Below are 57,671 nucleotides of genomic sequence, written 5' to 3'. Positions count from 1 at the left end.
TTCCGCGATCCTGTGCAGATTTCGGTAGTGGTCGAGCAGAATACCGATCCCCAACGGAAACAGCATTCCGCCGATCGACCCCGCCATACCGCCAATACCCTGCACCGAAGCAATGATTTCCTTTGGAAAATAATCCGCCGGCAGGGAATAAATATTCACCGACCATCCCTGATGCGCCGCCGCCGCCACACTCAGAAGTGCGATCATCAGCCACATGGCATCGACACGCGCGGAAAACGCCAGCGGAACAACCAGTGCCGCCATCAGCAACATGACGGCCCGCCGGGCATGCGCGCTCTTCCAGCCCTTGTTGACCAGGAAGGACGACAGCCAACCTCCCCCGACGCTGCCCACCGAGGTCGATAGATAAACGGCCATCAGCGGCAGCCCGAGATGCTGAAGATTGAGGTGATACCGATCGGAAAAATAGGACGGCAACCAGAACAGAATGAAGAACCAGATCGGGTCCGTCATAAACTTTCCAATCGCAAATGCCCACGTCACCTTCATCTTGAGAAGGTCGATCCAGCGCCCCTCAAACTTCGGCGCCGCTTCCGACTGCGTATCCTGGCGAATGTAGCGCAGTTCATCGGCCGAAAGAGACGCCTTCTCCTCGGGAATGCGATAGCCATAAAGCCAGACTGCCAGCCAGATGAACCCGGACAGACCGGTGATGATGAATGTTGCCTGCCAGCCCCAGGTCACCGCCAGCCAGGGTACGGTCGCGGGGGCCATAATCGCCCCGATGCTTGTCCCCGCGGTCACGATGCCCACCGCCAGAGCCCGTTCCCGCGATGGAAACCATTCGGAAACGGCCTTCAATGCCGATGGAAAGTTCCCCGCTTCCCCAAACCCCAGAAGCCCGCGCATCGCCGCGAAGCTGAACGTGCCGCTTACGAAGGCATGCCCGATCGACGCAACGCTCCACACGGTCATGCATACGGCATACCCCAGGCGAGTCCCGATCCTGTCAATCAGCTTTCCGAAGGAAACGAAGCCGACCACGTAACAGGCTTGAAAGACAATCACCAGGTAGCTGTAATCCTTCTCCGTCCAACTGAATTTTGCCTCCAGCAGCGGCTTCAGAAGGCTGAGAACCTGACGGTCCACATAGTTGATGGTGGTGGCGGCAAAAAGAAGACCGCAGATAAGCCAGCGGTGCTTTCCAACCATAACGCCCTCCGATTTTTTTTGTTTTTGGGGAGACGCAACGATATTGAAAAAGGACACAACCAGACATTCACCCCCATGTCACCTCGAAAACACGTCCGGAGCATGGAAATATTTTTTTTATTCTCTTTGCTGAACAGGAAACTTTTTTTAAAACAGGGCACATGGCAGGCATACCCGTTTCCGGGACAGCGCGGGTCAGGCGATGGCCGTAGAACGAGCTCACACCGCCGGCTGTATGCGGTGCCTTGCCGTCTCGACAATATCGTCAACCCCAATGCCGACATAGTGCAGGACGTCGTCAGCGGACCGGCCGCTCTTCGGAATCCTTTCGACGGTCAGCGAATAGATTGCCGGGGCGGCCTTTATCGTGGCCGCGGTTTCCGCCAGTTCGCTGCTTAGTCCACCGACATAATTGTCCTCTACGGCAATGATGCAGCCCTTGTCTCCGGCCAGCGCCAGGATGGCCGGCACGTTCGCCGGCAGTGAATAGGCATCCACCACCGCTGCATCGACACCGTCATCTTCCAGGATCTTGGCCGCCTTCAGGCAGCTATGCACCAGGTACCCGGACGCCACGAACACGAGCCGGCAACCGGCCCCTTCATGTTGAGCACGCCGCACGATTTTATGCGCGCCAAGGGGAAAATTCTCCCCTTCGGGATAAAGGACCGGCAAGTCCGACCGGACGGCGCGCAGATAGCAGGCGCCCGAGGTTTCGGCCATGGCCAGGACGAGGCCATAGGCGCTGACCCCATCGCTCGGGGTCAGGATCGTCATCGCCGGATTGCCATGGCTGTCTCGAACGTGAGCGAAGGCGCGCATGAATGCGACGTCCGCCAGTCCCATCTGGCTGGGGCCGTCCGAGGCCAGCGTCACACCGATATGAGTACCGACCAGCTTCAGGTTCGCCCCACCGATGATCGCCATTTCAATCTGGTCGAAGGCACGCTCCAGAAAACGGCCGAATGTGCTGACAAATGGAATCTTTCCGCCGCTCGCCAGGCCCGCCGCCGCCGACACCATATTCTGCTCGGCAATCCGCGCCTCGAAATAGCGATCGGGAAATGCGGCGGCAAAGTCCTGGGCATAGGTCGAATTCTTGACGTCCGCATCCAGCGCAACGATGTGTGGATTGGCGGCCCCCAGCATCTTGAGGGCCGTTCCATAGGCGCGACGGGGCGACATCATCTTCTTGTCGCGCAGGGCCGAGGCAATCGTCGCATTCTCATGCGCGACCGCACTCAGGGATGCCGGCGTCGAGACATTCACCTGCAAGGGCGGCGTTTCCGGCGGTGGCGTGATCTGAAGCAATTTTTCGATATCTTCCGGGTCGGCGCCCTCTACCCCGAATTCCCGTCCAAGCCTGTCGAGGGTCGCCAGGACAGCCTCAAGCTGTTCCTGTTTTACAGCCGTCCCGTGATGGCCCATCCCCCCCAGGTCGGGCACACCCCACCCCTTCACGGTGCGGGCGACGATGCAGAGCGGCTTGCCCTTCGCAAGGGCCGTCCGGTTACGCAGAACATGGTCGATCTTCGCCGGGTCGTGTCCGTCGGTCTCAAGCGCGGTCCAGCCGAACGCCTCGGCCTTATGCTGCAAATGCACCCAGTCCTGCGCGGGCGAGACGTAGTCGCTTTGCGCCAGGGTATTGCAGTTGAAGATCGCGACGACATTGGTCAGTTCATGGTCCGCGATGAAATCCATCGCTTCCCAGATCTGTCCTTCACGCGATTCTCCATCGCCGACAATGCAGTAGATCGTTTTGTCGATCCCATCCAGCCGCGCCGCGGCAGCCAGCCCGGCCGCGACGGACAGCCCCTGCCCCAGAGACCCCGTGGCCGCGTCGAAGAACGGAAACCCCACCTCGGGATTGGGATGTCCGTCAACGGGACTCTCAATGTCACGCAACGCCATGAGATCGTCATGCGTCATCGGGCGGGCCTGCCCGTGGGGCGTGATGGTCACGCCAAGATCGGCACATGCCGCATAGATGATCGGCACCGCATGACCTTCCGACAACACGAGGCGATCGGACCCCGGTGCCCGCGGGTGCGCGGGGTCCCATCTCATCACGCGATACAGCAACTCCGTCACCAGATGGGTCAGCGACAATGCCGTCGTCGGGTGCCCGGCCTTTGCCGCGGTGGTGGCGCGAATGGACAGTTTTCCCAACTCGATGGCCTTGGCCTGCACGGCCTGCTCGACTGTCAGCATCATGTGTCTCCTGTGTGCCTTACGTCCGCTGTCCGCCGGCATTGGAGGGGCACGCGCGCTGGATGCAGATACGATCAGTCATGATCGATCCCCCCAGGTGATTTTATATTATTGTTATAATATCGGTGTTTTTCCTCATTCCCTTCAGGGCCTTCAATGAGGAAGCCGCCCGGCGGATCCCGCCGGGGACGAATTCAACGGCGTGGCGCCCCATCGGTTCCCGCGCCACTCCGCTTTTGGCAGGACCACGGCAGCCATACCCCCTTGGCGCACTAACGGAGGGGGGCTGGTCGGACGAGGGAACCGGCGGGCCGCACGGCTGTTCCCGACAGAGCCGCCGAGGATCGGAAATGGCATGGCATGACCGGGTAAAGACGGCGCTGGATGAGTCGCGCACCCTGATCCTGGGGGCGCAGATCCTGCTCGGCTTTCAGTACCAGGCCACCTTTCAGGACCGGTTCGACACCCTGCCCCGGCATGCGCGCGTCATGGCGGCCATGGCCCTGGGCCTGATGCTGCTCACCATCGGCTTGCTGATCGCGCCGTCGGCCTATCATCGCATCGCGGAGCGGGGGCGCAGCACAGGGCGCATCCACATCCTGATCGGTCGTCTGGCCGCCGCGGCGCTGTTGCCGTTCGCCGCCGCCTTCGGCCTCGATATGGCGATCGCCACGGAACATATGCTGGGTGGCGACATCTGGGCGGGCGGGGCGGCCGGCGCGGGCCTGACCGCGCTGGCCCTGGCCGGTTGGTACGGGGCGGGCATGATAATGAAGCAGCATACCGGCGCCGCCGAGCGTCACAAGGCACGCGCGCAGCAGGACCGGCGCGCGGTCGCACCGCTGCACGCGCGGGTCGAACAGATGCTGACGGAAGCACGCGTAATCCTGCCGGGCGCGCAGGCGCTGCTGGGGTTCCAGCTCGCGATGGTTCTGACCGCCGCGTTCGAGAAGCTGCCCGCCCTGTCGCGTCTGGCGCACGGCGGGGCGCTGTTCTGCGTGGCGATGGCCGTGATCCTGCTCATCACGCCGGCGGCACTCCATCGCATCGTCTGGGCGGGCGAGGACAGCGAACGGTTCCTGCGCGTCGGCGGTGGCCTCACGACCTTGGCGCTGTTGCCCCTGGCCCTCGGCCTGGCGGGGGACAGCTACGTGGTGGCGGCGCGCATCGCCAACGCCCGCAGTGCCGGCGTGGCGGCGGCGGCAGCCACGGCGGTGGTGCTACCAGGCCTGTGGTTTCTCTGGCCGATGGCCGCGCGGCGGTCGCGCAGCATTTCGGCGCAACGGAGGCGACAATCTCGTCGCCGTTTCGGATCGTGACGCCGCCCTGTCAGTCTTTTCTGGCAGGCAGCAGGGAGGCCATGATCTGGCGGGCGGTGTTTTTCAGCACGCTGCCCCGCTCTGGTTCCTCGGGCAGCATGGACAGAAAGGCCTTCGCCTGCTGCAGCGTGATATGCGGCGGCAGAGGAGGCACGTTGGGGTCCGTCCGGGCTTCCAGGATCACCGGCCGGTCGGCCGACAAGGCCGCATCCCACGCGGCGCCGATCTTCGCCGGGTCATCCACATGGATGCCTCTCAGGCCGATCAGCTCCGCATATTTATGGTATGGAAAATCCGGAATGCTCTGGGTTGCCTCGGTCTTGCCTGCACCCCCCTGTATACGCTCTTCCCACGTGACCTGACTGAGATCCTGATTGTTCAGGACCAGGACGATCAGGCGCGGATTTTCCCACTGTCTCCAGTATTTGGAAATGGTAATCATCTCATTCAGGCCGTTCATCTGCATGGCCCCGTCGCCCATGCACGCAATCACCGTCCGATCCGGATAGGCCATCTTCGCGGCCACCGCGTAGGGCGTGCCCGCGCCCATCGAGGCAAGTCCCCCGGACAGCGACCCTTTCATGCCCCGCCGCATCCTGAGATCGCGCGCGTACCAGTTGGCGACCGAGCCTGAATCGCAGGTCACGATCGCATGGTCCGGCAGGCGAGAGGACAGTTCCCAGAAAACGCGCTGGGGATTGAGCGGCCGCGCCGCCTGCATGGCGCGTGCTTCAAGCGTCTTCCACCATGACGCGACATTCATTTCGATTTTCGTGCGCCATGATCTGTCGTCCTTGTGGGCCAGCAACGGCAGCAGCGCGCGGAGGGTTTCCATGGACTCCCCGACCAGACTGACCTCCATCGGATAGCGCAGCGACAGGTTGGCGCCGTTGATGTCGATCTGCACGCCGCGCGCAGTCCCTGGGGCAGGCAGGAATTCGCTATAGGGAAAACACGAGCCCACCATCAGCAGCGTGTCGCACTGCTTCATCATGTCCCACGACGGTTCGGTGCCCAGCAGCCCGATCGAACCGGTGACGAAGGGCAGGTCATCGGGCACGGCGGCCTTGCCCAGCAGCGCCTTGGCGATGCCGGCGCCCAGCCTGTCGGCGACAGCCAGAAGTTCGTCCGTCGCGTTCAGCGCGCCGGCGCCGGCCAGGATGGCGACCCGCTTGCCCGCATTCAGCACGCCGGCGGCCCGTCGCAGCCCCTCGCCGTCCGGCACCTTGCTTTCAGTGGGATAGCCGATGCCGGTATGGGTATGGCCATGCGCCATCGGGGGGTCGGTATAGGGCAGTTCCTGAAGGTCGTTCGGAATAATCACACAGGTGGGTGCCCGCCGGGCCGCCGCGATCCGGACCGCCCGGTCGATCAGATGCCGGACCTGGGAGGGCACCGAGGCCGTGGCGACGAAGTCGGAGGCGACGTCCTTGAACAGGAACTGCAGGTCGACTTCCTGCTGATACCGGGCGCCGAGGGCCGAACGCGCCTGTTGCCCGACAATGGCGACGACACCCACATGATCCAGCTTTGCATCATACAGGCCATTCAGCAGATGGATCGCGCCCGGTCCCGACGTGGCATAGCATAATCCGACCTCGCCGGTGAATTTGGCATGGGCGGCGGCCATGAAGGCCGCCATTTCCTCATGACGCACCTGCACATATTCGGTCCCCGTCTTCAGCGCCTTCTGAAGGGCGACATCCAGACCGCCGACACCGTCGCCGGGGTAACCGTAGACGCGCCTCAGACCCCATTCGTGGAGACGATGCCAGACGAATTCGCTGACGTTCATGGTCGATCTCCCATTCCGCAATTCAGCAATTCAGCGTGACCCCTATACGAAGGGGACCGCCAGGCGTTCCCAGGCCAGGCCCCCTGCGACGACGCGCGATCGTGACATCGATTCAGATGGCCGGAGCAGCCACGGCCCTTTAAAATCGCGGCAGCTTTCCGGATGGAGGCATCATGCTCATCACCATCAACGGACAGGGCACGGAGGTCGCACTGGATCCGCGCACCTCGCTGCTGGACCTGCTGCGCGAGCACCTCGAACTCCATGGCACCAAGAAGGGCTGCGACCAGGGGGCCTGCGGCGCCTGCACCGTGCTGGCCGATGGCGAGCGCATCCTGTCCTGCATGGCGCTGGCCGTGCAGTATGAGGGCCGCTCCATCAGCACGGTGGAAGGACTGGCCCACGGCGGCGCGCTCCATCCGTTGCAACAGGCCTTCATCGACCATGACGGCTTCCAGTGCGGCTATTGCACGCCGGGACAGCTCTGTTCGGCGATCGGGATGGCGGCTGAAATCGCGCGCGGGGTGCCCAGCGCCGTCACCGCCGACCTTGCCGCCGGAACGATTTCACCCAGCCGCGACGAACTGCGCGAGCGGATGAGCGGTAATCTGTGCCGCTGCGGCGCGCATAACGGCATCATCGACGCGATTACCGAAATCTACACGGCGGAGGCGGCGGAATGACCCCCTTCAGCTACGCCCGCGCGGGCGATGCCGCCACCGCGACCCGCCTGGGCATGGGCGCAGGGGCGAAATATCTTGGCGGCGGCACCAATCTTGTCGACCTGATGCGCGAGACGATCGAACAGCCCGACAGCCTCGTCGACGTGACGGGTCTTTCCCGCACGATCGAAGAGCGGGACGATGGCGGCCTGATGATCGGGGCGGCGGTCCGCAACACCGCCGTGGCCGAGCATCGCGCGGTCCGGGAACGCTATCCCGTTCTGGCGCGCGCCATTCTTTCCGGCGCCAGCGGGCAGATCCGCAACATGGCGACGGTGGGCGGCAATATCCTCCAGCGGACGCGCTGCCCCTACTTCTACGACGACGCCGCGCGATGCAACAAGCGGACGCCGGGGGCGGGCTGCGATGCGATCGACGGTTTCAACCGCACCCATGCGATCCTGGGCGCCTCCCCCGCCTGTGTCGCCACCCATCCGTCCGACATGTGCGTGGCCCTCGCCGCCCTGGGCGCGGTTGTCCACCTGGGAAACGCGACAGGCGCACGCACCTTGCCGCTGGTCGATCTGCACCGCCTGCCCGCCGGACGGCCCGAGGTCGAGACGCTGCTGGAACCGGGCGAACTGATTACCGCAGTCGAACTGCCTCCGCTGCCCTGCGCGGTGCGCTCGACCTATCGCAAGGTGCGCGACCGGGCCAGCTACGCTTTCGCGCTGGTGTCGGTTGCAGCAGTACTCGACCGGTCCGCAGACGGCATGGTCCGCGACGTACGCCTGGCGCTGGGCGGTGTCGCGCACAAGCCATGGCGGGCGTTCGCCGCCGAGGCCGTGTTGCGCGGCAGGCCGGCGGATGAAGCAGTCTTCCGCGCGGCGGCGGAGGCCGAACTCGCGGACGCCGCGCCCCTGCGCGACAATGGGTTCAAGGTCGAACTGGCCAGGCGGACGATGGTCGCCGTGCTGAACGACCTGGCGGGAGAGGCCGCATGACCACGATCCGCGACGCAGCCCAAAAAGTCATGCAGACCGCCATCGGCCTCGCGCCGGAACGCTGGCTGCCCGGCGGCACACCCGACCCGCTGATCGGCAGGCACGGCGCGATCGGCAGTTCCGTGCCGCGCGTCGATGGGCCGCGCAAGGTCAGGGGCGAGGCGCCCTTTGCCGCCGAAATACCGGCCGGAAACATGACCTATGCGGCGCTCGTCTTTTCCACGATCGCGCGCGGCCATATCGCGACCCTCGATACGGACGCGGCGCAGACGGCGCCCGGCGTCGTGCTGGTCATGACCTATCGCAACGCGCCGCGCATGGCGCCACCCGCCGTCTTCCTGTCCGATCCGCGCGCGGCGGGCGCAAGCAGCCTGCCGGTCATGCAGGACGACGCCATTCACTGGAACGGCGAACCCGTAGCGGTGATCCTGGCCGAAACCCAGGAACAGGCGGATCACGCCGCCACGCTGGTGCACGTCACATACACCCGGGAAACGGCCAGCACATCGTTCGAGCATGCCGCCACCCACGCGCATCGTCCGGACAACGTGCTCGGCGAACCGGCAGTGATCGAAATCGGGAACGCCGAGGCGGCATTGGCCGAAGCGGCGCACAAGATCGACCGGACCTACCATACCCCCCGCTACAGCCACGCCGCGATCGAACCCCATGCCGCGACCGTGTGGTGGGAGGCGGACGGGCGGCTGGTCGTCCACGACGCGACCCAGATGCTCAACGGCACGCGCTGGACCCTCGCGGGTATCTTCGGATTGAAAGAAGAGCAGGTCCGCATCCTCTCCCCGTTCGTGGGCGGCGGCTTCGGCGGCAAGGCGCTGTGGAATCACCAGATCCTGGCCATCGCCGCATCCCGGCTTTCGGGCCGGCCGGTCCGGATCGCCCTGTCGCGCGAGGGCGTGTTCCGCGTCTCCGGCGGCCGCACCACGACGCGGCAGCGCGTGGCGCTGGGCGCCCGGGCCGACGGCACGCTTTCGGCGCTGATCCACACCGGCACCGCCGCGATGACGGCCTATAACAACTGCCCCGAACAGTTCAGCTTCCCTGCCCGGCACCTCTACGCCGCCGGCAGCTTCAAACTGGAGCAGAAGGTGGCGGACATCGATATGGTCGCCAACACCTTCATGCGCGCGCCGGGGGAATCCGTCGGCACGTTCGCGCTGGAATCCGCGATCGACGAGCTGGCAGCCGACATGGGGCTGGACCCGATCGACCTGCGGCGCCGGATCGAACCCGTGAAGGACCCGACCTCGGGCCATTCCTTTTCCGCGCGTCATCTGCTCGACGCCTATGCGCGGGGCGCCGAACGGTTCGGCTGGTCTGCGCGCAGCCCCACGCCGCGCGCGCGCCGCGAGGGCGAATGGCTGGTCGGCATGGGCGTCGCCACCGCGACCTATCCCTATTACCGCATGCCCGGCGGCACCGCGCGGATCACGCTGACGCGTGCCGGTCACGCCTGTGTGGCGATGGCGAGTCACGAGATGGGCATGGGCACCGCCACCGTGCAGGTACAGGCCACGGCCGACCGGCTCGGCCTGCCCATCGACCATGTCACCTTCGCCTATGGCGACACGGCGCTGCCGCCGGGCACCATCGCGGGCGGTTCGTCGCAGACGGCGTCCATCGCCGCCACGGTGACCGCCGCGAGCGAGAAGCTGGTTTCCGCGCTGCTGAAGCTCGTCGGCAACGACTCGCCGCTGGCCGGGCTGAGAGCGGGCGATGTCGAGGCCCGCGACGGCGGCCTGGGTCACAGGACCATCCCCGACCGTTTCGAAAGCTATGTGTCCATCCTGTCGCGTGCGAACCGCGAGGAAGTCTCGGCCGAGGCCGAAGCGCCGATGCCTCTCGAGGTCCAGAAATACGCGATGCATTCCTACGGCGCGCAGTTCTGCGAGGTCCGGGTCAGCACGGTGACGGGCGAAACGCGGGTGAGCCGCTTCCTGGGTTCGTTCGACACGGGCCGCATCCTCAACCCGCGCACCGCCGCCAGCCAGTTTCGCGGCGGCATCATCATGGGGCTCGGCCTCGCGCTGACCGAGGAGACGCTGTTTGACGAGCGCACGGGCCGCATCATCAACGCCAGCCTTGCGGAATATCACATGCCCGTCCATCTGGACGTGCCCGAGATCGACGTGATCTGGACCGACAGCCCCGATCCCCGCGCGCCGCTCGGCGCGCACGGCATCGGGGAAATCGGCATCACCGGCGTCGGCGCGGCGGTCGCCAATGCCATCTACAACGCCACGGGCCGGCGCATCCGCGACCTGCCGATAACGCTGGACAAGCTACTTTAGCCGGATGGTGCGTACTGTGTGATTCCACGCTGGCATTCGTTATCGGCCACGACGTGCTCTGAGGCAATTTCCGGAGGCGCGATGTCAACCGCAATCCGCTACGGTCCCCTTGGCGAACATTGCATCCACCTGTGCGTCGACATGCAACGCCTGTTCGCGGAAAAGACGGACTGGCACACGCCCTGGATGGACCGTATCTGTCTGACCGCGGCACGGATCGTCGCGCACGCGCCGGCCCAGACCATTTTCACCCGTTTCATCCCCGCCGCGCACCCCGGCGAGGGGCAGGGAACGTGGCGCCGCTATTACCGGCACTGGGCTTCCATGACGATCGAAAGGCTCGGTGCGGACATGATCGAGCTGATGCCGGAACTTGCGCGTTTCGTGCCTCCGGCGGACGTGTTCGACAAACATGTCTACTCACCGTGGATGGACGGTGCCCTCCACGCCCGGCTGCGAACGCGCGGAACCGATACGCTCATCATCACCGGCGGCGAGACCGATGTCTGCGTACTCGCGACCGTTCTGGGCGCGATTGATCGCGGCTATCGAACCATCGTCGTCACCGACGCGCTGTGCAGTTCGTCAGATGCCGCCCACAAGGCGTCGATGCACGTCTATCATACGCGATATGGTCAGCAGATCGAAACGGCCCCGGCCGATCTCGTCCTCGCCGCCTGGCGGTGAGGGCCGAACAGCCCTCAGAGCCGCAAGTCCAACGGACTTTCCCCATCGCCCGGCAGCAACCCCTGGCAGTACTGGGCGAACCGCCACTCTCCCGTGGCGGTCTGCCGGCGCAGACGCCAGATCACGTCGAAACGCGCCTTCGGCCAGGTCCAGCCCTCTGGAATCTCGGAGAGAACACGCGGGGCCACAATGGCACGGACCAGCGTCGGCAACCCTTCATGTTGCCAGCAAACCAGTTGCGCGCCCTCATGACGCAGCAACTCCTCGGCCAATGGCCTTTCCGTATTCAGGCTCCAGTCCAGCCTCACCCCCAGGGACAGCCGTGCCGCGAGCGGCGATACCGTCTGCTCGGGACGATTGCTGCGCCCTCCCCCTTCGCGGCAGGCGGATGCGTAGATTTTCCTGGGGCTGGGCAGATCCGACCGAACCCGCCCGTCCTGGCCCAGGAGCACGGCCAGCGCCCCGGCGCGCTGCCACCCCCGCGCACTCAGGGCGCGGTCATCGGGCATTCCCTGCGGGGAAAGTCCGGTCTCCTGCTTGTCCTTGTCGGGCTTTTCCGCATGGCGCAGGATCAGAATTTCCGAAGCCACCATCGTTCGACGTCTCCCTCCGGCACCTCCACTTTTCGGATAGGGCGATGAACGCCCTCACCCGCCACCGGTTGCCCAGTGCAACGCCCATCGGTCCATCGCCGGCCGGGGGCATCCCATCAGGCGGGCACATCCCTCAACTGCCAGGTTTCCCGGCACATCAGCAGAACCACGACACTGGCGCCGACCACGACGCAGCCCGCCACCAACACGGGCTTCGTGCCCACGCTCCGGGCCAGGAAGCCGCACATGGCGTAGCTGAGCGGCGTCAGCCCCTGCGCGACCAGGCCGAACAGGGCGTTGATCCGCGACAGGGCCTCCTCGGGCACCTGCCTCTGGATCGTGGTCTGCGCCACAAGGTTCAGGATCACCATCCCGGCGCCAAAGGCGATCCCCCCCAGGGCCACGACGGGAACAGGCGCCTGCCGGGCCAGCAGGAACAGCGGAACGATCAGCGCGGAGGCAGCCAGTTCGTACAGGATCAGCGGGCGGGAGGCCCGCCAGAACAGGATGATGACCCCGCCGACAATGCCGCCGATGCCGACGGCGGAGGAAATGATGCCCCACGAGCGGGCGCCATGTGGCGTGCCGGCCAGCGAGACCGGGCCCAGGATCAGGAACGGCGCGAACGCCGCCAGATTCAGGATCCCATACTGCGCCGTCATCAGGATCAGCCAACGCCGCCGATGGAATTCGCGCCAGCCGGTCAGGAGGTGGGTATGAAAGGGCGTCGCGGCCCGCCGGGTCGGGCGCATGGTACGCATGAACGACAGGCAGGTGGCGCTGACGGCATAGGTCAGCGCATCACAGCCGATGGCGATCGGGGCGCTTCCGACGGCCACCAGCATGCCGCCCAGGGACGGCCCCAATATCGCGGTGATCGAACCGGAGAGACTCAGCAGGCTATTGACCCGACGCAGATCCTCCGGCCGCGCCAGCACGGGAATCAGGCCGCTTTCCGCGGGGCCGTAGAAGGCATTGCCGATCCCGACAAGCGCGACCAGGGCCACCAGGGCGGCGACCGAGGGATGGGCGCCCGCCATCAGCACCGCCGTCAGCCCCTGGCTCGCACAGCGAAGCAGATCCGCCCCCACCATCAGCGAACGCCGTGGCCACAGGTCCGCGACCGCCCCCGCCGGAACCATCAGCACCACCACCGGGGCGGCCTGCGCGGCAAGGACCACCCCCAGGATCATCGCCGAATGTCCATGCGACAGCACGGCGAACGTCAATGCGACCGACACCATGGCCGATCCCAGGGTCGAGGCGCTGGTGGCCACGAAAAAGAGCATGAAGTTGCGTGCCCGCCAGAATTGCCCGCCTCCCCTGGCGTCGGCCGGACCGGGCTGCTGCGTCACATGCGTCTCCCTGGAAGAAACGATACACCCCGCCTCCCGGCTGGGGACGGCATCGGGCATAACGGCTCAACCGGCGGCGGAGGTTCCCCATCTTCCTGCAGCCAGGGTCTTCATGCGCCCCGGCGCGACGCGCAGCCCTCGACGGTCAGGCCGCGGGCTTCGCGAACGGATAACGCCGCCGCCGTTGCCCTGTTGCGGCGTAAATCGCGTTGCCCAGGGCGGGAAAGGCCGACACCGTGCCGACCTCGCCAATGCCGCCCGGCGGTTCGTCGCTGGGGATGATCGAGATCGCGATGGCCGGACACTCATTGATCTGCATCACACGGTAATCATGAAAATTGCTCTGCTCGACACGTCCGTTCGCAAACGTGATCTCGCCATAGAGCGCCGCCGAAAACCCGAAGAGCAACCCGCCCTGAATCTGCGCGCGCACCGTGTCCGGATTGACCACGACACCGCAATCGACCGCGACCGTGGCCCGCACGATCCGCAACGCCCCCTCCAGCGTGGCCGAAACCTCCACGATCGCGGCACAACAGGACCCGAACGCATTGTGCAGCGAGACGCCCCGCCCTGTTCCGGGCGGGAGCGGACCGCCCCATCCGGCCTCATGCGCCACGCGGTCGAGGACGGCGCGCGACCGGGGATTTTTCCCCAGCAGACGCCGCCGGTACTCGACGGGATCCACCCCCGCGGCCTCGGCCAGTTCGTCGATGAAACTCTCGACCACATAGGCATTGTGCGCCGGCCCCACGCCCCGCCACCAGCCGATTTCGACCGGCGGATCGACCCGCGTCCACATCACCCGCATGCGCCCGAGGTCGTAGGGCGTGTCCACTGCGCCCGCGACGGCGTCATGGTCGAGCTGCCCCGCCGGAAGGCCGCCGGGCATGAACCGGTCGACCACCGACGCGCCCGTGACGTGATGGACCCAGGCGCGCGGCAGGCCATCCGCCCCCAGCGACGCCGCCATCCGGTCGCAATAGGCCGGGCGGAAACGATCCTGGCGGATGTCCTCCTCGCGGCTCCAGATGAATTTGACCGGCCGTGACAGATGCCGCGCGAAGCGGACGGCCTGTTCGATCGAATCCGTGGCCAGCCTCCGCCCGAAGCCGCCCCCGATCATCTGGTTGTGGATGGCGACCCGCTCGGGCGGCAGGCCGGCCAGCTGGGCCACCACCTGACGCGCGCGCGTCGGCACCTGCGTGCCCGCCCAGACGTCGCAGCCGTCGGCGCGCAGATGGAGTGTCACGTTGATCGGCTCCATGGCGGCATGCGCCAGGAAGGGCAGCTCATACACCGCCTCGACCCGCTTCACGCCCCCTGACAGCGCCGCGTCGATCCCCTCGGCATCCCGTGCGATGACCGCCGTGCCCCCTGCCGCGCCCTGGCGCAGGGCCTGCATGAGGTCGGCCGACGACAGATGGGCGTTCGCCCCGCCGTCCCATTGCGGATCGAGGGCCGCCAGCCCCTTTTGCGCGGCCCAGTACCGCCGGGCGACCACGCAGACGGCGGTTCCGATGCTGACGACATCCGTCACGCCCGGCACGGCGCGGGCGGCCGCCTCGTTCATCCGCGCCAGCGTGCCGCCCGGCACCGGACAGGCCGTCACGGCGCCGTAGCCCATGTCGGGCACCTGCAGGTCGATGCCGAACATCGCCCGCCCCGTCGTCTTGTCCGGCACGTCCAGACGCGGGACGGGCCGGCCGATCAACCGCCACGCCGCCCGCGCGCGCAGCGGCACGGCCGTCGGCACCGGCAGCGCGCCGGCGGCCTCCGCCAGGGCGCCGTAGCGTGCTTCCAATCCCCGCGACGGGCAGGACACGACACCGGCCTGCGCGCGCAACGCCTCCACCGGCACGCCCCAGCGCCCGGCCGCGGCAGTCAGCAGCATCAGTCGCGCCGCCGCCCCGGCCTCGCGCAACGAACGCCACCCCTTGCGGATCGATTTCGACCCCCCGGTCGACAAGCTCCGCAGCAGCTCCGGCGGCGCGGCCGGCAGATCCTGCGGCAGGGCGGTCACGACCCGCACCTGCTCCAGCGTGACTTCGAGTTCCTCGGCGATCAGCATCGCCTCGGCGGTGTAGATGCCCTGACCCATCTCGATATTCGGCACGACGAGGGAAATCGTGTCGTCCACGCCAATCCGGACGAAGCCGCCCAGCGCCACCGGGCCGACGTCCGGCCGCGCCAGACTGTCCGCCCGCGCCCGTGGCGCGGCGGCAAAGGCCAGCACCAGGCCGCCGCCGGCCAGCAGGCGGCGGCGCGTCAGGCAGCCCGGTCCGTCAGATGGCGACATGGGCCCGGATGGTGTCGGCATCCAGCGTATCGACCGCGCCGGACGCCACCACCTGCCCGCGATCGAGCACGACGACGGACTGGGCCAGCGCATAGGCGAAGTCGAAATATTGCTCCACCAGCAAAATCGCCATGTCGCCCCGCTGCCGCAGCAGGGCGATGACGGCGCCGATATCCTTGATGATGCTGGGCTGGATGCCTTCCGTCGGCTCGTCCAGCACCAGCAGGCGGGGCCGGATGACCAGCGCGCGGGCGATGGCGAGCTGCTGCTGCTGCCCGCCCGAAAGATCGCCCCCGCGCCGGTTGAGCATCTGCGCCAGCACCGGGAACGTCTCGAAAATCGCGTCGGGCACCTTGCGCTGTCCGCGCGGAAGCAGACCGAAGCCCGTCTCGAGATTCTCCCGCACGGTCAGCAGCGGAAAGATGTCGCGGCCCTGCGGCACGGTGGCGATGCCGCGTCGCGCCCGCTCGTAGGCGGGCAGGGTCGTGATGTCCTCCCCCTCCCACAGGATGCGGCCCGACGAGACGGCGTGCATGCCCGTGACCGCGCGCAGGACGCTGGTCTTGCCCACGCCGTTGCGGCCCAGCAGGCACGTGACGGCCCCCGGATGCGCCTCCAGCGAGACCCCCCGCAGCGCGATCGCCGCACCGTAATGAAGGCGGATATCCTCGACCCTGAGCATGCCGATGTCCCTCACCGCCCCAGATAGACGTCGATCACGCGCGGGTCGGCGCTCACGGCCTCGAGCGCCCCCTCGGCCAGGACCGACCCCTCGTGCAGCACCGTCACGCCGACGCCCAGCGCGCGCACGAATTCCATGTCATGTTCGACCACCACGACGCTGCGCGTGCGGTTGATGTCCCGCAGCAGGTCCGCCGTCGCCATCGTCTCGGCATCGGTCATGCCGGCCACCGGCTCGTCCACCAGCAGAAGCTGCGGCTCCTGCCCCAGCAGCATCCCGATCTCCAGCCACTGCTTCTGCCCGTGGCTGAGCCCCCCCGCCTGCACGCGCGCATGCGGGGCAAGCCGCGTGATGCCAAGCAGCGCGTCGATGCGCCCTGCCTCCTCCGCCGTCTCGCGCGCCAGCAACAGCGCAAACGGCGAACGCAGCCCCTTGAGCGAGAGCAGCAGGTTGTCGCGCACCGACAGCGCCTCGAAGACGGTCGGCTTCTGGAACTTGCGGCCGATGCCCAGCCGCGCGATCGCGGCCTCGTCGCGCTTCGTCAGATCATGGCCGGCGAACCGGACGACACCGGTGTCGGGGCGCGTCTTGCCGGTGATGATGTCCATCATCGTCGTCTTGCCCGCGCCGTTGGGCCCGACGATGGCGCGCATCTCGCCCTGCCGCAGGCTGAGCGACAGGTCGTTGATCGCCCGGAAGCCATCGAAGGTGACCGAAACCCCGCGCAGTTCCAGAAGGGCTTCGCCACTCATGCCGCGTCTCCTGCCGGGCGGGTGACTTCGGGCGTCACCTCGTCGCGCCGGCGGTTAATATGGCGCCCCAGCCCCACCAGCCCCTGAGGCAGGAACAGCGTCGTCGCGATAAACAGCGCGCCAAGGCCATAGAGCCACAGTTCGGGCAGCCACGCGGTGAACAGCGTCTTGCCCAGATTGACCAGCACCGCGCCGATCACCGCGCCCGACAGCGTGCCGCGCCCGCCCACCGCCACCCAGATCACGGATTCGATCGAGTTGGCGGGCGCGAACTCGCCCGGATTGATGATGCCGACCTGAAGCACGTACAGCGCGCCGCCCACGGCCGCGATCAGGGCCGAGGCCACCCAGACCAGCAGCTTCACCTGGTCGGGACGATAGCCCAGGAAGCGCGTGCGGCTCTGGGCATCGCGCACCGCGATCAGCAGGCGCCCGAAGCGACCGCCGACCAGCGCGCGGGTCGCCAGCATCGCCCCCGCCAGCACCAGCGCGCTGATTATCAGCAGCCCCGCGCGCGTTCCCGGCTGGTGCAGGTCGAAGCCCAGGACGTCCTTGAAATCGGTCAGGCCGTTATTGCCGCCGAAGCCCAGCCCGTTCTGGAAAAAGGCCAGCATCAGCGCATAGGTCAGGGCCTGGGTGATGATCGACAGATAGACCCCCCCCACGCGCGAGCGAAAGGCCAGCCAGCCGAACAATGCGGCCAGCGCGCCCGGCACGGCCAGGACCAGCACCGCCGCCACGAGGACATGGTCCGACCCCCACCAGTACCACGGCAGCGATTTCCAGGACAGGAACACCATGAAATCCGGCAGGTCGGGGTTGCCATATACCCCCCGCGCCCCGATCTCGCGCACCAGGTACATGCCCATGGCATAGCCGCCCAGCGCGAAGAACGCCGCATGGCCGAGTGTGAGGATGCCCACGAAGCCCCAGACCAGATCCACCGCCAGCGCCAGCATCGCATAGGCAAGATATTTGCCGGCCAGCGTCACGACGAAGGGCGAGACGCTCAGCGGGTTCGACGCGGGCAGCAGGCTGCCCAGCGCCAGCAGGGCCGCGACGACGAGCACGGCGGCGGCGGTGCGGACCACACCCCGGAAGGCGAACTCGCCGGTCATGATTCCACCCCCCGACCCCGCAGCGGGAACATGCCGCGCGGATGACGCTGGATGAACAGGATGACCAGGACCAGCAGCAGGATCTTGCCCGACACCGCGCCCACCAGCGGCTCCAGCGCCTTGCCCCCCACGCCCAGCGTCATCGCGGCCGCCAGCGTGCCCCACAGATTCCCCACGCCGCCGAACACGACGACCAGGAAGCTGTCGATGATATAACCCTGCCCCAGATTGGGGCTGACATTGTCGATCTGGCTGACCGCGACCCCCGCAAGACCCGCGACGCCCGAGCCCAGCCCGAAGGTCAGCGCGTCCACGCGCGCGGTGCGGATGCCCATCAGCGCCGCCATGCGCCGGTTCTGCGTCACGGCGCGCATCTGCAGGCCCAGCGCCGTGCGGCGCAGCACAAGGAATACCGCCCCCATGACCGCCCCGGCGAACAGCATGATCGCGAACCGGTCGAGGGTGACCGTCAGCCCGCCAAGCTGGAACGACCCCGCAAGCCAGCCTGGCGTCGCCACCGCGACGTTCGTCGGCCCGAACAGCGAGCGCACCGCCTGCTGGAGGACCAGCGACAGCCCCCACGTCGCCAGAAGCGTCTCGAGCGGGCGGCCATAGAGAAAACGGATCAGCCCGCGCTCGATCAGCATGCCGGCCGCGCCGCAGACAAGGAACGCCGCCGGAACCGCCAGCGGCAGGCTGAAGGCCGCCAGTCCCGGCGCGACCGCCATTAGCGTCTTCTGGGTCAGGTAGGTGGTGTACGCCCCCAGCATCACCAGCTCGCCGTGCGCCATGTTGATGATGCCCATGACGCCGAACGTGATCGCAAGCCCCATCGCCGCCAGAAGCAGGACCGAGCCGAGGCTGAGGCCGTAGAACACCTGCTGCGCCAGGCTCCACAGGCGGATGCGCCGGTCGATCGTCACGATCGCGCTCTGCGCCGCCTGTCGCGCCTCTGCCGGCGCGGTCTCGTCCGCGGCGAAACGCGCCAGCACCGCGCGCGCGTCCAGCCCGCCGGCGTCACGCAGGACGCGCACGGCCGCGCTCTGCGCCTGCTCCCCGGTCGCAGGCGCCCCAGGGCTGAGCAGCATCGCCGCCCGCGCCCGCCGCAGCGGCGCCTCGAGCCCCGCCTCATGCGGCGTCGCCAGCGCGCGATCGACCACCGGCAGCATGGCGGGGTCAGGATGGTCGGCCAGCCGCGCTGCGGCATCGCGGCGCGCGGCCGCATCGCCGGCCAGAAGCGCCTGCCCGGCCATGGCCTGGGCCAGCGCGCCGCGCACCCGGTTGTTCTCGCGCACCGCCCTTACCCCGGCCGGCGCGGACGTCACGGGGGCGCCGGTCCGGGCATCGGTCCAGCTTTCACCCTCGCGGACGTACAGGCCGCCGTCCTCCGCCACGAAAAGATGATGCGCCGACAGCGCGCGCAGAACGGCCTGCGCCTGCGGCGCGCCCTCGGTCCCCAGCCGGCCCACCGCCGCCGCGATCGCCTCGAAATGCGGGGAGGTCAGTCCGGCATAGGGGTCGGCCGCCGCCGCGACGGGGGGTGCCGCATCGACGGTCTGGGCGCGCGAAGGGGCCGGGGCGCCCGCCAGGGCCACGCCCAGCAGCGCCAGCAGCGCAATCCGGCGCCGTCGGTCAGACATGCCGCGTGCCGAGGCAGGCCTTCTTCACCGTGTCGTAATTGCCGCAGCGGATCGGCGCGCGCCAGTCGCCGATCAGGTTCCGCGTCTCCGGCACGAAGGGCGACCACGCCTGGCCCGGTATCTCGCGGGGGGTCTGCCAGACGACGTTGAACTGGCCGTCTTCCTGGATCTCGCCGATATAGACCGGCTTGGTGATGTGATGGTTGGGCAGGACCTCGGCGACGCCGCCCGTCAGGTTGGGCTGCTTCAGCCCCACCATGGTCTCGATCACCTTGTCATGGTCGGTGGTGCCGGCTTTGGTCACGGCCTGAACCCATAGGTTGAAGCCGATATAATGCGCCTCCATCGGATCGTTGGTGGTACGCTTTGGATTTTTCGTGAACCCGTGCCATTCCCGGATGAAGGCCTGGTTCGCCGGCGTGTCGATGCTCTCGAAATAGTTCCAGGCGGCAAGCTGTCCCACCAGGGGCTTCGTGTCCATGCCCGCAAGCTCTTCCTCGCCGACGCTGAACGCCATGACGGGAATGTCCGTCGCGGAAATGCCCTGCGCCGCCAGTTCCTTGTAGAACGGAACGTTGGCGTCGCCGTTGATGGTGGAAACCACGGCGGTTTTCCGGCCGGCCGAGCCGAAGGCCTTGATCTGCGAGACGATGGTCTGCCAGTCGGACTGGCCGAACGGCGTGTAATTGACCATGACATCGGCATCGCCGATGCCCTTCTGCTTCAGGTAGCTTTGCAGGATCTGGTTGGTGGTGCGCGGATAGACATAATCCGTGCCGACCAGCGCAAAGCGTTTCGCGCCGCCGCCATCCTCGCTCAGCAGGTAATCGACCGCCGGAATGGCCTGCTGGTTCGGCGCCGCCCCCATGTAGAAGACATTGCGGCTGCATTCCTGCCCCTCGTACTGAACGGGATAGAACAGGATGCCGTCCAGTTCCTCGAAGACCGGAAGCACGGCCTTGCGCGACACGCTGGTCCAGCAGCCGAAGGCGGCGGACACCTTGTCCACGGCCAGAAGCTGCCGCGCCTTTTCGGCAAAGAGCGGCCAGTTCGAGGCCGGATCGACGACCACCGCCTCCAGCGGCCGGCCCAGCACGCCGCCCTTCCGGTTCTGAAGCTCGACCAGCATCAGGATCACGTCCTTCAGCGTCGTCTCGCTGATCGCCATCGTGCCGGACAGCGAATGCAGGACCCCGATGCGGATGGGTTCGCCTGACGGAGGCGCCGCGCGCAGCGTCCGGCTTCCGCCGAGCATCGCCGCCGATGCCGCAAGACTGAAGCGGGCGAAGTCGCGGCGGGTAAAGCGCATGGTCGGGTCCGTCATGTCGTCCATTCCTTCTGACATGGCGCCATTCGTCCCGTATCCGCGTTGGATTGGCCATACGCAATCTGGCGTAGATGTCGCCCTTCCCGCCGACGTGAAGCGCGTCAGTCGATGGCGATGCCGTGCCGTTCAAGGATGCGGCGCGCCGGTTCCAGCGCGGCCGCATGCCGCCTCCAGCGGGCCAGCGCGTCGCGATAGATCGGGCGACGCACCTGCGCCGCGCTGGGGGTCGAGACCGGCGACGCGTTGGTGTGGAAGGCAAGGCAGGCGTCCGCCCAGTCCAGCCCGCAATGCGCCAGCAGGCGCCGCGTCACCCCTTCCTGGTCCGCGACGATGTCCTCGTACTGCACTTCGAGCACCCGGCCTGGAACCGCCCGCTGCCAGAAGCGCATCAGCCGGTCGAAGCGCACGTAATATTCCGCAATGTCCTCGATGCTGTAGCTGTAATCGTAATAGCGCGAGGTCGTCGCAAAGAGATTCTTGAAATTGCTCAGCACCGTGTCCATCGGATGGCGCCTCAGGCACACGATCCGCGCCTGCGGCAATGCACGGGCGATCATGCCGGCATAGAGGAAATTGCCGGGGAACTTGTCGCTGAACCGGCGGCCGTCCTGCGGCACATGCGCCAGGGCGCGCTGCATGTAGGCCCGCCCGATCACCCCCTGGTCCTTCCCCGCCGCCTGCATGATGGTCTCGGGGTCGAGCACCGTGCGGCTGCGGGTGCGCGACGCCTGCTTGACCGCGATGGGAAAGGCCTGAAGCTCGCCCGCGCCCACCACGTCGGGATGCGACGACAGGATCCGGTCGACCAGGGTGGTGCCCGTGCGCGGCATGCCGATCACGAAGATCGGCGCATCCTGCGGCGGATCGGTCACCGGGGCGGCCGCGCAGACCGGCCAGTTGGCCTCCATCGCGTCGAAAACCTCGGCATCGCGTGCAAAGCTGTAGGGCAATGTGCGGCGATGCGCCGCATTGGCGTCCCACAGCCAGCGGAAGGATTCGTCGGTCTCGCCCAGATCCTCCAGTTCCTTCGACAGGGCATAGCCCAGCAGCAGCCGCGCCTCCGGCTCCCGGGCGGCCGCCTGCGCGGCGCGCAGGCGCGGCACATGGTTGCGTTCGGCCGTCTGGCGACGCAGGCCGGCCAGCGTGTGATGCGCCCGCGCATGGCCGGGCGCGCGCGCCAGAAGCGCCTCGAACGCCTGTTCCGACTCCGCGACGCGCCCGACGAAGCTCAGCGCCACCGCATGATTGTAGCGGAACTGCATGTCATCGGGCGCGGCCCGCACGGCGGCCTCGAAATGCGGAATCGACGCCTCGTGTTCGGTCAGGCGCGCATAGGCGCACCCCAGCGTATCCCGCGTCAGCGCATCCGCCTTCTCGCCCGCGGCCAGACACGCCTCGGCCTCGCGCAACGCCACCGCGGCCTCTCCGTCCCGGCGCAGCAGCAGCAGGCACCGGGCGAACTGCGCGAAATATTCGGCGGAACGGCCCAGTTCGGTCGCGGCCTGCAGCAGCACCGTCCCCCCACCGACATTGCCCAGCGTGACGTCGCCGATCCCCATCAGGAAATGCGCCTCGGCCGAGCGCGGTTCGCGCGCGGCGACGGCGGCCGCGATCTGGCGGGCCTGAAGCGGCTCGCCCCGTGCCAGCGCATGGCGCGCCTGCCGCAGATCGGGCCTCATAGCGCGGCCACCAGCCCGAACATCGCGGCGATCCTGTCGATCATCCAGAAGGCGCCCATCGCCCCCGCCGCGTAGAGCGCCAGGCCACGCACGGCCTGCGCCACGCCCAGGCTCCGGAAAAGCAGCAGGCTCAGCGTCACGATCGCCACGAAAATCAACTGGCCGATTTCCACCCCCACGTTGAAGCTGACCAGCGCCGCAAGACGCTCGGGCGGGGCGACGCCGATCTCGCGCAGCGCGTCGGCGAAGCCCAGCCCGTGCAGAAGGCCGAAGCTGCCCACGACGAAGGCATAGCGCCCCAGCGGGAAGCGCCCCCCCGCCATGCGCCGGGGCGCAAGCACGCCTTCCTGCGCCATGAACATGATCGACAGGGCGATCACGGCCTCGACGGGCGGCTCGGGCACGTTGATGACGTGCAGGAAGGACAGCGCCAGCGAAATGGAATGGCCGATCGTGAACGTCGTAATCAGCAGCAGCAGCCGCGCCCCCCCCGTCAGCATGCACAGGCACAGCACGAAGGTCAGATGGTCCCAGCCCGTCAGGATGTGCAGGATGCCGAGTTGGGCGTAATAGGCCACGACCGCCGGCATGGACCGCACGACCGGCATGCCCCGGGCCACCGCCAGCACCGCGCGCCCGGCCTCGAGTTCCACGGGGTGGCGGGCATGGTCGGCGCTCAGGGCGCTCTGGAAGGTCGCCCCGTCGAGACGCCAGGGTGTTTCGATCCGCTCCTCGGGGGTCAGCGAATGGTCGCAGCGCAGGGCGACCGCGATCGCCACCCGCGCACCGCCGCCCGTCTCCTCGCGTCCCGTCGTGACACAGCCCCTGGGCAGGCCCAGGGACTCGGGCGTGGCAACGCTCTGCGGCAGGTCCACGGTCAGCACATAGGCGCCGGGGGTGGCGCCGCGCGTGAAGCTGAAATCGCCCGCATTGAAGACATCGGCACGGGCCTGCGACGCCAGCAGGCCAAGGGACGCGACGACCACGGCCAGCACCGCGCGGACCGCGCGCCGCATCCGCCGCAAGGTCCTATCGTTCGACGACATCGTAATCCCTTCTCAAACGCGAGACCTCGGCCGCGATCGCGGCATCGCGTTCCTCGGATATCATGTCGGCCCGGATCTCGTCGCGCACCTTGTCGTAGGGGGCCTGGGTCGCGGGGGTACGGGCCTCGACCTTCACGAAATGAAAGCCCCGGCTCGATTGGATCGGGCCGGTCCAGGTCCCGGTCGGCGCGCCCTGGAGTGCATGCAGGAAATCGAGTCCGAACATGCTGCTAATCATTGATTCGCCATAGGCGGGCAGGTCGTGGCCCATCCAGAAATCATCGCCCTTCACCTCCTGCCCCTGGCGTAGCGCCATGAGGATGGAGACGGGGTCCTGCGGCGCGGTGCGAAAGAAGACGTGGCGGAAGCTGATCTCGGGCTCTCCGCGATAGAGGTTCGGATGGGCGGCGTAATAGGCCCGCATCTGCGCCTCGGCCGGGTCCGGGGGCGAGCCTCCGACCATGAAGCGGACCTGGTCGATCATGCGCTGCCGGATATTGCCGTCGGCCAGGTAAAGCCGCCGCCGCAGCGACTCCCGGAACAGGACCTCGTCGGCGACATAGCCCTTGATGATCGAGCGCCTTTCCTTCTCATCCGGCTCATGCCCGGAAAGGGTCGCGTAATCGTCGAACAGTGCCCACTGGACCGATCGCGGAATGTCGATCGTCTCACGACGCCCCTCCAGCACCCAGTACAGCAGGAAACAGCATCCGCCGATCACGAGAAAGGCGAAAAACGGCACGGCGTCACGCCACGCGGCGCCACCCATGTCCTGTGCATCGTTACGGGGGGGCATCGTCATCACATCGGCTTGTAGTCAAGCAGGGATTTCGGGGCGCCGCAAACCTTGATGATGCGCTCCACCGCCTGCTGGCGCCTCAGATGCAGCGGCACCGTCGATTCGGGGGCGGCGCGCATCGCGCTGACCTCGCGCGCGGTGAACGGGGCGGCATGCGCGCTGCCCGGTGACGCCCCCAGCGTGAAGATGACGAAATTCAGCACATCCGCCAGATCGGCATCCGACAGCGACGCCCGCGTGACATTGGGCAGCCCGTCCACATAGGCCCGCCCCTGCGGATCGCAGACCAGCCAGCCCGCCTGCCCACGCAGCAGCGGCACCGAATGCGGCGGCGACAGCCCCAGCGTGCCGTGGCATCCGCCGCAATGCAGCATGTAATTGGTCTGGGCGTGGTTGAACGTCACCGCCCGCTGTTCCACAACGCTGTTGTCGGCCGCGCGCGCCACGGGGCACGCCGCGACGCACAGCAGGCCGGCCAGCATGCCGGCGATCGGGAAACGTTTCACCGCACGCCACGGTGCCGTCATTCCGCGACGCCCACCAGCGCGGCTGTCGAGCAGTGATAGGCCATGCTGGACGTGCCGAAACACCAGATGATCTCGTTGTTCGCCTGCGGGCGATAGGTCGGCAGCGCCCCGTCGGTGTTGTCGCAATGGCACTGGCGGCACGAGGACGTGCCGCAGCAGTCGCGATAGGCGATAAGGTAGCTGCGCTTGTCCGCCGGGTTGTAGCAGGTGCCCACCCACGAGGTCAGCGAAGGCTGCGTGCCGGGCGGGCAGCTATGCACCCCGCCGCCGCAACAGCTGCACAGCGACCCGTCGATGGCGCAGTACCGCCAGTAATTGCAACGCGTATCGTCGGTTACCTGGGCGTTCTTCTGGAATTCCGTCAGCCGGGGCGTCGTGGCGGCGTGCGCCCTGGACCGGTCGATCGGCAGAAGGGGAAAGGCCGGCGCGGCGGCAAGCGCCAGCCCCACGCGCGACAGTACGCCCCGCCGCGACGTGCCCGACGCCAGCCGCCGCGTCAGCTTCTCGCTCCAGCCCTCAAAAAGCCGCCCATCAAACTTCTGTGCCATCGTGAAGATCTCCCCCTGACGCGGGTGTCGTGTTGCCCTGCCGTCCCTCAGGCCGCGTTCGGGCTGGGATGGAGGGAGCGAATGTAATCCTGTGCCGAGGCGAAGCCGGTCTCGTCCGCGACCACCAGGCTTTCGACATGCTCGCGCGTGTTCAGCAGGCCCTTGGACGCGATCGTCCCATCCGGGCGCAGCAGCACGCCGTAGGGCAGCTTGCCGACATGGAACGCCAGGCCGGGCGCCGCGCTGTTGATAACCGAGGCCGGCTCCAGCCCGTAGCGCGCGATCATCTTGCCGATCGCCGCTTCCCCGTCGTCGCCGACGAAGAACAGCTTCAGCCGCTCCGACTGGGCCGTGGCCCGCACGATCGGGATGATCTTGGCGCAGACCGGGCAGTCCGAGGCGACGAACATCAGCAGGACGGCGCGCGCGCCCATCTCGCCGGGCGCGATCTCGACCACCGCGCCATCCATCGCCGTCAGGGTCAGCCGCGGGGCCACCGCCCCGACCTTGGGCCCGCCATCGGTCACAAGTGCGCCCATCGGGGCGATCCGCTCGTGCAGCACGCCGATCTGGCGCGCCAGGGCGACCACCGCGACGGTCAGAAGGGCGCAGACGACCCAGAGCAGGAAATTCGAGGTAACCATCATGTCATGCGTCCTGACGTGAAGCGAGCCGGGGCGGAGCCATGCCGCCCAGCGAAATCGCCGTCGAAACCAGAAGAAAGATCAGCAGCCCACCCGCGATGGGCAGCGGCGTCCACGCGGGCGGGGCATAGGCGGCGCGCGCCGCCAGAAACCCGGCAAGCAGCAGGTCCAGCACCACCTTGCGCCACGAGATAGGCTCCGGCGCGCCGCCACACCCACAATCGAGGTCGCGCCGGCCGCGCAGCAGGTTGACGGCCATCGCCAGCGCGAAGACCACGAACAGCAGCGCCGCCACCGCCCCCGCGACGCGCGGAAACAGGACACAGGCCAGCGCCGCGCCGGCGCCCAGTTCCAGCAGCACGACGGCCAGGGCGGCCGCGTCGAGCAGCGGCGCCGGCACCAGCCGATAGGCCGCCAGGCGACCCATCCATTCCGCCCGGTCGCGCAGCTTGCCCAGCCCCGCGACAAGAAGCAGCCAGCCCGCAGCCGCGGCCGCGGCGTCGATCACGATGTCCGCCGCCCCCATCGCCCCGCCTCAGGACCGGTCGGTCGCCAGCAGCGTCGTCCGTCCGACATCGCGCAGGCTCCGCAGGATCTTGCCCGTCTCCGGATCCATGACCCACAGCCAGCCGTCTTCCGAAAGAACGAACAGAAGCGGCGCATTATCCTCGCTCACCCCCACGGCGTAGCCGGAGGTCGGCAGCGTGAAGCGGTTGACGAGCTGATGCGTCGCCGTGTCCAGCACCCACAGTTCCGTGCCCGACCGCTTCTGCCCCCAGGGCGCGCCCTCGTGCATCAGCGCATACAGCCGCTTGTGGCCCGGATGGAACGCGAACGGACGCCGCCCGCCCGGCCGCCAGGTGGTCTGCTCCGGCGAGGTCGTGGCGGGCGACAATCCTGCCGCCTGCTGAAGGGACCACGCTTTTTCCAGCGTGCTCGGCGCGCCCAGGCGCACCGGATGGACCATGCCGTTGAAGGTGATGAACAGCGCCTGGCCGCCGGCGCGGTCCACCGGGCTTTCCTCGAACACCGGGTCCTGCTGCGCGTCGAAGAACGGAATGCGGTCCGTGATCCGGCCGTGGCCGGATGCGTCGATCGCCACATCCGCCAGCGCGCCGTCGGCGCAAAGCGTCGCAACCCCGGTCTTGCCATAGGGGTAGATCAGTCCGCAGGCCGGAATTTCGGTGATGCCCAGCACATTGCGCTTCGCCAGGTCGATCGTGATGATCGAGGACGCCGGCTGCATGTTGTAGACATAGCCGCGCAGCCCGTCGGCGCTGGTCGAGAAATAAGGCGTCCGGCCCGAGGCGATGAGACGCCCCGGCAGTTCGATGTCCTGAATCAGGTTCAGCGTGTGCCCGTCATAGACCGACAGCAGGTCCTGCCGCGTGCCGCGATTCATGCGCGTCCATATCGTCTCGGACACGTAATATTCTTTGCCCTGCGGGGCCAGCGCGAAGCCCGCGGCCGGCGACGCGTTGACCGTGCCGACGATCTTGGCCGTATCCCCGTCGATGATCGTGACCCCGCCCGTGCGCGTGCCGACATACAGCCAGTGCGGATTCGGCTTGGGCATGACCGCCGTGTTGCTTTCCTCCGTCTCCAGGATGGGCGGCGGCGCGGCCAGGGCCGTGCAGGGAAGCAGCGCGCCGAACAGGCCGCACAGCACTCTGCGGATCCGTTTCATGTCTCGTCCAACATGATCTTGTCCGGGCATGGCGCTCTCCGATGATGACATGGCGGGAGGCGGCCGGCGCGTCCCGTGGGGAATGTTCCGGCATCATCACTGTCCCGCGCCCGGGGCGTCACTACGTCAAACACCGCAGATTGCCCCGGTCAGGGGCCGCGCGGATCATTCATTCAGCGTCGTGACGGCGATCGCGGCGGCCGAGGCGCGGTTCTCGACGCCCAGCTTCGCGAAAATCTGCTCCAGATGCTTGTTCACCGTACGCGGGCTGATATTCAGGATCTCGCTGACATCGCGGTTGGGCTTGCCCCGGCTGATCCAGAGCAGGACCTCCGCTTCGCGCGTGGTCAGGTTGTGCCGACGCCCCAGCAGCCGTTCCTCCTCGCCCGGTCGCCTGAGCAGCAGCGTGACGCACATCGAACCGTCATCCATCGTGCCGACGACAACGCATTCCAGCCGGCCTTCGGCGACATCCAGCGTCCGGCGCACGACAAGCGGCCGCTGCGTCCCCAGGTCGACCAGCACGTCGCAGAGCGGCTCAGGCAGGCGATCATCGACCTGCCACTGTGGAAAGCAGCTCGACAGCGCCGCCGCCGCTTCCGGCGTGTGCCACCGCAGCACCCCCGCCGCGCTGACCCCGATCGTCGGACGACGCCCGAAATCGAGGGCCTGATGGCTGGCCCGCGCGGCGCGCGCGTTACGCAGATGCACCCGCACCCGCGCGATCAGCTCATCCACCACCACGGGCTTGTGGACATAATCCACCCCGCCGGCCTCCAGCCCGCGCACGACATGTTCCGTCTCGGTCAGGCCGGTCATGAAAATGACCGGCACATGGCTGAGCGCCGGATCCTTCTTGATGCGCCGCGTGGTCTCGAACCCGTCCATCCCCGGCATCATCGCGTCCATGAGGATCAGGTCGGGAACCACGTCCTGCAGCAGTTCCAGCGTGGCATGACCGTCCGGCGCGATCAGCACCGTCATGCCTTCGGCCTCCAGCGCGGTGGTCACGAAACGCAGGGACTGGGGCGTGTCATCCACCACGAGCACGCACGGGCGATCCGCGTCCAACAGCCTGTCAGGACTCCGCATCGTCGATGATCCTCCCTACGCTCCGCAGGTCGAAACGCTCCAGATGCTCCTTGAGGACGGCAATGAAGGCCCTGTCGCCGTCGGTCCCGGCCACCAGTTCCGCAGTCAATGCCTCGGCCGCGCGGACATGGCCCATACGCGCCGCCCGGCGCAGCTCGCCCAGCTGCTGCCGCAGTCCGGGCGAGGCGCCAGGCATCGCCGTCGCGGGCTCCGGCGCCTCGGCATATGTCCATTGCAATGCCAGCACACGCCCGATCATACCCAGAAGCACATCGACATCCACCGGTTTTGTCACGAAACCATCGTGCACGGCCAGCCCATCCGCCCCGGTGCTGAATTCCGCCGCGTTCGCCGACACCATCACGATGCGAAGCCCCGAGCCGGCCAGCGCGCGAAGCCGCGACGCGATGATCCATCCATTGTCGCCGGGCATCTGGATATCCAGCAGCACCAGGTCGGGCGACAGGCGGGCCACCAGGTCCAGCGCCTCCGCCCCGCTGGACGCGTCATGCACCTGAAAGCCGAGCGGGGTGAGAAGCCCGTCCAGAAAGCCGTGCTGGCGCAGGTCGTCATCGACCACCACCACCTGGCGCCGCACCCCCTGATAGCCGACGATCCTGTCGCTGGACGCGGTGCCGCCCACCTGATGGACGGCCGGAAGCATCAGGGACAGCCGGAAGGTGCTGCCCACGCCCGGCGTGCTCTCGGCCGTGATGTCGCCACCCAGGATCCGCGTCAGGACACGCGTGATGGACAGCCCCAGCCCTATGCCCGGCTGGGGGTGGACCTCCGCCTGCCGGCCACGCTCGAACGGCTCGAAGATCCGCTCGAGGTCCTCCGGATGAATCCCTGTGCCGGTATCGGAAATCTCGATCCGGGCGACCTCGCTGCGATATCGGACCGATACGGTCGCACCCCCCTGCCGGGTATATTTCACGGCGTTGGACAGCAGGTTAATCACGATCTGCCGGAACCGCTTCTCGTCCGTCTTCACATGCGACGGCAGGCGGTCATGAATGACCAGGTCCAGCGTCAGCCCCTTGGCCGCCGCCTGCATGCGGAACATCGCCACCAGATGATGCAGCAGGGCCCGGATCGGGACGATATCCGAGCGCACCTCCACCACTCCGCTCTCGACCCGCGAGATATCGAGAAGCCCCTCCACCAGGTTCGTCAGATGCTCGGCGGACTGGCGGATCACCCCGCCGACCTCGACCGGGGCCACCGCGCCCCCGCGTTCGAGAAGCTGCGCGTAGCCGTAGATCGCATTCAGCGGCGAGCGGATCTCGTGGCTGACGGCCACCAGGTAGCGGGTCTTGGCCGCATTGGCGGCCTCCGCCGCGTCCCGCGCCTTCTGCAGCGCCGCATCCGTCAGGATGTGGGCCGCGACCTCCTGGCGCAGCATGGCGGTCTGCTGCCGCGTCTCGCGCTCGGCCGTGCGCCGGCTGTTATGCGCCAGAACGAACAGCCACGCCACGATCCCCGCCGGAACCTCCAGCGCCACGAAGATCTGCTCCAGGTCCCGCCGCAACGCGCCGGACGCGCCCTCGCCGAACGTGACCCAGTAGAACACGACGCCGAGAATGGCGTTGAAGCCCAGCATGATGACAAGGAAATGCGCCACGCTGCCGTCGAGATAGCGCCCCGCCTCGCTGGGAAGCACGCGGCGCAGCAGGTCGCGGGCCTGCTGGACGATGTCGCTGTTGTCCTTGCACTGGTCGTGGCAGCGGCTTTCCAACGTGCAGCACAGCGAGCACACCGCCCCGCGATGGAACGGGCAGGACACGATGTCCGCCGGTTCGTAGACGATGTCGCACACCGTGCAGCGCAGGTCCGACGCATAGGCCTCGGGCGGACGGGCGATATAGAAGCGTCCGCGGGTGGCCAGGGCGATCGCGGGCGCCGAAACGAACGCCACGGTCAACCCCAGCAGCGGCGCGAACGCCTGCGCGGTCTCGCCCAGCACCCCGGTCAGGGCCGAGGAGGAGGTGACGAGGGACAGCGCCATCGCCCCCACCCCCACCGGGTTCACGTCGTACAGATAGGCCCGGCGGAATTCCACGCCCCTGGGGCTCAGGCCCAGCGGCTTCGAGACCATGAGGTCGGCCGACAGGGCGCCGATCCAGCCGGAAGCGAGATTCGCGTACAGGGCCAGCAGCGTGGACATCGTACGCAGGATCCCCGCCTCCATTATCAGCAGGGCGAGCACCGCGTTGAACACCAGCCACACCACGCGGCCGGGATGGGCGTGCGTCAGCCGCGCGAAGAAGTTCGACCAGGCGATCGACCCCGCATAGACATTGGTCACGTTGATCTTCATCTGGCAGGCCACGACAAAGACCAGCATCAGGGCCAGCGCGACATCCGGCCGGCCTGTCACCTCGCCGAACATGACCGCATACATCGCGGGCGGGCTGTCGGCCTGGGCCAGGCCGACATGATGGGCCAGCGCGAACACCGCCAGAAACGAGCCGGCCGCCAGCTTCAGCCCGCCGATCACCCCCCATCCCGGCCCGCCCGACAGCACGGCCGCCCACCATCGCAGGTCCCCGCCCCGCGACGGCCGGCGGAGGAAGCGCAGATAGTCCGCCTGTTCGCCGATCTGCGGCAGAAGTGACAGGATGGTCGAAAGAGCCAGGCCGAACAGGATGAGGTTTCCGCTCCCGCCGCCATCCAGCACGCCCTGTGCATGCGCCCAGGCCGCAACCGCCGCCGGCTCGGACATCAGGACCCAGGCCAGCGGACCGAACTGCAGGACCAGCCATATCGGCTGCGTCACAAGCTGCATCCGGGTAATGGCCTTCATGCCGTACAGCGCGATGGGCACCACGCCGAGCGCGCTGACGACATAGGCGAGCGAGACCGGCAGCCCAGTCGCCAGGCCGATGGCGAACGCCATGATGCTCGCCTCGACCGCGAACAGCAGGAAAGTGAAGCTGGCATAGATCAGCGAGGTCACCGTGGACCCCAGATAGCCGAACCCCGCGCCGCGCGTCAGCAGGTCCACATCCAGCCCCTCGCGGGCGGCGCAGATGGCGATCGGCGCACCGATCACCAGAAAGATCACCGTCGCGGCCAGGATGGCCGTCATTGCGTTGACGAATCCGAACTGCAGCGTGATCGTCCCGCCGATCGCCTCGCAGGCAAGGAAGCTGGCGGCCCCGAGCGCGGTGTTGGCGATCGTCCAGTGGCTCCACCGCCGCCCGCGCGACGCGGTATGGCGCAGCGCGTAATCCTCCAGCGTCTGGGTATTGACCCACTGGTTGTACGTCCGGCGCTCCGGCTGGACCGGACCGCTCATGCGACGGCGCGCCCCGCCGCCGGCGGCGACGATGGGGGGATGGACCCGCCCTGGGTCCGGCGCGGGAAGGGAACGGCCTTTTTCATGACACGGCGATGATACAGGCGCGCCCGGCCCGCCGCCAGAGATCGCGTACGCCGGGCTTTGGGGGGAGGTTACGTCAAATGACCCATATCAGTCTTGCAACGAAATCCTTACACAGCGAGACTGAACAGGAAGGAGCAGGCTCCCCTTCCGCCAAGAAAGCCGCCCGCGCGGGCGGGCCGCGTGACCCGATGCTCTGGAGGAATGAATGAAAGGCCTTTCGGCGAAAAGAACCAGGCTGCTTTGCGCCACGATCCTGATGAACTGCGCCCCGATGGGGCTCATCATCGCGGCGTCGCCGGCCGATGCCGCCGATGTGGCCCCGGCCAAGGCGCGTCAGGGAGCAGGCAAGAAAGCCGCCACGCCGAAAGTCGCCGCCGCCCCGGCCATGACCCAGACGGCATCCGCGACCGGCCCGACAGCGGCGGCCGCACGCCCCACGGCGACGAACGCGCCCGCGGCCGGGCCCGAACAGGTGTACGTCACCGCCACGCGCCGCCGCACGCGGCTTGAGGATTCGCCGATCAATATCTCGGTGCTCGACAACAAGACGCTCCAGGCCGAGCGCATCACCGACATCAAGCAGTTCAGCGCCTTCGTGCCCGGCCTGACCGTCACCGACACCGGCCCGGGCAACGCCGGCAACATCATCATGCGTGGCCTGTCCTCGGGCAACACCAGCACGACCGGCAATTTCAGCAACAATGCCGTCGGCGTCTATCTGGGCGAGGTCCCGCTCTATACCGACTTCAAGCTGATCGACATCAACCGTGTCGAAGTGCTGCAGGGTCCGCAGGGCACGCTGTATGGTCTCGGCACGCTGGCCGGCGCCGTCCGCTACATGCCCAACCGGCCGGACACCGAAAAATGGTCCGCGGACATCGACGGCAAGACCTTCGGCATGGCGCACAGCAGCGATCCGGGCGGCGAGATCAACGGGACATTCAATATCCCGATCCTGAAGGATCACATCGCCTTCCGCACGGTCATCGGCTACTACAACGATCCGGGCTGGATCGATTACAACCATGTGCTGAAGGATCCGGGGGTTTCCAGCCCGCAGCCGGGCAATGAATCCTTCGGCACGCCCGCCCAGCAGCGCGAGAATTTCAACCGCTACAAGGACGTCAACTACGACCACACCTTCACGACGCGCAACCAGCTCCTGCTGCAGCTCAACCCCAACATCAAGGCGTACCTGACGTACGCGCATCAGGAAACGAAGACCGCCGGCCAGCAGGCCAACGGCGCGGGCGTGATGGGCACAGGCCATGACGAGGGGCCGTGGCGCTATCTCGAGCCGGTCGACCGCACGTCCGATCTGTACAGCGGCGAACTCAATTTCAACATTCCCGGCATCATGCAGATCGTCAGCACGACGGCCTACACGCAACAGAATATCCACCAGACCGAAGACAACACCGACCTTCTGATCGACCTCGATTACGGCTACCAGGCTTTCCCGAACTTCTCGTCCTACGCGAATAACCAGCGCAAGTACCGCCAGTTCAACGAGGAACTGCGCCTGGTCTCCACGCACAAGGGGCCGTTCAACTGGGTGGTCGGCGGCTTCTACAACCAGCTCAAGACGTCCTATCTGCGTCAGGAATACGTGCCGGGCTATTCGGAATGGGCCGGCTACGACCGTCCGGACGAGCTGGAATACGCGTCGTTCGTCTACACTACGACGACCGAGAAGGCCGTCTATGGCGAAGGCACCCTGCATCTTCTGAAAAACCTGCAGGTCACCGGCGGCATCCGTTATTTCAATTATGACGCCACGGTCGACGGCGGCACGGCCCTGCCGCTGTTCCAGGCCTATCCCGGCGTCAGCTACAACGAGCAGCGCGGTGCGACGGGCGCGGACGGCGTCATCTGGAAGGCGAACATTTCCTATCGCTTCAACCCCAACGTCATGGCCTATTTCACCTACAGCACCGGCTATCGCGTCGGCGGCGTCAACCGCGTCGCCCCTTGCACGCTGCCCGTCGATCCCAGCTCGCAGCATGCCTGCGCCCTGCCGAACGAGATGAGCTTCCAGCCGGACCGGACCCGCAACGAAGAACTGGGCATCCGCGCCAACTTCTTCCATCACCGGGTCATGATGACGCTCGCGGGCTTCCATATCGACTGGCTCGACGTACAGGTGCCCAGCCGCACGAAATACGGCAATGTCGGCATCACCGCCAACGGCGCGCAGGCCGTCTCGCAGGGCTTCGACGCCACCGCAAGCTGGAAGGTCACGCCGAACTTCTCGCTGACCGCGACCTATTCCTATACCGACGCGCACCTGACCCGGACCACGCCGGACCTGGTGAACGGCCTCTACACCGCCTATGCCGGCGACCGCCTGCCGGGCTCGATGAAGAATTCGGGCAGCCTCATCGCCAATTACGTCATCCCGCTCAAGAACGAACGCAACATCGTCGTCAACTGGGCCACGACTTATAACGGCAGCATCTATTCGCATGTCGGCCTGCGCGGCTATGGCGAGAAGATCCCCAGCTACGTCACCCATCGCGCGTCGGTCACGTACAACACGAAGAAATGGAGCCTGGATTTCTTCATCAACAACATCTTCGACCAGTACGCCGTCACCGCCGTCAGCAACGATTACGGCTCGGTGCGCTCACGCGACGGCGTGGTGGAACGGTACTATGCCTATGGCATGCTGACCCCGCGCACCTTCGGCATGGAAGGACATATCCACTTCTGACGGGCGACATCCCGATCGCGCCCACCCATGGGCCGCCCGGATCGCGGGCGGCCCTTCTTTTATGCGGCGGGCGTTCAGGCGACGCGCAGGCCGCCTTCCTCGATAATGAAGCGGGCAATGCGCTCCACCCCCTCGCCCGCGCGGATATTGGCGAAGACGAAGGGCCGCTGGCCGCGCATCCGGCGGCTGTCACGATCCATCACCCCCAGGTCGGCCCCCACATGGGGCGCGAGGTCGATCTTGTTGATGACCAGGAGGTCGCTGCGGGTGATGCCCGGCCCGCCCTTGCGGGGGATCTTGTCGCCCGCCGAAACGTCGATGACATAGATCGTCAGGTCGGCCAGTTCGGGGCTGAAGGTCGCGGCCAGATTGTCCCCGCCGCTTTCCACAAGCACCAGGTCCAGCACCGGAAAACGCGCGCACAGTTCCTCGATCCCCGCCAGGTTGATGCTCGCATCCTCGCGGATCGCGGTATGGGGGCACCCGCCGGTCTCGATTCCCATGATCCGCTCGGGCGGCAGCGAACCCGCCCGCGTCAGGAATTCCGCATCCTCGCGGGTATAGATGTCATTGGTCAGGGCCGCGATGTCGTAGCGATCGCGGAAATGGCGACACAGCGCATCCATCAGCGCCGTCTTGCCCGTCCCCACGGGGCCACCGATTCCGACGCGGAGCGGGCCGCGATAGCTGTCCGTCATGTGCGAAAAAGCCTCGTTTCCTGTGTTTCGTGATGCATGGCCGCCAGATCCGCGCGAAAGCACAGCCCGCCCAGATCGGCGATACCCTGCCCCTGCGTCGCGGCAACGGCCGCCGCGATCGGCCGCTCGAGCGCCGCCAGCGCGCGCAGCGCGTCGGTCTGCCCCAGCGGCACCAGCCGGACCGCCGCCGAGACCAGCCCCGCCGTCACGGCGCTGGCACTGGCGACCAGCGTATGGTGTTCCCCGGCCCCGCAGGCGCCCAGGGCCGCTCCATGCGCCACCGGCAGCGGCCAGGCGACACCCGGCGTGCCGCGTCCGGCAATCTCCACCCCCCAGACCGCGACACCGCGCAGGAACGCCTCGCCCTGGCGCGTCGTTTCCTCCCACCGCTCCCGCGACGAGGCCAGCGCGCAGCCGATCCGGGTCAGCGACACCAGCGCCGCTCCGTCGCGCGCCTGCCAGGCGGCGCGGACAAGGATCAGGTCGTTACGCAGGCTGCCGCAGGACAGCAGATCGCCGATCCAGTCCACCAGCGTCGCCACATCCGTGACGTCCCCGGCCTGGACGGCCCATTCCAGACCGTGGCTGTAGGCGAACCCCCCGGTGGGAAAGGCGGGCGACAGCCAGTTCAGCAGCCGCGCGAGCGTCGCATCGTCCACCGGCAGGTCAGGAATGGGGATGCGGGCCGTGCCCATGGTCATGATGGTCGTGGTCGTGATGCCCATGGGCATGAGGGTCGTGCCCATGCGCGTCGTGGCCGCCCCCATGGCCGGCATAGGCTCCGGTTTCCGGATCGAACGGCGCCCGCAGCGGTGCGATGGTCCCGCCCAGCCCGCGCACCATGTCGGCAATCACATGGTCATCGCGGATCAGGATCCGCGTAGGCTCGATCATCGCCGGCAGGTGGCGGTTGCCCAGATGCCAGGCCAGGCGCAGCAGCCCATGCCCATCCGGCGCCGTGACCTCCAGCAGCGATTCATCCAGCGCCGCGACCCGCGCCACCCCGCCATCGTCCAGCAGCAGCCCGTCGCCCGCGACCAGCAGCCGCGCCTGCGGCAGGTCGAGCAGCACCCGCGCGCCCGATTGCAGCTCCAGCACCTTGCGGCGGCGATGACGGCCCTCGTAATCGGCGCGAAACAGGTCGCTCTCGCGCGCAGGCTCCCACGTCCCGGCGGGAAGGATATCGACGACGCGCCGCATCAGAACAGGAAATAACGCTGTGCCATGGGCAGTACCTCGGCAGGTTCGCAGGTCAGAAGCACGCCGTCGGCGCGCACCTCGTAGGTTTCGGGATCGACCTCGATCACGGGCATGGCGTCGTTATGGATCATGCTGCGCTTGCCGATGCCGCCGCGCGTGTCGGACACCGCCGCCAGGCGGCGCTTCAGCCCCAGCCGCGTCCCGATATCGTCCTCCAGCGCGGCGCCGGAGACGAAGGTGACACAGGTCGCGCTCAGCGCGCCGCCCAGGCTGCCGAACATCGGCCGCCCGTGGATGGGCTGCGGCGTGGGGATCGAGGCGTTGGGGTCACCCATCAGCGCGTACACGATCGCGCCCCCCTTTATGACCAGTTCCGGCTTCACGCCGAAGAAGGCCGGCTCCCACAGCACCAGGTCGGCCAGCTTGCCGACCTCGATCGAACCGACCTCGCGCGCCAGGCCGTGGGCAATGGCCGGATTGATCGTGTATTTGGCGATATAGCGCTTCACGCGGCTGTTGTCGGCCGCGCCGTCGCCGGCCAGCGCCCCGCGCTGCAGCTTCATCTTGTGGGCGGTCTGCCAGGTGCGGATGATGACCTCGCCCACCCGTCCCATCGCCTGGCTGTCCGACGACATCATCGACAGCACGCCCATGTCGTGGAAGATATCCTCGGCGGCGATCGTCTCGCGCCGGATGCGGCTCTCCGCAAACGCGATATCCTCGGGCACGCTGCGGTCCAGGTGATGGCAGACCATCAGCATGTCCAGATGCTCGTCGAGCGTGTTGATGGTGTAGGGCCGCGTGGGATTGGTCGAGGACGGCAGCACGTTGGGCAGCGCCGCCACCCGGATGATGTCCGGCGCATGGCCGCCGCCCGCGCCTTCCGTATGGAAGGCATGGATGGTCCGGCCCTGGAACGCGGCGATGGTGTCATCCACGAAGCCGCTCTCGTTCAGCGTGTCCGTATGGATCATGACCTGCACGTCCATCCGGTCGGCGACCGACAGGCAGCAGTCGATGGCGGCGGGCGTCGACCCCCAGTCCTCATGCAGCTTGAGGCAGCAGGCCCCCGCGCGTACCATCTCCTCCAGCGCCTCGGGGCGCGAGGCGTTGCCCTTGCCCGCGAAGGCCAGGTTGACCGGCAGCCCCTCCGCCGCCTGGAGCATCCGCGCCAGATGCCACGGGCCGGGCGTGCAGGTCGTCGCCGCCGTGCCCGTCGCCGGGCCGGTGCCGCCGCCCAGCAGGGTGGTGACGCCCGACGCCAGCGCCTCCTCCACCTGCTGGGGGCAGATATAGTGGATATGCGCGTCGATGCCGCCGGCGGTGACGATCCGGCCTTCCCCGGCCACGATTTCGGTGCCCGGACCGATGATGATGTCCACGCCCGGCTGGATGTCGGGATTGCCCGCCTTGCCGATGCCGGCGATCCGCCCGCCCTTCAGGGCGATATCGGCCTTCACGATCCCCCAGTGGTCGATAATCAGCGCATTGGTGATGACCGTGTCGGCGGCCCCCGCCGCATTGGTGACCTGGGATTGCCCCATCCCGTCGCGGATGGTCTTGCCGCCCCCGAACTTCACCTCCTCGCCCTGGACGGTGAAATCCCGCTCCACCTCAACCAGCAGGGCGGTGTCCGCAAGGCGGACCCGGTCGCCGGTCGTCGGGCCGTAGGTCATGGCGTAGTCGAAGCGTCCGATCCGGGCCATCAGTCCAGTTCCCCCATCACCTGGGCACGGAAACCCACCACCCGGCGCCCGCCCGACAGCGGCACCAGTGTGACATCCATCGCCTGTCCCGGCTCGAAGCGCAGCGCGCCGCCCGACGGCACGTCCAGCCGCCACCCCCGCGCCTGCGCGCGGTCGAAGGCCAGCGCGGGGTTGGTCTCGGCGAAATGGTAATGGCTGCCCACCTGGATCGGCCGGTCGCCGGTATTGGTGACGCGCAGCGTCCGGCGCGGCCGGCCGGCATTGAGTTCGATCTCGCCGTCCGGGGTGATGATCTCGCCGGGGACGGCCCCCGCGGGCAGGGCGTCAGCGAATCGGGTCATGGACCGTCACCAGCTTCGTGCCATCGGGAAAGGTCGCCTCGACCTGCACGTCCGGGATCATCTCCGCAATGCCCGCCATGACCTGGTCACGGGCCAGCACGCGCGCGCCCCCTTCCATCAGGTCGGCCACGCTGAGGCCGTCACGCGCGCCTTCCACAACATAATCAGTAATCAGCGCGACCGCCTCGGGATAATTCAGGCGTACCCCGCGCTCCAGCCGCCGTCGGGCCACGTTCGCCGCCATCGCGACCAGCAGCTTGTCCTTCTCGCGCGGAGTCAGCTTCATCCTTCCCCTCCAAACCGCCTTATTGAAGACGCCATGTCACCGGGGCCGGATACCCCCCGCGCAACAGCGCCGTGATGCGGCGGGCCAACTGCCGGACGTTCATAGCTTCATTCCCCAGCAATCGCACGACCAGCACGTCATTCCAGGCCGATGCCGCCCCCGCGACGGCGGGTCCCGCTCCGGCGATGCACGCCCTGGCCTCCTCCAGCCAGCGCGCCACGTCGGGCGCCGCCATCGTGATGGTATGCATCACCCCCGCGCCCGACGCGACGGCGCGCCGCGACAGCAGGGCCCCGAACGGGCCGTCCGCCCGAAAATTCTCCATCAGCGCGGGAATGCCGTCCCGCCGGATGGCCAGCCGGTCCCGGCAGACCAGCCGTTGAACCGTCTCGCCGGACGCCACGCGGCCGAACACGCGGCATTCGCTGGCCAGGAATGTCGCGGCCGACGGCATATCGACGATCAGGTCCCGCGCCACCACCCCGCCGTCATAGAAGATCGTCTCGTGGGGCAGCCAGTCGAGCCGCGCCCCCGCCTCGATCCGGCAGCGGGTGACGATCCGCGTCGGTCGGTCCGCCGCGCGCGCGCCATAGATCCGCTCGGACGCCTGGGTCGTGACGATCAGATGAGCCCCCGCCCGGCACAGGATGCCGCCCACGATCCGGTCCCCGCCGGCCAGACCGCCCGAAACATTGACCAGCACCGCCTCGACCCCCGGCGTGCGGACGCGCGGCACCAGCACACGGCAACAGCCCGACTGCCGCAGCCGCACGAGGCTCGAACGCTCGCCCGCCTTCCTCGCCTGGATGGCGAATCCGCCGGTCGCCCGCTGGAGCGGCGCCGCGTCGGCGTCCACGACCGACAGATTCACGGCCGCCGGGCGGGCGGCACGCGGGGGGCATGACAGGTTGCACGGGTAATGATCTCGACCATGGTGCCATCGACATCCTTCAGGTCCCCGGCGCTGAAGGTCTGGCGCCGGCGGTCGAACGTCGCCACCAGCGTCCCCGACCGGGCGACGACCTGCGTCGGGCTGAACAGGACGGTGCAGTCATCCGCCAGGCAGATCGGGCGCCCCGCGCCGCTGGCCGGATCGGTACGCACCCAGCTTCGGGCCGCGTCATCGAACACGAAGATCGCGTCGAACGGATCGCTCTTTTCGGCCGACATGCTCCGCGCCGTCGTGGTGCCGGAACACGCAACGGTCAGCGGCCGTGGCGCGGCGACAGCCTGGCCGCACAGCAGGGCGGCCGCGACCAGGCACGTGCCCCCCGTCCGTCTCAACGGGCCGTACCCGGTTATCCTCCGCCCCATCACGCCCCCTCTTTCGCATGCTGCCCATCCGGCAGAAACAGGCGATACCATTTCACCGCGACCGATGCCAACGCCCGGACCGATGGGGTCCGGGCGCGGACGACGGGCGGGCCGGGGCGCAATCAATGCGCGACGGCGGACTCCACCGTCAGGGCGCTGTGATAGTTCGCGCCCTTGACCCCGAGCTTACGCATCGCGATGCCGGTGAGGCAGGCATTCATGATCTGGTCGGCATTGAGCGCCGTGGCGTAGCTGAGGTCGAGATAGGGGGCCACGTCCAGCATCGCGAAACCGACGACCTTCGTCTCCGCGCAGATGCGCCGCACCAGCGGCACCGCCTCGCGCATCGTCAGGCCGTTCGCCGCCGGCCGACCCGCGCCCGAGGCGTAGGCCGGGTCGAGGGCGCTGATGTCGAACGACACGAAGACGTTCTGCGGGCCGCTCTCGATCTCGCGCAGGGTCGTATCGACCACGCTCTGCCAGCCGCTGGTCTCGACCTGCGCCATGGTGTGGTAACGGATGCCCTTCGACTTCATCCAGTCGAAATCCGCCGCGCTAAGGCCCGGACCGCGCGTGCCGATCTGCACGACGCTGCCGCCCTTGACCGTACCGCTTTCGATCAGGCGCGAAAGCGCCTGCTCGTCCGAGTAGAAATGCGCCTGGTCGCGCGCGACATCGTTATGCGCGTCGATCTGCACCAGCCCGACATTCCCTGCCCCGTAGTGATCGGCCATGGCCGTCACGGTCGGGATCATGACGGAATGATCGCCGCCGACAACGAAGGGAACGACCTTCGCGTCCACCATCTCGCCCACCATCTGGCGCACATGGTTGACCGACAGCTCCACGCTCATCTTGTCGACGGCGAAATTGCCGTAATCGGCGAGGTTGAGCACCAGCCCCGGATCGACCCCGGCATAGACGTCGAAATCGCCCAGGCCGTACATGGCCCGCATGACGCCCGGCGCATTGTGCGCGTCACGCCAGCCGCTGCTGAACCCCAGCGGCACGCCGACGAACGCGACATCCACCTTGCCGGCCACCAGGTCATCCTTACGCAGCGCAAGCGGCGCGCCGGCAAAGGTCGGGATGCCCTGGGATTCATACATGTAGCGCCGGACGCTGAACGGGCCGGGCGCGCGATGATGGGCGTCCAGCGCCGGGGGACGCACGACCGCCATGCTGTTGAAGCCGCCGGCAGCCGGGTTGAGCTGCACCGCCGCCATGTCGCCATCCGGGTCCAGCGCCGAACGCCCCGGCTCCGCTGGGCCGTGCGAGGGCTGGAACCTGTCCGCCGCGATCGTGGCCATCATGGCGGCCACCGTCGCGCGCGCCGCCTGCGGGTCCTTGGCGGCGAGGATTTCGGCCACCTTCTCCCGCGTCAGGCCGAAGCGCTCCAACGTGGCGGAATCCGCGACGAACGCCTTCTGCTCGGGCGTCAGCGCGTCGATCGAGGCGTTCGCCACGGGCGCTGCATGAGCGGCCGGAACCAGGGCGGGCGCCAGGGTGGCGAAAGCAAGCGCCGCCAGTGCGGCGCGGCGCTCGGCCCGAAAGGACATGCGATTGCTCACTGGTTCGCTCCCTTGCCCTTCGTGGCGTAGTACTTGTCCTGCCCATGCTCCGAGGAGAGCGGGCTGAAATAGTTGGCCTGGGTGATGCCCTTCTTGTGCATCGCGATACCCGTCAGGCAGCTGAAGAGGATCGTGTTGGCGTTGAGCGCGCTGCGATAGGTCGGATCGAGCGCCGGGGCGAGTTCGACAATGTCGAAGCCCACGACATTCGCCTCGGAACAGAGCCGGCGCATGATCGGAATGGCCTCGCGCATGGTCAGGCCGCCGGCGACCGGGGTGCCCGTGCCCGGCTCGAAAGCCGGATCCAGCACATCGACGTCAAACGAGATCCACAGATATTTCGTGTTCTTCTTGGCCTCCTGGATCGCACGCTCCATCACGGCGTCCCAGCCATGCTTCTCGACCTCGGCCATCGTGTGATAGCGCATGCCGATCAGGCGCTCCCACTCGTAATAATCCTTCGAGTAATGCGCCCTGATGCCGACCTGGATATAGTCCTCGGGGCGGATATGCCCTTCCTTCATGGCGCGGTAGATCGGCTGGCCATGATCGAGCAGATGGATGCGTCCCCGCCCCGTATCGAGGTGGGAATCGAAATGGATGACGCCGACCTGACCCTTGCCGTAGACATCCGCCATGGCCGCGACATCCGGATATTCCAGGCTGTGATCCCCGCCGATGACGACGGGGATCGACCCCGCCTTGGCAATCTCGCCCACCATCCGGCGCACTTCCTGCACGCTGCGTTCGGTGCTGTTCTGGTCGACCGCCGCATTGCCGTAATCGACGATGTTCAGCACCTCGCTCGGCGCGATCATGCTGGACACTTCCGTACCGCCCGTGCCGTCGCGCATGACGCGGATCGCGTTCGGGCCGTGCTGTGCGTCACGCCATCCCGACCCCATGTCCAGCGGCGCGCCCATGATGGCGACATCCACCTTGCCGGCCTTCAGGTCCTCGGGCGTCAGCGCGATCGGCGAACCGGCAAAGGTCGGCAGGCCGGTGTTGTAGCCGTGCATGTACCGCGAGGTCTGGATCGGCCCCGGCTCGCGATGCGGGTCCAGTTCCGCCGGCCGCCGCAAGCGCCAGTCATTGAAACGCGGCGATGTCGTATCGAACGGAATGGTCTCCGGATCGACCCCCTTGTGGAACTGCATCTGGCCGTAGACCGTCATGACGGTATCGACATAATCCGCCAGTTCGCGGGGCGACGAGGTCTCGCGGATCTGCCGGAAGAGCTGGCTGGAGGGAATGACGGACGAGGTCTTTCCACTCTTGAGGAAGTCGATCCTGTCCGCCGGCAGGTCCTTGAGGCGCGTCATGACGTCGGCGGGAATCTCGAGCGGATCGAGCTTCATCATCCCCGGCGTATAGGCGTCGATATATTTGGGAATCTCGCCGGGCTTGGTGGGCGGCGCTTTCGGAAAGGCGGACGAGTCGGCCGGTGGCGCCGCAATGACGGGGCTGGCCGCCAGAGCGGGCAGCACCAGTGCCGCGGCGGCCATGAGTGCAAGACGTGTTCTCATTCAATGCCCCAGTTGCAAGATCGTCACACATGTTCCGCCACGCCCAGGCCAGACCCGCGGATCACCTCACCTTGCTCATGCGGGGGCGAAATGAACATGGGGTATTTGACGCAGACAGGAAGGCGGCCTTGGCCAGCGCGGCAGGCCGCGACGCTCAGTGCGTCCCTGAATGGCCATGGCGATGGTGCAAGTCGGGAAAATGCGCGTGCTTGTGAACCAACGGCCGATGCTGATGCCGGTGCGTGTGCGGCTCGCCCGGTGGGTCATCCGGCCCATGTTCATGCTGATGGTGCGCGTCATGCCGGTGGCGATGCTCATGTTCCAGCGCGTCGTGGACATGCTCGTGCTCATGCCGTTCAGACACGTGCAGCCACAATCCCCAGCCCATCAGGCCACCCGCGATCAGGAGCCTGGCCGAAAAGTGATCCCCCAGCATGAAAACGGCCAGTACCGCGCCGACGAACGGGGCCAGCGAGAAATATGCTCCGGTTCGCGCGGCTCCCAGATCGCGCAGGCCCAGTACGAACAGCACGAGACTGACACCATACCCCAGGAAACCGACCAGCCCGATGGCGAGCAATGACGTGGCGGAGGGAAAGGCGGCCCCCGCCGCAAGTGCCAGAGACAGGTTCACCGTGCCGGCCACCAGTCCCTTCAGCATGGCGATCTGCACTGGATCCGCCGACGACAATTTGCGCGTCAGGTTGTTGTCGATACCCCAGCATAGACAAGCGCCGGCGATGAACAGAGTACCCTGATCGAGCGACGCCTGGCCCTTCCAGGAGAGAAGCGCCGCGCCGGCCAGGATCGCAAACGCACCCAGCATAAGCCGCCGGTCGACATTTTCCCGAAAGCCGATCCACGCGATCGCCATGGTCGCCAACCCCTCCAGGTTCAGAAGCAGGGAGGCGCTGGCCGCATCGGTTCTGGCGAGACCAAGCATCAGCAGGAGCGGGCCGCCGATGCCACCGGAAAGAATTACCAGTGCAAGCCACGGCACGTCCGACCGTCGGAGGGGCGCTTCAACCGCCGGCAACCGGACCATCGACCGGCTGAAGTGCACGCCCGCCAGGCCGATGCCCGCCCCCAGATAGAGCAACCCGGCCATCATCCACGGGTCGACCGCACCCAGAAGAAGCTTGGCGAGTGGGGTACTGGCACCGAACAGAACAGCGGACAGCAGGGCAAACAGGGTACCGGCAGGATTATTCATGCAGTCATATTATCCCAATGCGGAACGCACATCGACGATATTGCCCACGGCGGTTCCACAGCACCGCGATGACCGTTGGTCCATGCGGACAAAACGCGAGTCCCCGCTCGAAGGCAGCGCGAGCAATGTAAGAAGGATGGGGGAAACCAGGCCGCCGGTCACCACCGTCGCAAGCGGGCGACGCGCTTCCTGCCGCTATCGCCGACGCACGACAAATGCTGTCGGAAAGTGGGCAAGGGGGGCGCGATATTCGTGCTGGCGGACGAAGTGGTTCCCACGGCCCGCTTTCCCAATCAGGGCCTCCCGATCTCCATGGCCCTTGCGGGATTCAGTTGGCACGATGGTTGGCGCGCGCTCTGGGCAACGGCGGACCAGAGAGGCGCACTCCTGCTTCGACATGGCAGGTTCGACCGCGCTGCCGACGTCTTCGCCGATCCGGTCTGGCGTGGTGTCGCCCTGATGAAGGCAGGTCGCTTTGTCGAGGCAGAACAAAGCTTCGCTCTGTCGAAGACCTCGGTGTCGTCTTACGATCGAGGAAATGCGCTGGTGATGCTTGGAAAATATACGGATGCGGTCCGGCAGTATGACCAGGCGCTGGCGATGCGGCCGGGATGGACAGACGCCGTTGCCAATCGCGCTCTGGCTCTCGCCTCTCTCACCTCCAGGGCGAGCAGACAGGGCAGGAACGGGTCGTGCCCGATGAGAGATATCGCCGGGATCGGGATCGTGACGACCATCCCGCACCTGATGACGCCGCGGTTCCAGCCATGGCGGATGACGCGATCCGCGCCCTGTGGCTACGCCGTGTGCAAACCAGGCCGGCAGATTTCCTGCGCGCCCGATTCGCCTGCCAGCTTGAGCAGCAGGGAACGGCTCCATGATACAGGCGTTGGGTATCCTGATCGTTTGCCTCATGTGCGTACAGTATGCCTGTGCTCAAACGATGCTGCTGCGCGCCACGCGCGAGCCTGTGGGGACCGTTATGGTCGGCCAAACTGTGCATATCTTTGCTGACGTCCTTTTTCCGGACGAAATGGCCTATCCTCCGCGGGTCGCATCGCCTCGCGTGGAGGGCGCGCAGGTATTGCGGTTCGAAAGCCAGGCAACGACGATGGGGCCGGGTCTCTCTCTTGAGGCTATCGTGCCACCCGGGTTCGATCCGGCGGAACCGATTGTGGCCTCCCCCGACGTGACGCTGACCGAGAGTTGGGCGCCCTTCCCTTCTGGCACATTCCACGTCGGTGATGCGCTGAAGAGAGTGGTCACGCGGCGCGCAACCGACGTACCGGGGCTTGCGCTCGCGGCGCTGGATTTTGTTGCTCCCCACATATCGGCACGCCGCGCGGCATGGGGCGGTGCCGAGCGGATCGCCTTTCGGAACCTGGAGCGCGCGTGTCGAACCGCCGAGCCGAAAGCCACCTTTCGGGCGCTGCAACGTTGGATCGCTTGCCGGGTGGGTGAATCGTCCTCTCCGCAACTGAACGCGCAAACCGCCATTCTGGAAAGGCATTTGTTCGGACCATCCCGGGGCCGGAACCGTGGCGATGCTCGTCGCCTGGGTCAAGCGGCGCAACTGCTCCGACGCCAACGTCATCACAGGAAGACAATCAACGCACTTCCGCCACTCAACCCGACTTCGTGAAACGCTGCATAAAGGAAGCGCGATCATGCAACGTCAATGGCTCCCCATACTGACGACAGCGCTGGCTCTGAACGCTGCATGGCTAAATTGTGCAGAAGCCCAGGCCGGCCCTGCCCCGGTGCAGCAGCAGTCCGGGGCGGAACAGTTCGACATGGAACAGATCGACGCGCTGCTTGCGCCCATCGCCCTGTACCCGGACACGCTGCTCACTCAGATGTTGATAGCGTCGACATTTCCGGTGGAAATCGTCGAAGCCGAGCGTTGGGCGTCCGATCCGGCGCATAAGTCGCTCAAGGGGGCCGCGTTGACCAAGGCACTCGATGCGCTCGACTGGGATCCGAGTGTGAAGTCTCTCATTCCCTTCCCGCAGGCGCTTTCACAGATGAACGGCAATCTCGGTTGGACCCAGCAATTGGGATATGCGTTTGCAAATCAGCAAAAAGACGTCCTGGACAGCGTACAGAGACTTCGCCGTCAGGCGCAGGCGCAAAAACATCTGCAATCGACCCCGCAGCAGACCGTGCGGACGCAAGCCCCATCGGAGGGCGGGTCTCAAGAGACGATCATCGTCGAACCGGCCCAACCCGACGTGGTCTATGTTCCAACCTACAGCCCATCGACCGTCTACGGCCCGTGGCCCTACCCGACATATCCTCCGGTCGAAGCCTCTCCCGCGCCGGCTTACGTGGCAGGCACCGCCCTTCTCGGCGGCCTTGCCTTCGGAACAGGGGTAGCCATCAGCTCTTCGCTTTGGGGGTGGTCGAGTCCGAACTGGAACCATGGCAACGTCAATGTGAACGCCAGTCGCTACAATAACATCAATACGAACCGGCAGCATGTGACCTCCGGCACGTGGAGCCCCAGTTGGAACCGGACCGGCGGTCAACGGCCGACCAACTTGCAAAGACCCGCCGGTGGACCCGTGGGCCGGCCGGTTCGCAGCACAGGGCTGCCAACCAACTCAATCGGCCGGCGGAGTGTCCCGGTGGCCGGTAACCTCGTTAACAGGCCCACGCCGCAACATCCCAGGAGCTCCACCCCGGCCAACCGGCCAAACCTTAACCCCGGCAGTCGTCCGCAGCCCAGTTTTCAGGGACGCCCCAACAGCGCTGCACTTGGGCAAGGAAGGGGCGGGCAGCGCTTTCAACCGCAAAGTGGCGGCTTTCAGCGTTCTGGCGCGTTTGGTGGCGTTGGTGACGGTGGCCGGACTGGCGCTTTCAGCCAACGCGGCGCGCAAAGTCGGCAATCGGCCAATTTTCAGCGTCGGGGCGGTGGAGGCGGGTTTCAAGGGCGTGGTGGTGGTGGTGGCAGGGGAGGTTTTCATGGTCGCCGATAAAAAAAGAGGCGGACGTCGCTTGGGGACGACGACGCTGGTAGCGCTTGCCATTCTGTATGGCGGCCCCGCCATGGCGCGTTCGGCTCAACCGAGCTTCGCTTCCCCTCAAGACGCCGTAACGGCGCTTGTCGACGCCTTGCAGACGCACGATGCAGGAGCGATCGGCAAAGTGCTCGGTCCCGGCAGCGAGGCGCTTGTTCGCTCTGGCGACGCGGTCAAAGACCGCGCGCAAGCCATGAACTTCCTGCAGGCTTACGACGCCGGTCATAAGATTACGCCAATCGCGCCGGATCGGATGGTCGTTCAGGTGGGTCCAAGTGACTGGCCGATGCCCATTCCCATCGTTCGCACCTCGGGAAGATGGCGATTTGATTCGCGTACCGGCGCGCAGGAGATCATCAATCGTCGTATCGGCAGGAACGAAATAGCAGCCATTCGTATATGCCTTGCCTATGTCGACGCCCAACACGCCTATTTTGATATGTTCAGGCAGGCAACGGGCACCGGGGTTTACGCCATGCGGCTGGCAAGCACCCCCGGAAATTACGATGGTCTTTATTGGCCTTCGACCCCCGGCATACCCGAAAGCCCCCTCACTCCGCTCTTCGTAACTGCGGTGTCCGAGGGCTACTCCAGCCAGATCGACCCGAATAATCCAGTGCCGTATGAGGGATATCGGTATCGTATTCTGACTGCGAGCGGCGCCGGCGCCCCCGATGGCGCCAAATCTTACATTCGCGAGGGGAAGATGGTTGACGGATTTGCCTTGATCGCGTGGCCCGCGATCTATGGCGCGTCGGGGATCATGACCTTCATCGTCGGCAAGGAAGGCGTCGTATTCCAGCAAGATCTTGGCCCGGATACGTCGTCGCGCGTCGCGCGCATTGTCACGTTCAATCCCGACCTCGACTGGACAAAAATTGAAACGCCCGGCGAGTGAGCGGGCACCGTCCTGCTCCGCCGCAAACACGACGGCGCGCCTGTATTGTTGCAGATCATCGGCTCTACAATCAAAACACGTTACCAGGTGTCCGCGGGCGGAACGGGCGAATTGTTTCGTCTGCCCGCGGTCGATTTTGTAGATGACGGAACCGGAAAACCGGAAGCCATCGGCAAATTCGTCGGGCGGCGGCCAATCGTTGCATTTGGCAACTCGGACGGCAACTTGCGGATGCTGCAATACACGACCAGCGGATCGGGTCCCCGTCTTGGTCTGATTGTGCATCACGATGATGCGACACGAGAAGTTGCGTACGACCGCAACAGCGACATCGGGCGGCTCGCCAAAGCGCTGGATATGGCGGGGCTGGCCGGTTGGGTCGTGGTGTCCATGAGAAAATACTGGAATCAGGTATTTCCTGCCCACGACGGCTGGCAGACAGACGGCTCCAACTGAACCACACGGTGTGCCGTCATCCATGATTTACCCGATTTCTTTTTTGGAGCCGATATCGTTCGGTACATGCCTTGTTAGCACACGCAACCAGGCCGGAGCGGAGATATGAATATCTGTCCCAACCGAAATCGAACCCCCCGCGTCAATCTGACGCGGGTATCCCCATTCCCCGGAATGGTCCCCGAGTCTGCGATTGCGGACAGCGGCTCTGTTCAATCCCGGCAGCCCCACTTGTCGGCGCCTCCGCCGGCAACCGCCGTATCGTTTGGAGCGTTATTCCGACATTCAAATTCTCGACCGACAACAAAACCAATGTCGTGAAGGACAAATACCGGATTGATCCAACTGCGGCCGTCGATCCAAATGGGCAGGCGAAGACAGGAAGATCTTGGCATTCGACTGGTAGCGTGACGGAAGCAATATCATCATGCTTCCTTTTGGCAGGCATTTCCCACCTTGTGTTACTTGGCCCATTACCGGTCAAGCCAGGCATTCAGCATGAGGAGACCGTTGTTTACCCAAACCGGGCACTTTACGACGACAATATTGTTCGTCTTGCCATCGTTCTAATATTTCCCAGCTTAATATCCATCAAGCTGACTTAGGTAACTACGCCTCGCTGGTGAGGTCCCTATGCGTGTTCTGGCGGTTTATCTGACCCGCGCGGCCGAGGTGATCCAGGCTGCGACAGGATATAGGGAGGGAGAGCATGGGGATTCGGACATACGCATGGTGCAGCACCATGCTCGTGGGAGCGACATCAAGTGTGGCGCTACCCTCTGCGATGGCGACGGAGGGTGGCGCCGGTCATTACATTGTGGGCGCCTACGCGACACCCGGGGCGGGTATTCTACCTCCGCAACCGGGATTGTACTGGTCGGACGTGAATCTTTATTACGATGCAGGAACACGTAAGTCTCAGGACATTCCCGTAGCCGGGAACGTGGTCACCGGTCTTGACGCGGCTTTCAGCAGTTTTGCACTGAGTGCAATCTATGTCTCCAACCTTCATCTCGGCCCCGTCGCGTTCGGCGCCGGGATCACCTTGCCTGGGCAATACCTGGATGCGAGAGGCAGTATCGGCCGGCTATCGAGATCAGACACCAGCGGCGGGCTGGGAGACATGATCGTTACGCCGGTGATTCTTGGCTGGCATAGCAGGGGGCATTTTCTTCAGGGCAGAGCGGACATATTCGCGCCCACGGGCCCCTATAATCGCGGCTCGCTCGCGAATATAGGCACGAACTACTGGACCTTCACGCCAACAGTGGCCTACAGTTGGATACAGCGGAAGATCGGTCTCGATATTTCCGCAAATGTCGGCATCGATATCAAAACGACAAGCGATAAGACCAACTATCGGAGCGGCGCTCTGCTTCACCTCGATACGGCAGCAACCAAAACGATCGGGACTGCGGGCCCGGGTCTCGGGTTGGCTGGTTCCATATTGTATCAGATAACCGACGATACCGGCGTTCTCGCGATTCGTCTGGGCGGTTTCCAGGGGCGCTCATTTGCAGTCGGTCCCGTGGGTCGCTATAGGTTCAAGCTCGGCGGCATCGCGATCAACAGTTCGCTTCACTGGCTCCCTGAGTTCGCCGTTCGGAAGCGGCACAGCGGAAATGCCGTGTACCTCAGCTTCGCCGGCAGATTCTAAGCCGGGTGTCTGTTGATTTGCGCTGATCTTGATCCGATCGCCGTCTCCCGCCTCGCCGGCAGCCTCAGGTGCCGGGCCTCGGATTGCAACTGCGTGGTAACGAACGGGATTCGTCTACGTCGCCCGCGTCATCGACGTCCTCGGATGACAGCACCATGTGCACCGGCTTTCCTTGTCCGGCTCAAAGCGTCGCGATCGGCGTATCCGGCAATGAACCCCATTCTGCCCACGAGCCATCATAAACCGCCCCGCGCGGAAAGCCCGCCACCACGAGTGCGGCCGCCAGAACACAGGCTGTCAGGCCGGATCCGCATGTCGTGATGACCGGCTGCCCCCCGTCCACACCTTCCTGCTCCAGCCGGAATCTGATATCCGACGCGGGCAGAAAACGGTTTTCGGCGTCGAGAAGTTCACCAAAGGGAACATTCCGCGACCCCGGAATATGGCCGCTCCTGACGCCGGGACGTGGCTCCTTCGCCGTTCCCGCAAAACGTGCTTTCGATCGCGCGTCGAGAATAACGGCATCGGGCGTACCCGACAGAGACAGCACGTCCCCCAGCCCCTTGAGACGGCTATAGCGCGGGCTGGCATGATAGGTCTTCGACACGGGCGCGGCCGCCGGGCCGCTTTCCACAGCACCGTTGACCCGGCTCCACGCGGGCAGACCACCATTCAGCACACGGACATTGGCATGACCGAACAGGTCGGCCAGCCACCAGCCCCGGCATGCCGACGCGACACCCGTCTGGTCGTAGAAGACCACCTCGGATGACGCCTCGATGCCCAGATCCCCGAACAGCCTGCCGAAACGCCCCTGACTGGGCACCATATGCGGCAGGGTCGTGTCGGGATCGGAAAAGCATTCGATATCGAACCGGCGTGCCCCCACGATCCGGCGCACCCGAAAATTTTCATCCGGATCGAACGATTGTCCCGGCAATACGGATGTCGCATCCAGAATGACAAGATCCGGGCGCCCGATCCTGACCATCAGTTCTTCGGCTTCGATCAACAAGGACATTCGCTTTTCCTTTCCTCTCTTCCCGAGCGGAGACACCGGAAAATCCCGCACACTCCGCCCTTCGGTGGCCTGTCAACGCAAGGGTGAAAAGGCAACCGGAACCACTACTTGCGACCGCATGTCCTCGGTCAGAAAGCCTGCCGAGCCGCGTGGCGGCCAGATACCTGCCGCAACCGCTTCCCGGCGGATGCGTGCACGCTCATCAAGGCTGCCGTAAGGCCAGATATGTGCAAACCGCGCTGGCCCATCCAGACTATACATCGCCGTCAGCAGAGGGGAGAGCGGCGTCCGGCCGGGCAACGTCTTCCTGAAACCCTCGGCGACATCGGACAGATGGCCCGGACGGACATGGTAAGTCCGTATTTCGTAAACCTTTCCATATTCGCCGGGCTGGACACAGGGCAGAAACGGCAGGCCGCGCCAACTTTGGTACGAAACGTCGCGGACGCCGATCGCCCTGTCGGGAAAGAGACCCGATTCAAGCAAAGCCTGCCTTGCCCCCGCCAGATCGTCCATCAACACGAAGGCGCGCAGGATGATGATCTGGTTCAGCGGCCCGATTTCGCTCACCCAGCAGCCAAGGAAGGTTCCACCGTCATTCAACGACAGAAGCAAGGGATGAAGATCCGCCAGAACCTTCGTCTGTGTCCCCGGCAATACAGTGACCGTAATGGTTTCATACAGCATCTGATACCCCTGCCGCCGCTCTCGGATCATAACGGGACATCTCCCGATTTCTCTGCGCTGATCACATAGAATATCAGAAATGAAAGAAACATGACGACCGAGTCCATCACCAGTCCGACGCTGTAATGCCCGGTCTCCTGAACCAGCCCCGAGAATATGCTCGGACCGAAAAAATTTCCCAGATTCCCGATACTGTTGATTAACGCGATCCCCCCCGCTGCGGCCGGCCCCTGCAGAATCTGCCCCGGAACCACCCACATCAGACCAAGAACGGTAAACAGCGATGCGATGGCAATCGTGATGAATATTCCCTTCATCATCAGCGGCTGACAGACAATCGTCAGGATCAGACACAGGAATGCCAACCCCATCGGAATCAGGATATTCCAGCGACGCTTTCCCGATCGATCCAACCGTGCCGCGCAAATGATCAATGCCACGGCCCCGATGAAATACGGAATCGGCAGAAGACGCATGACCGTGTATTTATCGAACCCGACCGATCCGATCATTTGCGGAAGCCAGAAATGAATCGTACCATTCACAAAAGATAGACAGAAGAAAATACTGGCCAGCTTCCAGACATAGGGATCGCGGGCCACCGCAAGGAACGAATGGGCTGTACGATCGGCTTTGACTTGCACGCGTCGTTGCCGGACCTTGCAGAGATATTCCCTTTCCTCATGGCTCAGCCACCCTGCCTCGCCGACGGAGTTCGGGAGGCAGATGAACAGCAGGATCCCCAGAAACGTGGACGGCAGCCCTTCCAGAAGAAAGATCCACTGCCATCCATGAAAACCCCATATCCCGGATAAATGCAGGATCATGCCCGACAGGAGGGACGAAACGGCACTGGAAACCGGAATCACCACGATCAGATAGCTGATGACCCGGCCGTGCCACTTTTCCGGAAAGCTCTGCATCAGGAAAAACAGCGTGCCGGGATAGAAGCCGGCCTCCGCAATTCCCAGCAGGAACCGCAGCAGCAGCAGCTCCCGCCCGTTGCCGATGAACGCCATCCCGGCCGAGATAATGCCCCACGTGACCATCGTCACCGCAAGCCATGTCCTGGCCCCGACCTTCGTCAGAATGTAGTTCCCGGGTATTTCGAAAATGAAATACCCCAGGAAAAATATTCCAGCGCCAAGACCGTATGTGGTGGCCGGAATCGACAGATCGCGCCGCATATCCATCGCGGCGAAGCTGATGTTTACGCGATCAATGAACGCAAAAAAAAACACAGGATCAAAAGAGGGACCAGCCTCAGGATAATCTTTCTATGCAATGCATCTTCGTCGATGGGCATATCGGCCTCTCAAAGCACGTCTTGAAACAATCAGGCTATACGAAGCCCCAGATTTTCTCTCAGGGTACCGCCCTCATATTCTGTCCTGAACAGGCCGCGGCGCTGCAGTTCCGGTATCACGAACCGGCAGAATTTCTCCAGGTCCGGTGGGGATGGCGGCATGATATTGAACCCGTCCGCCCCCCGGTTGACGAACCATTCTTCCAACTGGTCGGCCACCTGCTTATAGGTGCCGATCGGCTGCCAGTGGCCACGGCCGCAGATGATTTTCTCGTACAGCTGGCGGATCGTCAGATTCTCCCGCCTGGCCTGCTCGACGATAACGACCTGACGCCCCTTTCCGGCCTCGGTCTCCGGAATCTCCGGAAGCGGGCCATCCACCGGATATCCGGAAAGATCGAACCCGCCCAGCAACGTCGAGAGAAGCGAGATACCGACCGCAGGATGAAGAAGCGACTGCAGTTCCTCGTATTTCTCCTGCGCCTCGCTCTCGGTCTCCCCCATGATCGGAGAGACCCCTGGAAGGATCAGCAACTCATTTTCGGTGCGGCCGTACTGGGCCAGTCGCCCTTTCAGATCCTGATAGAAGGCCGAAGCCTCTTCCAGTTTCTGCATCGCGGTGAACACGACTTCCGCGGTACGGGCCGCCAGGTCCCGCCCGGGCCCGGAGGAACCCGCCTGAACGATGACCGGATGCCCCTGCTCGGAACGGGGAACGTTGAGGGGTCCCCGGACCGAGAAGAACTCGCCGACATGATTCAGCACATGCATCTTTTCCGGATCGACGTAAAGGCCGCTTTCCTTGTCCCGGACGAATGCGTCATGATCGAAGCTCCTCCAGAGCCCTTTCACGACATCCACAAATTCCTCGGCTCTTTTATATCTGTCGGCGTGCGCCATATGACGGTCGCCGACAAAATTCTTGGATTCACCGGGGAACATGGAGGTCACGACGTTCCAGCCCGCCCGGCCGTGGCTGACCAGATCGAGGGAGGCGAAACTCCGCGCCAGGTGAAACGGCTGCGTGTAGGTTGTCGAGATCGTCGCGATGAGGCCGACATGTTTCGTATGCTGCGACAGCACCGTCAGCACAAGCATCGGATCGATGACCGATGCGCGCTCGATTCTCTTGAAATACTCCATGTCTTCCCAGACATTGTTCGTGTCCGCGATAAAGACGAAATCCATCAATCCCCGTTCGGCGGCCTGCGCGATCTGCACCAGATTTTCGGTGCTGACGCTGGCCTGGGGGTGTGCTTTCGGATGGCGCCAGGCGCTGATATGGCGTCCCGACGGCTCGAAGAACAATCCCAGTTTCATTTTTCGTGAATTCATGGACCTGCCTCACGCATGGGAAAAAACGGATCTATTAAAAATACAACAAATATTGTTTCGCCGGACGCTTACACGACCCTGTTTCGCAAAGGCGTCCCATTTTCCATGTTGGTTATATTGTCGAGCAGGATGTCCACGACATTGCGTGCATAGAACTGACTGTCGCCTGCATTATGGGGGGTGACGATCACATTTTCCCTGGACCAGAACGTCGAACCCTCAGGCAGGGGTTCATCCACAAACGTATCCAGCGCCGCGCCGGCAATCGTCCCCTTGTCCAGGGCGTCCAACAACGCTGCTTCGTCCACAACCTTGCCGCGCGACACGTTGATCAGATACGCATCCCGCCGCATGGACGACAGGAACGCGGCATCGACCAGGCCGTGCGTTTCCGGTGTCAGGGGGCAGCTCAGGACCACGAAATCGGCCTCGGCCACGGCTTCGTGCAGCCGATCCGACGCGACGATATGAATGCCGTCCTCCACCTCCTGCACCACGGTGCGACGCACCCCGGCCACCGTCATGTCGAACGCCTGACAAAGATGGGCGACGCGCCGGCCGATGCTGCCAAGGCCGACAACCAGAACGCGCTTTCCGGTCAGTTCCTGAACACGGTTCGTGGCGTCCCGCACCGGCGTACGCCATAGTCCGGCCTTCTGGTCGTCTCGCGCCTCGAAGAGGCGGCGGGATATGTTCAGGATGAACGAGAGAACATGCTCCGACACCGCCCGCGCGTTCACGCCACGCGCGCTACACAGCGGGATGTTCCGGTCCTGCAGCACCTTCTGTGGAAAATGGTCCACGCCTGCGCTGATGGATTGCACCAGCTTCAGTCGCGGCGCGCGATCGAGAAGATAGTCCTTCCACAGCATCGAAATGCAGAGGATTTCGGCTTCTTCTATATAGTTATCGAGATCCGAAAGCGAAAACACCTGTGTGCACACCGAATCGTCCTGCCGGATGTCCAGCGCCGCCTTCAGATCGTACAGCGGATGCGCGCATACGATGCGCGGGCGACGGTCGAGCCACAATGTCTTCATTCTCAACAAAATCCCGGCAATGGCGGGCGCCCGCATGGGCGACCTTATTTCACGCGATCTTCCCGTATGTACAGGGCAGACACATTACGCAATATCGTTACATCATAAGGAAAAATGAAACATTATCAGACGCCGGACAACCGGCACGCGCGTCATGACACGCCGCTCTGGACGAGCCGGATCGAACGAAGGTTCCATGTCGCGACGTATCAGAGCGTGATCCATTTTTGTAACGCTATCGGATGAATTTCGCTTTAGCAATTGGTTTCACCATGATAAAACGCCTCATACTATTCGTGGTGGTTATCGATGAATTTGCGGCAGCTCGAAATTTTGCGCGCCATCGTTCGTTACAATACGACGGTTGCAACCGGCCGTGCCCTTGGGCTGTCCCAGCCCGCCATCAGCAATGCCCTCAAGGCGATGGAGGAACAGGTTGGTTTCGCCCTGTTCCAGCGTGTCAATAACCGCATTTATCCAACCGCGGAAACAAAAATCCTGCTGGCGGACGCCGAGTCGATTTTCGAGATCCACAAACGCCTGGAAAGCCGAATCCGCGACCTTCGTGACAACCGGGCCGGGCAGCTTCGGGTTGTTGCAACACCACCGCTTGGATATGGCGTCATCGCGAAATCGATCCATGTGATGCAGATCCGCCGCCCGCGCGTCCGGACCTTCTTCGACGTGAAGCGGTACGAAGAAATCATCGAGAGCATCGAGACGCACCAGGCCGAACTCGGCTTTATCATGGGCTTTGCGGAACAGCCCGGCATCCGCTCCGAAGTCATGTACGAGGGCGAGATGATCTGCGTCATGCAGGCCACCCATCCGCTGACCGAACTCGATGTCATCACGCCGCGGGATCTGCGCCGACAGGCCTTTATCGCCCTGGAAGGCGGGACAAAACTGGGAAGCGCCCTTCGTGAATCATTCGAGCAGGCGGAAGAGGAATTCCATTTTTCCGTCGAGGTCAGATATGGCCTCACGGCGTGCGTCCTGGCCGATGCAGGGGTGGGTGTCGCCGTGGTCGATCCCCTCACCGCGTCATCCGCCGGGCGGTTCTCTCTGGTTCACCGGCCGTTTCGTCCGCAGATTTCCGTTTCCGCGTCGGTCGTCTGGGCCGAGAACCGTTCTCTCACACGACTGGCCCACACATTCCTCAACGAGGTGCGTGCGGTGATCGCGACGCAGGACCCATGACCTGTGGCACGGGCGTTGCCCGGCCGTCAGGACAGGGAAAACAGCTGGATATCCGCCGGCCGGCCCTTTCCCAGAAGGGCCATCGCCGTCTCCATTTCGTTACGCAGCATCCCGATCATGGCGACGGCGCCGGCCTCGCCCCCTGAT

General features: G+C 65.6%; 50 protein-coding genes and 1 pseudogene (2 of these 51 cut by a window edge). 13 read left to right on the top strand and 38 right to left on the bottom strand.

Going from position 1 to position 57,671, the window contains the following annotated elements:
- A protein-coding gene (locus tag HLH21_RS04875; protein WP_182941882.1) for an MFS transporter crosses the window boundary here: on the bottom strand, positions 1–1,173 show its 5' portion. 180 nt of this gene lie to the left of the window's left edge; the window shows 1,173 of its 1,353 coding nt (coding positions 1–1,173); it begins with the start codon at positions 1,171–1,173; the stop codon falls past the left edge of the window.
- A 219-nt stretch (positions 1,174–1,392) separates the two neighbouring features.
- Positions 1,393–3,426 (bottom strand): transketolase, encoded by a 2,034-nt coding sequence (locus tag HLH21_RS04870; protein WP_246379241.1) that lies wholly within the window; start codon positions 3,424–3,426, stop codon positions 1,393–1,395.
- Between the two features lie 308 nt (positions 3,427–3,734).
- Here HLH21_RS04870 and HLH21_RS04865 point away from each other — a divergent pair, with 308 nt between their 5' ends.
- Entirely contained in the window at positions 3,735–4,703 is a 969-nt protein-coding gene (locus tag HLH21_RS04865; RefSeq protein WP_182941880.1) for a DUF6328 family protein, read from the top strand.
- Positions 4,704–4,713: 10 nt separating this feature from the next.
- Here HLH21_RS04865 and HLH21_RS04860 read toward each other — a convergent pair whose 3' ends face one another.
- Positions 4,714–6,498, bottom strand: a complete 1,785-nt coding sequence (locus tag HLH21_RS04860; RefSeq protein WP_182941878.1) for a thiamine pyrophosphate-requiring protein — start codon at positions 6,496–6,498, stop codon at positions 4,714–4,716.
- A gap of 173 nt (positions 6,499–6,671) precedes the next feature.
- Between HLH21_RS04860 and HLH21_RS04855 the strand changes: the two genes are divergently transcribed.
- The 4 genes from HLH21_RS04855 (at position 6,672) to HLH21_RS04840 (ending at position 11,160) form a co-directional block, all read left to right on the top strand.
- Positions 6,672–7,181, top strand: a complete 510-nt coding sequence (locus tag HLH21_RS04855; RefSeq protein ID WP_182941876.1) for a 2Fe-2S iron-sulfur cluster-binding protein — start codon at positions 6,672–6,674, stop codon at positions 7,179–7,181.
- Positions 7,178–8,164 carry an FAD binding domain-containing protein gene (locus HLH21_RS04850; protein ID WP_182941874.1) on the top strand — a complete coding sequence of 329 codons (987 nt, stop codon included), beginning with the start codon at positions 7,178–7,180 and terminating at the stop codon, positions 8,162–8,164. The genes HLH21_RS04855 and HLH21_RS04850 overlap by 4 nt, the downstream gene beginning before the upstream one ends.
- Positions 8,161–10,473, top strand: coding sequence for a xanthine dehydrogenase family protein molybdopterin-binding subunit (locus HLH21_RS04845; RefSeq protein WP_182941872.1), 2,313 nt, complete (start codon positions 8,161–8,163; stop codon positions 10,471–10,473). The genes HLH21_RS04850 and HLH21_RS04845 overlap by 4 nt, the downstream gene beginning before the upstream one ends.
- Before the next feature lie 81 nt (positions 10,474–10,554).
- Positions 10,555–11,160, top strand: a complete 606-nt coding sequence (locus HLH21_RS04840; protein WP_182941870.1) for a cysteine hydrolase family protein — start codon at positions 10,555–10,557, stop codon at positions 11,158–11,160.
- A gap of 14 nt (positions 11,161–11,174) precedes the next feature.
- Here the strand turns inward: HLH21_RS04840 and HLH21_RS04835 are convergent, their stop codons facing one another.
- From HLH21_RS04835 to HLH21_RS04750, 18 genes are all read right to left on the bottom strand, one after another.
- Positions 11,175–11,753, bottom strand: coding sequence for a hypothetical protein (locus HLH21_RS04835; RefSeq protein ID WP_182941868.1), 579 nt, complete (start codon positions 11,751–11,753; stop codon positions 11,175–11,177).
- 116 nt (positions 11,754–11,869) lie between these two features.
- The gene (locus HLH21_RS04830; protein ID WP_264811562.1) at positions 11,870–13,108 is read right to left on the bottom strand and encodes an MFS transporter; all 1,239 of its coding nucleotides are present in this window, start codon (positions 13,106–13,108) and stop codon (positions 11,870–11,872) included.
- A gap of 145 nt (positions 13,109–13,253) precedes the next feature.
- Positions 13,254–15,407, bottom strand: coding sequence for a xanthine dehydrogenase family protein molybdopterin-binding subunit (locus HLH21_RS04825; RefSeq protein ID WP_246379239.1), 2,154 nt, complete (start codon positions 15,405–15,407; stop codon positions 13,254–13,256).
- On the bottom strand, positions 15,394–16,089 hold the full coding sequence (gene urtE, locus HLH21_RS04820) for an urea ABC transporter ATP-binding subunit UrtE (RefSeq protein WP_182941864.1): 696 nt from the start codon (positions 16,087–16,089) through the stop codon (positions 15,394–15,396). The genes HLH21_RS04825 and urtE overlap by 14 nt, the downstream gene beginning before the upstream one ends.
- Positions 16,090–16,100: 11 nt before the next feature.
- Entirely contained in the window at positions 16,101–16,841 is a 741-nt protein-coding gene (gene urtD / locus HLH21_RS04815; RefSeq protein WP_182941862.1) for an urea ABC transporter ATP-binding protein UrtD, read from the bottom strand.
- Positions 16,838–17,959, bottom strand: a complete 1,122-nt coding sequence (urtC, locus tag HLH21_RS04810; protein ID WP_182941860.1) for an urea ABC transporter permease subunit UrtC — start codon at positions 17,957–17,959, stop codon at positions 16,838–16,840. The genes urtD and urtC overlap by 4 nt, the downstream gene beginning before the upstream one ends.
- Positions 17,956–19,599: an urea ABC transporter permease subunit UrtB gene (urtB, locus tag HLH21_RS04805; protein WP_182941858.1), complete on the bottom strand. Its 1,644-nt coding sequence runs from the start codon at positions 19,597–19,599 to the stop codon at positions 17,956–17,958. The genes urtC and urtB overlap by 4 nt, the downstream gene beginning before the upstream one ends.
- Positions 19,592–20,923 carry an urea ABC transporter substrate-binding protein gene (gene urtA, locus HLH21_RS04800; protein WP_182941856.1) on the bottom strand — a complete coding sequence of 444 codons (1,332 nt, stop codon included), beginning with the start codon at positions 20,921–20,923 and terminating at the stop codon, positions 19,592–19,594. The genes urtB and urtA overlap by 8 nt, the downstream gene beginning before the upstream one ends.
- Positions 20,924–21,027: 104 nt before the next feature.
- The gene (locus HLH21_RS04795) at positions 21,028–22,605 is read right to left on the bottom strand and encodes a tetratricopeptide repeat-containing sulfotransferase family protein (protein WP_182941854.1); all 1,578 of its coding nucleotides are present in this window, start codon (positions 22,603–22,605) and stop codon (positions 21,028–21,030) included.
- Entirely contained in the window at positions 22,602–23,651 is a 1,050-nt protein-coding gene (locus HLH21_RS04790; RefSeq protein ID WP_182941853.1) for a HupE/UreJ family protein, read from the bottom strand. The genes HLH21_RS04795 and HLH21_RS04790 overlap by 4 nt, the downstream gene beginning before the upstream one ends.
- Positions 23,635–24,453 carry a peptidyl-prolyl cis-trans isomerase gene (locus HLH21_RS04785; RefSeq protein ID WP_182941851.1) on the bottom strand — a complete coding sequence of 273 codons (819 nt, stop codon included), beginning with the start codon at positions 24,451–24,453 and terminating at the stop codon, positions 23,635–23,637. Before HLH21_RS04785 ends, HLH21_RS04790 begins: the two co-directional genes overlap by 17 nt.
- A complete protein-coding gene (locus HLH21_RS04780) occupies positions 24,453–24,956 on the bottom strand; it encodes a cytochrome c family protein (RefSeq protein ID WP_182941849.1) in 504 nt (167 codons plus the stop codon). Before HLH21_RS04780 ends, HLH21_RS04785 begins: the two co-directional genes overlap by 1 nt.
- A gap of 17 nt (positions 24,957–24,973) precedes the next feature.
- Positions 24,974–25,525: a methylamine dehydrogenase (amicyanin) small subunit gene (gene mauA / locus HLH21_RS04775; RefSeq protein ID WP_182941847.1), complete on the bottom strand. Its 552-nt coding sequence runs from the start codon at positions 25,523–25,525 to the stop codon at positions 24,974–24,976.
- A 47-nt stretch (positions 25,526–25,572) separates the two neighbouring features.
- On the bottom strand, positions 25,573–26,172 hold the full coding sequence (locus HLH21_RS04770) for a thioredoxin domain-containing protein (protein WP_182941845.1): 600 nt from the start codon (positions 26,170–26,172) through the stop codon (positions 25,573–25,575).
- Position 26,173: 1 nt separating this feature from the next.
- Positions 26,174–26,695: a MauE/DoxX family redox-associated membrane protein gene (locus tag HLH21_RS04765; protein WP_182941843.1), complete on the bottom strand. Its 522-nt coding sequence runs from the start codon at positions 26,693–26,695 to the stop codon at positions 26,174–26,176.
- A gap of 9 nt (positions 26,696–26,704) precedes the next feature.
- Positions 26,705–27,856: an amine dehydrogenase large subunit gene (locus HLH21_RS04760; RefSeq protein WP_182941841.1), complete on the bottom strand. Its 1,152-nt coding sequence runs from the start codon at positions 27,854–27,856 to the stop codon at positions 26,705–26,707.
- A 165-nt stretch (positions 27,857–28,021) separates the two neighbouring features.
- A complete protein-coding gene (locus HLH21_RS04755) occupies positions 28,022–28,906 on the bottom strand; it encodes a response regulator transcription factor (RefSeq protein WP_264811558.1) in 885 nt (294 codons plus the stop codon).
- 28 nt (positions 28,907–28,934) lie between these two features.
- Positions 28,935–32,249 carry a hybrid sensor histidine kinase/response regulator gene (locus HLH21_RS04750; RefSeq protein ID WP_182941837.1) on the bottom strand — a complete coding sequence of 1,105 codons (3,315 nt, stop codon included), beginning with the start codon at positions 32,247–32,249 and terminating at the stop codon, positions 28,935–28,937.
- Positions 32,250–32,607: 358 nt separating this feature from the next.
- Here HLH21_RS04750 and HLH21_RS04745 point away from each other — a divergent pair, with 358 nt between their 5' ends.
- The gene (locus HLH21_RS04745) at positions 32,608–35,049 is read left to right on the top strand and encodes a TonB-dependent receptor (RefSeq protein WP_246379237.1); all 2,442 of its coding nucleotides are present in this window, start codon (positions 32,608–32,610) and stop codon (positions 35,047–35,049) included.
- Between the two features lie 74 nt (positions 35,050–35,123).
- Here the strand turns inward: HLH21_RS04745 and ureG are convergent, their stop codons facing one another.
- The 11 genes from ureG to HLH21_RS04690 form a co-directional block, all read right to left on the bottom strand.
- On the bottom strand, positions 35,124–35,747 hold the full coding sequence (ureG, locus tag HLH21_RS04740; RefSeq protein ID WP_182941833.1) for an urease accessory protein UreG: 624 nt from the start codon (positions 35,745–35,747) through the stop codon (positions 35,124–35,126).
- Positions 35,744–36,493 carry an urease accessory protein UreF gene (locus HLH21_RS04735; RefSeq protein ID WP_246379234.1) on the bottom strand — a complete coding sequence of 250 codons (750 nt, stop codon included), beginning with the start codon at positions 36,491–36,493 and terminating at the stop codon, positions 35,744–35,746. The genes ureG and HLH21_RS04735 overlap by 4 nt, the downstream gene beginning before the upstream one ends.
- A complete protein-coding gene (locus HLH21_RS04730) occupies positions 36,414–36,947 on the bottom strand; it encodes an urease accessory protein UreE (RefSeq protein ID WP_182941831.1) in 534 nt (177 codons plus the stop codon). The genes HLH21_RS04735 and HLH21_RS04730 overlap by 80 nt, the downstream gene beginning before the upstream one ends.
- Positions 36,947–38,653, bottom strand: a complete 1,707-nt coding sequence (ureC, locus tag HLH21_RS04725) for an urease subunit alpha (RefSeq protein ID WP_182941829.1) — start codon at positions 38,651–38,653, stop codon at positions 36,947–36,949. The genes HLH21_RS04730 and ureC overlap by 1 nt, the downstream gene beginning before the upstream one ends.
- Positions 38,653–38,994: an urease subunit beta gene (locus tag HLH21_RS04720; protein ID WP_182941827.1), complete on the bottom strand. Its 342-nt coding sequence runs from the start codon at positions 38,992–38,994 to the stop codon at positions 38,653–38,655. Before HLH21_RS04720 ends, ureC begins: the two co-directional genes overlap by 1 nt.
- Positions 38,978–39,280 (bottom strand): urease subunit gamma, encoded by a 303-nt coding sequence (locus HLH21_RS04715; RefSeq protein WP_182941825.1) that lies wholly within the window; start codon positions 39,278–39,280, stop codon positions 38,978–38,980. The genes HLH21_RS04720 and HLH21_RS04715 overlap by 17 nt, the downstream gene beginning before the upstream one ends.
- A gap of 19 nt (positions 39,281–39,299) precedes the next feature.
- The gene (locus HLH21_RS04710) at positions 39,300–40,151 is read right to left on the bottom strand and encodes an urease accessory protein UreD (protein WP_182941823.1); all 852 of its coding nucleotides are present in this window, start codon (positions 40,149–40,151) and stop codon (positions 39,300–39,302) included.
- A complete protein-coding gene (locus HLH21_RS04705) occupies positions 40,148–40,564 on the bottom strand; it encodes a hypothetical protein (protein WP_182941821.1) in 417 nt (138 codons plus the stop codon). Before HLH21_RS04705 ends, HLH21_RS04710 begins: the two co-directional genes overlap by 4 nt.
- 152 nt (positions 40,565–40,716) lie before the next feature.
- Positions 40,717–42,165, bottom strand: coding sequence for an agmatinase family protein (locus HLH21_RS04700; protein ID WP_182941819.1), 1,449 nt, complete (start codon positions 42,163–42,165; stop codon positions 40,717–40,719).
- Positions 42,162–43,670, bottom strand: a complete 1,509-nt coding sequence (locus HLH21_RS04695) for an agmatinase family protein (RefSeq protein ID WP_182941817.1) — start codon at positions 43,668–43,670, stop codon at positions 42,162–42,164. Before HLH21_RS04695 ends, HLH21_RS04700 begins: the two co-directional genes overlap by 4 nt.
- Before the next feature lie 175 nt (positions 43,671–43,845).
- Complete coding sequence (locus HLH21_RS04690; RefSeq protein WP_182941815.1) at positions 43,846–44,904, bottom strand: DMT family transporter; 1,059 nt, start codon at positions 44,902–44,904, stop codon at positions 43,846–43,848.
- Positions 44,905–45,216: 312 nt separating this feature from the next.
- Here HLH21_RS04690 and HLH21_RS17265 point away from each other — a divergent pair.
- The 6 genes and pseudogenes from HLH21_RS17265 to HLH21_RS04665 form a co-directional block, all read left to right on the top strand.
- Positions 45,217–45,546: pseudogene (locus HLH21_RS17265) on the top strand (tetratricopeptide repeat protein); the annotation flags it as partial.
- Between the two features lie 235 nt (positions 45,547–45,781).
- Positions 45,782–46,546, top strand: a complete 765-nt coding sequence (locus HLH21_RS04685) for a BatD family protein (protein WP_182941813.1) — start codon at positions 45,782–45,784, stop codon at positions 46,544–46,546.
- Positions 46,449–47,882, top strand: a complete 1,434-nt coding sequence (locus HLH21_RS04680; protein ID WP_182941811.1) for a DUF3300 domain-containing protein — start codon at positions 46,449–46,451, stop codon at positions 47,880–47,882. The genes HLH21_RS04685 and HLH21_RS04680 overlap by 98 nt, the downstream gene beginning before the upstream one ends.
- On the top strand, positions 47,869–48,822 hold the full coding sequence (locus tag HLH21_RS04675) for a DUF2950 domain-containing protein (protein WP_182941809.1): 954 nt from the start codon (positions 47,869–47,871) through the stop codon (positions 48,820–48,822). The genes HLH21_RS04680 and HLH21_RS04675 overlap by 14 nt, the downstream gene beginning before the upstream one ends.
- Positions 48,823–48,867: 45 nt before the next feature.
- The gene (locus HLH21_RS04670; protein ID WP_182941807.1) at positions 48,868–49,278 is read left to right on the top strand and encodes an HAD family hydrolase; all 411 of its coding nucleotides are present in this window, start codon (positions 48,868–48,870) and stop codon (positions 49,276–49,278) included.
- Between the two features lie 883 nt (positions 49,279–50,161).
- Positions 50,162–50,935: a SphA family protein gene (locus tag HLH21_RS04665; RefSeq protein ID WP_182941805.1), complete on the top strand. Its 774-nt coding sequence runs from the start codon at positions 50,162–50,164 to the stop codon at positions 50,933–50,935.
- A 181-nt stretch (positions 50,936–51,116) separates the two neighbouring features.
- Here the strand turns inward: HLH21_RS04665 and HLH21_RS04660 are convergent, their stop codons facing one another.
- The 5 genes from HLH21_RS04660 to HLH21_RS04640 form a co-directional block, all read right to left on the bottom strand.
- Positions 51,117–52,007 (bottom strand): sulfurtransferase, encoded by an 891-nt coding sequence (locus HLH21_RS04660; RefSeq protein ID WP_306414185.1) that lies wholly within the window; start codon positions 52,005–52,007, stop codon positions 51,117–51,119.
- Positions 52,008–52,028: 21 nt separating this feature from the next.
- Entirely contained in the window at positions 52,029–52,643 is a 615-nt protein-coding gene (locus tag HLH21_RS04655) for an NIPSNAP family protein (RefSeq protein ID WP_182941803.1), read from the bottom strand.
- 26 nt (positions 52,644–52,669) lie between these two features.
- Positions 52,670–53,884, bottom strand: a complete 1,215-nt coding sequence (locus tag HLH21_RS04650; RefSeq protein ID WP_182941801.1) for an MFS transporter — start codon at positions 53,882–53,884, stop codon at positions 52,670–52,672.
- 95 nt (positions 53,885–53,979) lie between these two features.
- The gene (locus tag HLH21_RS04645) at positions 53,980–55,269 is read right to left on the bottom strand and encodes an LLM class flavin-dependent oxidoreductase (RefSeq protein WP_246379232.1); all 1,290 of its coding nucleotides are present in this window, start codon (positions 55,267–55,269) and stop codon (positions 53,980–53,982) included.
- 83 nt (positions 55,270–55,352) lie between these two features.
- Positions 55,353–56,360, bottom strand: a complete 1,008-nt coding sequence (locus HLH21_RS04640; protein ID WP_246379230.1) for a D-2-hydroxyacid dehydrogenase — start codon at positions 56,358–56,360, stop codon at positions 55,353–55,355.
- Positions 56,361–56,633: 273 nt separating this feature from the next.
- On the opposite strand from HLH21_RS04640, the gene HLH21_RS04635 reads away from it, so the two are divergent.
- Complete coding sequence (locus HLH21_RS04635) at positions 56,634–57,524, top strand: LysR family transcriptional regulator (protein ID WP_182941797.1); 891 nt, start codon at positions 56,634–56,636, stop codon at positions 57,522–57,524.
- 26 nt (positions 57,525–57,550) lie between these two features.
- Here HLH21_RS04635 and HLH21_RS04630 read toward each other — a convergent pair whose 3' ends face one another.
- On the bottom strand, positions 57,551–57,671 hold the 3' end of the coding sequence (locus HLH21_RS04630; RefSeq protein WP_182941795.1) for an alpha-hydroxy acid oxidase. It continues 1,022 nt past the right edge of the window; only the last 121 of its 1,143 coding nucleotides appear in the window; the start codon falls outside the window, past its right edge — the gene reads right to left on this strand; it ends in the stop codon at positions 57,551–57,553.

Origin of the sequence: Gluconacetobacter johannae (assembly GCF_014174305.1) — a bacterium.
Classification (GTDB): domain Bacteria; phylum Pseudomonadota; class Alphaproteobacteria; order Acetobacterales; family Acetobacteraceae; genus Gluconacetobacter; species Gluconacetobacter johannae.
The sequence above is the reverse complement of the archived record's forward strand: the minus strand, read 5'-3'. Positions and strand labels throughout refer to the sequence as shown.

Excerpts from the sequence above, each read along its gene's own strand:
- HLH21_RS04825 (WP_246379239.1), bottom strand. The coding sequence starts at position 15,407 with ATGTCGCCATCTGACGGACCGGGCTGCCTGACGCGCCGCCGCCTGCTG.
- HLH21_RS04635 (WP_182941797.1), top strand. The coding sequence starts at position 56,634 with ATGAATTTGCGGCAGCTCGAAATTTTGCGCGCCATCGTTCGTTACAAT.
- HLH21_RS04730 (WP_182941831.1), bottom strand. The coding sequence starts at position 36,947 with ATGCGGCGCGTCGTCGATATCCTTCCCGCCGGGACGTGGGAGCCTGCG.
- HLH21_RS04795 (WP_182941854.1), bottom strand. The coding sequence starts at position 22,605 with ATGAGGCCCGATCTGCGGCAGGCGCGCCATGCGCTGGCACGGGGCGAG.
- urtA (WP_182941856.1), bottom strand. The coding sequence starts at position 20,923 with ATGACGGACCCGACCATGCGCTTTACCCGCCGCGACTTCGCCCGCTTC.
- HLH21_RS04655 (WP_182941803.1), bottom strand. The coding sequence starts at position 52,643 with ATGCTGTATGAAACCATTACGGTCACTGTATTGCCGGGGACACAGACG.
- HLH21_RS04855 (WP_182941876.1), top strand. The coding sequence starts at position 6,672 with ATGCTCATCACCATCAACGGACAGGGCACGGAGGTCGCACTGGATCCG.
- HLH21_RS04845 (WP_182941872.1), top strand. The coding sequence starts at position 8,161 with ATGACCACGATCCGCGACGCAGCCCAAAAAGTCATGCAGACCGCCATC.
- urtB (WP_182941858.1), bottom strand. The coding sequence starts at position 19,599 with ATGTCTGACCGACGGCGCCGGATTGCGCTGCTGGCGCTGCTGGGCGTG.
- HLH21_RS04770 (WP_182941845.1), bottom strand. The coding sequence starts at position 26,172 with ATGATGGTTACCTCGAATTTCCTGCTCTGGGTCGTCTGCGCCCTTCTG.
- HLH21_RS04690 (WP_182941815.1), bottom strand. The coding sequence starts at position 44,904 with ATGAATAATCCTGCCGGTACCCTGTTTGCCCTGCTGTCCGCTGTTCTG.
- ureG (WP_182941833.1), bottom strand. The coding sequence starts at position 35,747 with ATGACGGACAGCTATCGCGGCCCGCTCCGCGTCGGAATCGGTGGCCCC.
- HLH21_RS04685 (WP_182941813.1), top strand. The coding sequence starts at position 45,782 with ATGATACAGGCGTTGGGTATCCTGATCGTTTGCCTCATGTGCGTACAG.
- HLH21_RS04765 (WP_182941843.1), bottom strand. The coding sequence starts at position 26,695 with ATGGGGGCGGCGGACATCGTGATCGACGCCGCGGCCGCGGCTGCGGGC.
- HLH21_RS04835 (WP_182941868.1), bottom strand. The coding sequence starts at position 11,753 with ATGGTGGCTTCGGAAATTCTGATCCTGCGCCATGCGGAAAAGCCCGAC.
- HLH21_RS04850 (WP_182941874.1), top strand. The coding sequence starts at position 7,178 with ATGACCCCCTTCAGCTACGCCCGCGCGGGCGATGCCGCCACCGCGACC.
- HLH21_RS04695 (WP_182941817.1), bottom strand. The coding sequence starts at position 43,670 with ATGGCCGCCGCGGCACTGGTGCTGCCCGCTCTGGCGGCCAGCCCCGTC.
- HLH21_RS04750 (WP_182941837.1), bottom strand. The coding sequence starts at position 32,249 with ATGAGCGGTCCGGTCCAGCCGGAGCGCCGGACGTACAACCAGTGGGTC.
- HLH21_RS04720 (WP_182941827.1), bottom strand. The coding sequence starts at position 38,994 with ATGACCCGATTCGCTGACGCCCTGCCCGCGGGGGCCGTCCCCGGCGAG.
- HLH21_RS04640 (WP_246379230.1), bottom strand. The coding sequence starts at position 56,360 with ATGCGGGCGCCCGCCATTGCCGGGATTTTGTTGAGAATGAAGACATTG.
- HLH21_RS04840 (WP_182941870.1), top strand. The coding sequence starts at position 10,555 with ATGTCAACCGCAATCCGCTACGGTCCCCTTGGCGAACATTGCATCCAC.
- urtE (WP_182941864.1), bottom strand. The coding sequence starts at position 16,089 with ATGCTCAGGGTCGAGGATATCCGCCTTCATTACGGTGCGGCGATCGCG.
- mauA (WP_182941847.1), bottom strand. The coding sequence starts at position 25,525 with ATGGCACAGAAGTTTGATGGGCGGCTTTTTGAGGGCTGGAGCGAGAAG.
- HLH21_RS04675 (WP_182941809.1), top strand. The coding sequence starts at position 47,869 with ATGGTCGCCGATAAAAAAAGAGGCGGACGTCGCTTGGGGACGACGACG.
- HLH21_RS04715 (WP_182941825.1), bottom strand. The coding sequence starts at position 39,280 with ATGAAGCTGACTCCGCGCGAGAAGGACAAGCTGCTGGTCGCGATGGCG.
- urtD (WP_182941862.1), bottom strand. The coding sequence starts at position 16,841 with ATGAGTGGCGAAGCCCTTCTGGAACTGCGCGGGGTTTCGGTCACCTTC.
- HLH21_RS04760 (WP_182941841.1), bottom strand. The coding sequence starts at position 27,856 with ATGAAACGGATCCGCAGAGTGCTGTGCGGCCTGTTCGGCGCGCTGCTT.
- HLH21_RS04860 (WP_182941878.1), bottom strand. The coding sequence starts at position 6,498 with ATGAACGTCAGCGAATTCGTCTGGCATCGTCTCCACGAATGGGGTCTG.
- HLH21_RS04645 (WP_246379232.1), bottom strand. The coding sequence starts at position 55,269 with ATGAAACTGGGATTGTTCTTCGAGCCGTCGGGACGCCATATCAGCGCC.
- HLH21_RS04735 (WP_246379234.1), bottom strand. The coding sequence starts at position 36,493 with ATGGGCACGACCCTCATGCCCATGGGCATCACGACCACGACCATCATG.
- HLH21_RS04785 (WP_182941851.1), bottom strand. The coding sequence starts at position 24,453 with ATGACGATGCCCCCCCGTAACGATGCACAGGACATGGGTGGCGCCGCG.
- urtC (WP_182941860.1), bottom strand. The coding sequence starts at position 17,959 with ATGACCGGCGAGTTCGCCTTCCGGGGTGTGGTCCGCACCGCCGCCGCC.
- HLH21_RS04680 (WP_182941811.1), top strand. The coding sequence starts at position 46,449 with ATGCTCGTCGCCTGGGTCAAGCGGCGCAACTGCTCCGACGCCAACGTC.
- HLH21_RS04870 (WP_246379241.1), bottom strand. The coding sequence starts at position 3,426 with ATGCCGGCGGACAGCGGACGTAAGGCACACAGGAGACACATGATGCTG.
- HLH21_RS04745 (WP_246379237.1), top strand. The coding sequence starts at position 32,608 with ATGGGGCTCATCATCGCGGCGTCGCCGGCCGATGCCGCCGATGTGGCC.
- HLH21_RS04790 (WP_182941853.1), bottom strand. The coding sequence starts at position 23,651 with ATGTCGTCGAACGATAGGACCTTGCGGCGGATGCGGCGCGCGGTCCGC.
- ureC (WP_182941829.1), bottom strand. The coding sequence starts at position 38,653 with ATGGCCCGGATCGGACGCTTCGACTACGCCATGACCTACGGCCCGACG.
- HLH21_RS04865 (WP_182941880.1), top strand. The coding sequence starts at position 3,735 with ATGGCATGGCATGACCGGGTAAAGACGGCGCTGGATGAGTCGCGCACC.